The 49,247-nt window shown below is 29.8% G+C and carries 43 protein-coding genes (1 of these 43 only partly in view); 16 read left to right on the top strand and 27 right to left on the bottom strand.

Annotation, left to right across the window (positions count from 1 at the left end):
* Positions 1 to 165: 165 nt before the first annotated feature.
* The 12 genes from HMPREF0202_RS13750 to HMPREF0202_RS13695 form a co-directional block, all read right to left on the bottom strand.
* A complete protein-coding gene (locus HMPREF0202_RS13750; RefSeq protein ID WP_023051331.1) occupies positions 166 to 1,245 on the bottom strand; it encodes a mannose-1-phosphate guanylyltransferase in 1,080 nt (359 codons plus the stop codon).
* A 62-nt stretch (positions 1,246 to 1,307) separates the two neighbouring features.
* Positions 1,308 to 2,348: a glycosyltransferase family 4 protein gene (locus HMPREF0202_RS13745; protein WP_023051330.1), complete on the bottom strand. Its 1,041-nt coding sequence runs from the start codon at positions 2,346 to 2,348 to the stop codon at positions 1,308 to 1,310.
* Positions 2,345 to 3,142: a glycosyltransferase family 2 protein gene (locus HMPREF0202_RS13740; RefSeq protein ID WP_023051329.1), complete on the bottom strand. Its 798-nt coding sequence runs from the start codon at positions 3,140 to 3,142 to the stop codon at positions 2,345 to 2,347. The genes HMPREF0202_RS13745 and HMPREF0202_RS13740 overlap by 4 nt, the downstream gene beginning before the upstream one ends.
* Positions 3,143 to 4,393, bottom strand: a complete 1,251-nt coding sequence (locus tag HMPREF0202_RS13735; RefSeq protein ID WP_023051328.1) for a sugar transferase — start codon at positions 4,391 to 4,393, stop codon at positions 3,143 to 3,145.
* A 14-nt stretch (positions 4,394 to 4,407) separates the two neighbouring features.
* Positions 4,408 to 5,484: an ABC transporter permease gene (locus HMPREF0202_RS13730; protein ID WP_023051327.1), complete on the bottom strand. Its 1,077-nt coding sequence runs from the start codon at positions 5,482 to 5,484 to the stop codon at positions 4,408 to 4,410.
* Positions 5,484 to 6,806, bottom strand: coding sequence for an efflux RND transporter periplasmic adaptor subunit (locus tag HMPREF0202_RS13725; protein ID WP_023051326.1), 1,323 nt, complete (start codon positions 6,804 to 6,806; stop codon positions 5,484 to 5,486). The genes HMPREF0202_RS13730 and HMPREF0202_RS13725 overlap by 1 nt, the downstream gene beginning before the upstream one ends.
* A 9-nt stretch (positions 6,807 to 6,815) precedes the next feature.
* Positions 6,816 to 8,054, bottom strand: coding sequence for a TolC family protein (locus tag HMPREF0202_RS13720; protein WP_023051325.1), 1,239 nt, complete (start codon positions 8,052 to 8,054; stop codon positions 6,816 to 6,818).
* Positions 7,969 to 8,655 carry a CpsB/CapC family capsule biosynthesis tyrosine phosphatase gene (locus tag HMPREF0202_RS13715; protein ID WP_023051324.1) on the bottom strand — a complete coding sequence of 229 codons (687 nt, stop codon included), beginning with the start codon at positions 8,653 to 8,655 and terminating at the stop codon, positions 7,969 to 7,971. Before HMPREF0202_RS13715 ends, HMPREF0202_RS13720 begins: the two co-directional genes overlap by 86 nt.
* Positions 8,649 to 9,476: a CpsD/CapB family tyrosine-protein kinase gene (locus HMPREF0202_RS13710; protein ID WP_051364181.1), complete on the bottom strand. Its 828-nt coding sequence runs from the start codon at positions 9,474 to 9,476 to the stop codon at positions 8,649 to 8,651. The genes HMPREF0202_RS13715 and HMPREF0202_RS13710 overlap by 7 nt, the downstream gene beginning before the upstream one ends.
* The gene (locus HMPREF0202_RS13705) at positions 9,463 to 10,209 is read right to left on the bottom strand and encodes a YveK family protein (RefSeq protein WP_040407628.1); all 747 of its coding nucleotides are present in this window, start codon (positions 10,207 to 10,209) and stop codon (positions 9,463 to 9,465) included. The genes HMPREF0202_RS13710 and HMPREF0202_RS13705 overlap by 14 nt, the downstream gene beginning before the upstream one ends.
* A 224-nt stretch (positions 10,210 to 10,433) precedes the next feature.
* Complete coding sequence (locus HMPREF0202_RS13700; protein ID WP_023051321.1) at positions 10,434 to 10,766, bottom strand: hypothetical protein; 333 nt, start codon at positions 10,764 to 10,766, stop codon at positions 10,434 to 10,436.
* 14 nt (positions 10,767 to 10,780) lie between these two features.
* The gene (locus HMPREF0202_RS13695; protein WP_023051320.1) at positions 10,781 to 11,602 is read right to left on the bottom strand and encodes a hypothetical protein; all 822 of its coding nucleotides are present in this window, start codon (positions 11,600 to 11,602) and stop codon (positions 10,781 to 10,783) included.
* A gap of 190 nt (positions 11,603 to 11,792) precedes the next feature.
* Here HMPREF0202_RS13695 and HMPREF0202_RS13690 point away from each other — a divergent pair, with 190 nt between their 5' ends.
* Both HMPREF0202_RS13690 and HMPREF0202_RS13685 read left to right on the top strand, forming a co-directional pair.
* Positions 11,793 to 12,848 (top strand): HTH domain-containing protein, encoded by a 1,056-nt coding sequence (locus HMPREF0202_RS13690; RefSeq protein ID WP_040407626.1) that lies wholly within the window; start codon positions 11,793 to 11,795, stop codon positions 12,846 to 12,848.
* A gap of 92 nt (positions 12,849 to 12,940) precedes the next feature.
* Positions 12,941 to 13,198 (top strand): hypothetical protein, encoded by a 258-nt coding sequence (locus HMPREF0202_RS13685; protein WP_023051318.1) that lies wholly within the window; start codon positions 12,941 to 12,943, stop codon positions 13,196 to 13,198.
* On the opposite strand, the gene HMPREF0202_RS13680 is transcribed toward HMPREF0202_RS13685, so the two are convergent.
* From HMPREF0202_RS13680 to malX, 4 genes are read right to left on the bottom strand one after another with little or no spacing between them, the layout of a single operon-like run.
* Positions 13,195 to 14,361, bottom strand: a complete 1,167-nt coding sequence (locus HMPREF0202_RS13680) for a M14 family zinc carboxypeptidase (RefSeq protein WP_023051317.1) — start codon at positions 14,359 to 14,361, stop codon at positions 13,195 to 13,197. The two genes, HMPREF0202_RS13685 and HMPREF0202_RS13680, sit on opposite strands and share 4 nt — an antisense overlap.
* Before the next feature lie 10 nt (positions 14,362 to 14,371).
* Positions 14,372 to 15,628: a helix-turn-helix domain-containing protein gene (locus HMPREF0202_RS13675; RefSeq protein ID WP_023051316.1), complete on the bottom strand. Its 1,257-nt coding sequence runs from the start codon at positions 15,626 to 15,628 to the stop codon at positions 14,372 to 14,374.
* Between the two features lie 27 nt (positions 15,629 to 15,655).
* Entirely contained in the window at positions 15,656 to 16,810 is a 1,155-nt protein-coding gene (locus tag HMPREF0202_RS13670) for a MalY/PatB family protein (protein WP_023051315.1), read from the bottom strand.
* Positions 16,811 to 16,865: 55 nt separating this feature from the next.
* On the bottom strand, positions 16,866 to 18,404 hold the full coding sequence (gene malX, locus HMPREF0202_RS13665) for a maltose/glucose-specific PTS transporter subunit IIBC (protein WP_023051314.1): 1,539 nt from the start codon (positions 18,402 to 18,404) through the stop codon (positions 16,866 to 16,868).
* A gap of 231 nt (positions 18,405 to 18,635) precedes the next feature.
* Between malX and HMPREF0202_RS13660 the strand changes: the two genes are divergently transcribed.
* The 7 genes from HMPREF0202_RS13660 to HMPREF0202_RS13630 all read left to right on the top strand — a co-directional run bounded on the left by HMPREF0202_RS13660 (position 18,636) and on the right by HMPREF0202_RS13630 (position 25,608).
* Positions 18,636 to 20,066 (top strand): amino acid permease, encoded by a 1,431-nt coding sequence (locus tag HMPREF0202_RS13660; RefSeq protein ID WP_023051313.1) that lies wholly within the window; start codon positions 18,636 to 18,638, stop codon positions 20,064 to 20,066.
* Between the two features lie 159 nt (positions 20,067 to 20,225).
* Complete coding sequence (locus HMPREF0202_RS13655) at positions 20,226 to 21,500, top strand: histidine-type phosphatase (protein WP_051364180.1); 1,275 nt, start codon at positions 20,226 to 20,228, stop codon at positions 21,498 to 21,500.
* Positions 21,501 to 21,519: 19 nt separating this feature from the next.
* The gene (locus tag HMPREF0202_RS13650) at positions 21,520 to 22,440 is read left to right on the top strand and encodes a PhnD/SsuA/transferrin family substrate-binding protein (RefSeq protein ID WP_040407623.1); all 921 of its coding nucleotides are present in this window, start codon (positions 21,520 to 21,522) and stop codon (positions 22,438 to 22,440) included.
* A 15-nt stretch (positions 22,441 to 22,455) separates the two neighbouring features.
* Complete coding sequence (phnC, locus tag HMPREF0202_RS13645; protein WP_023051310.1) at positions 22,456 to 23,205, top strand: phosphonate ABC transporter ATP-binding protein; 750 nt, start codon at positions 22,456 to 22,458, stop codon at positions 23,203 to 23,205.
* Positions 23,180 to 23,956, top strand: coding sequence for a phosphonate ABC transporter, permease protein PhnE (gene phnE, locus HMPREF0202_RS13640; RefSeq protein ID WP_023051309.1), 777 nt, complete (start codon positions 23,180 to 23,182; stop codon positions 23,954 to 23,956). The genes phnC and phnE (HMPREF0202_RS13640) overlap by 26 nt, the downstream gene beginning before the upstream one ends.
* On the top strand, positions 23,957 to 24,760 hold the full coding sequence (phnE, locus tag HMPREF0202_RS13635; RefSeq protein ID WP_023051308.1) for a phosphonate ABC transporter, permease protein PhnE: 804 nt from the start codon (positions 23,957 to 23,959) through the stop codon (positions 24,758 to 24,760).
* Between the two features lie 2 nt (positions 24,761 to 24,762).
* A complete protein-coding gene (locus HMPREF0202_RS13630) occupies positions 24,763 to 25,608 on the top strand; it encodes an MBL fold metallo-hydrolase (RefSeq protein WP_023051307.1) in 846 nt (281 codons plus the stop codon).
* Between the two features lie 38 nt (positions 25,609 to 25,646).
* Here the strand turns inward: HMPREF0202_RS13630 and HMPREF0202_RS13625 are convergent, their stop codons facing one another.
* Positions 25,647 to 26,165, bottom strand: a complete 519-nt coding sequence (locus tag HMPREF0202_RS13625) for an NlpC/P60 family protein (RefSeq protein ID WP_023051306.1) — start codon at positions 26,163 to 26,165, stop codon at positions 25,647 to 25,649.
* Positions 26,166 to 26,310: 145 nt separating this feature from the next.
* On the opposite strand from HMPREF0202_RS13625, the gene HMPREF0202_RS13620 reads away from it, so the two are divergent.
* A complete protein-coding gene (locus HMPREF0202_RS13620; RefSeq protein ID WP_023051305.1) occupies positions 26,311 to 27,660 on the top strand; it encodes an MATE family efflux transporter in 1,350 nt (449 codons plus the stop codon).
* 126 nt (positions 27,661 to 27,786) lie between these two features.
* Positions 27,787 to 30,393 carry an autotransporter outer membrane beta-barrel domain-containing protein gene (locus tag HMPREF0202_RS13615; protein WP_023051304.1) on the top strand — a complete coding sequence of 869 codons (2,607 nt, stop codon included), beginning with the start codon at positions 27,787 to 27,789 and terminating at the stop codon, positions 30,391 to 30,393.
* A 37-nt stretch (positions 30,394 to 30,430) separates the two neighbouring features.
* Here HMPREF0202_RS13615 and HMPREF0202_RS13610 read toward each other — a convergent pair whose 3' ends face one another.
* Entirely contained in the window at positions 30,431 to 31,744 is a 1,314-nt protein-coding gene (locus HMPREF0202_RS13610; protein WP_023051303.1) for a sodium-dependent transporter, read from the bottom strand.
* 355 nt (positions 31,745 to 32,099) lie between these two features.
* Here HMPREF0202_RS13610 and HMPREF0202_RS13605 point away from each other — a divergent pair, with 355 nt between their 5' ends.
* Together HMPREF0202_RS13605 and HMPREF0202_RS13600 are read left to right on the top strand one after the other, a co-directional pair.
* The gene (locus HMPREF0202_RS13605; RefSeq protein ID WP_023051302.1) at positions 32,100 to 33,011 is read left to right on the top strand and encodes a GTP pyrophosphokinase; all 912 of its coding nucleotides are present in this window, start codon (positions 32,100 to 32,102) and stop codon (positions 33,009 to 33,011) included.
* Positions 33,012 to 33,084: 73 nt separating this feature from the next.
* A complete protein-coding gene (locus tag HMPREF0202_RS13600; protein ID WP_023051301.1) occupies positions 33,085 to 34,530 on the top strand; it encodes a hypothetical protein in 1,446 nt (481 codons plus the stop codon).
* 46 nt (positions 34,531 to 34,576) lie between these two features.
* Here the strand turns inward: HMPREF0202_RS13600 and ppnP are convergent, their stop codons facing one another.
* The 5 genes from ppnP to HMPREF0202_RS13575 are packed head-to-tail and all read right to left on the bottom strand — an operon-like array spanning position 34,577 to position 40,222.
* Positions 34,577 to 34,885 (bottom strand): pyrimidine/purine nucleoside phosphorylase, encoded by a 309-nt coding sequence (ppnP, locus tag HMPREF0202_RS13595; RefSeq protein ID WP_023051300.1) that lies wholly within the window; start codon positions 34,883 to 34,885, stop codon positions 34,577 to 34,579.
* A gap of 12 nt (positions 34,886 to 34,897) precedes the next feature.
* Complete coding sequence (gene proC / locus HMPREF0202_RS13590; RefSeq protein ID WP_023051299.1) at positions 34,898 to 35,692, bottom strand: pyrroline-5-carboxylate reductase; 795 nt, start codon at positions 35,690 to 35,692, stop codon at positions 34,898 to 34,900.
* A gap of 17 nt (positions 35,693 to 35,709) precedes the next feature.
* Positions 35,710 to 38,085, bottom strand: a complete 2,376-nt coding sequence (gene hypD / locus HMPREF0202_RS13585; protein ID WP_023051298.1) for a trans-4-hydroxy-L-proline dehydratase — start codon at positions 38,083 to 38,085, stop codon at positions 35,710 to 35,712.
* A 5-nt stretch (positions 38,086 to 38,090) separates the two neighbouring features.
* Positions 38,091 to 39,002: a trans-4-hydroxy-L-proline dehydratase activase gene (locus tag HMPREF0202_RS13580; RefSeq protein WP_023051297.1), complete on the bottom strand. Its 912-nt coding sequence runs from the start codon at positions 39,000 to 39,002 to the stop codon at positions 38,091 to 38,093.
* A 14-nt stretch (positions 39,003 to 39,016) separates the two neighbouring features.
* Positions 39,017 to 40,222 (bottom strand): CD0519/CD1768 family membrane protein, encoded by a 1,206-nt coding sequence (locus HMPREF0202_RS13575; protein WP_023051296.1) that lies wholly within the window; start codon positions 40,220 to 40,222, stop codon positions 39,017 to 39,019.
* A 274-nt stretch (positions 40,223 to 40,496) separates the two neighbouring features.
* Here HMPREF0202_RS13575 and HMPREF0202_RS13570 point away from each other — a divergent pair, with 274 nt between their 5' ends.
* Positions 40,497 to 41,078 carry a helix-turn-helix domain-containing protein gene (locus HMPREF0202_RS13570; RefSeq protein WP_023051295.1) on the top strand — a complete coding sequence of 194 codons (582 nt, stop codon included), beginning with the start codon at positions 40,497 to 40,499 and terminating at the stop codon, positions 41,076 to 41,078.
* Between the two features lie 30 nt (positions 41,079 to 41,108).
* On the opposite strand, the gene HMPREF0202_RS13565 is transcribed toward HMPREF0202_RS13570, so the two are convergent.
* Positions 41,109 to 41,342: a hypothetical protein gene (locus tag HMPREF0202_RS13565; RefSeq protein ID WP_023051294.1), complete on the bottom strand. Its 234-nt coding sequence runs from the start codon at positions 41,340 to 41,342 to the stop codon at positions 41,109 to 41,111.
* Between the two features lie 138 nt (positions 41,343 to 41,480).
* On the opposite strand from HMPREF0202_RS13565, the gene HMPREF0202_RS13560 reads away from it, so the two are divergent.
* Positions 41,481 to 42,242, top strand: coding sequence for a hypothetical protein (locus HMPREF0202_RS13560; RefSeq protein ID WP_023051293.1), 762 nt, complete (start codon positions 41,481 to 41,483; stop codon positions 42,240 to 42,242).
* A 59-nt stretch (positions 42,243 to 42,301) separates the two neighbouring features.
* Here HMPREF0202_RS13560 and melB read toward each other — a convergent pair whose 3' ends face one another.
* From melB to HMPREF0202_RS13545, 3 genes are read right to left on the bottom strand one after another with little or no spacing between them, the layout of a single operon-like run.
* The gene (melB, locus tag HMPREF0202_RS13555; protein WP_023051292.1) at positions 42,302 to 43,657 is read right to left on the bottom strand and encodes a melibiose:sodium transporter MelB; all 1,356 of its coding nucleotides are present in this window, start codon (positions 43,655 to 43,657) and stop codon (positions 42,302 to 42,304) included.
* Positions 43,658 to 43,677: 20 nt separating this feature from the next.
* A complete protein-coding gene (locus HMPREF0202_RS13550; RefSeq protein ID WP_023051291.1) occupies positions 43,678 to 45,873 on the bottom strand; it encodes an alpha-galactosidase in 2,196 nt (731 codons plus the stop codon).
* Between the two features lie 12 nt (positions 45,874 to 45,885).
* Positions 45,886 to 46,911, bottom strand: coding sequence for a LacI family DNA-binding transcriptional regulator (locus HMPREF0202_RS13545; protein ID WP_023051290.1), 1,026 nt, complete (start codon positions 46,909 to 46,911; stop codon positions 45,886 to 45,888).
* A 222-nt stretch (positions 46,912 to 47,133) separates the two neighbouring features.
* Between HMPREF0202_RS13545 and mprF the strand changes: the two genes are divergently transcribed.
* Positions 47,134 to 49,247, top strand: the 5' portion of a protein-coding gene (gene mprF / locus HMPREF0202_RS13540) for a bifunctional lysylphosphatidylglycerol flippase/synthetase MprF (RefSeq protein ID WP_023051289.1). 433 nt of this gene lie beyond the right edge of the window; only the first 2,114 of its 2,547 coding nucleotides appear in the window; its start codon is at positions 47,134 to 47,136; its stop codon lies beyond the right edge, outside the window.

Raw genomic sequence — 49,247 nt, 5'->3', positions numbered from 1 at the left:
AATTTAATTTTAATTCAAAAAATTTTTTTTCTAAAATATACCAAGTAATAAAGATAATCATTGTTAATTCTTCTAACTTTACAGGAAGATTTGTATAATAGCACATGTATATTAAAATATATGGAAAATATCTATTAATCATATTTGTTATCATATTTTATCCTTTTAATAATTTTTAGTTATTTTCTTAATATCTTGAACTCTTGATTTATTTGCTATTAAGATATTATTACCATTTTTTACAACTACCAAATTTTTTACTCCTAAAAGTGATACAATAATATCCTCGCCTATAACTATATTATCTGATGAATCAAGCTCTTTTACATCACAGTATCTAACAATGTTCCCTGCTTCATTTTTATCAAAAACCTCTTCTAATGAACTAAATGAACCTATATCATTCCATTCAATATCTACTGGTATAACTCTTATATTTTTAGAATACTCCATCACACCAAAATCTATTGATATCTTTTCAAACTTTTCAAAATCATTTCTCACTAAATTTGTAAGTTCTAATCCAGTTTTATTTTGTAAAAGTTTTCCTTTTATATCGTTAAATACCTCTGTATGCTCCTCCATTAAAACATCAAAATTTTTAAATATAGTTTCTGTTGTAAAGATAAATATCCCTGAGTTCCACAGATATTTTCCAGAAGCTATATAATTTTCTGCTGTTTCTAAATTTGGTTTTTCACGAAATCTTTTAACTTTATAAATTTCATTTAATTTTATTTTTTCATCTGTTTTTACCTCTATATACCCATACCCTGTTTCTGGTTTATTTGATTTTACTCCTAATGTCACAATCACCCCATTTTTTGAAGCTTCCTCTGCTGCTAACTTAATAATATCTCTAAATTCTTTCTCCTTCTTTATTAAATGATCTGAGGCTAAAACTACAACTTTTATTTTTTCTTTTTCTTTTAATATATCTTTAAACCTATTTTGAATAATTAGAGTTGAATACCCTATAGCAGCAGCTGTATCTTTAAATGCTGGTTCTATTATTATATTTTCTTTTGGTATATCTTTTAGTTCTTTTTTTATTAAATCAGCTTGTAATTCATTTGTAGCAATAAATATATTTTCTTTAGAAATTATCGGTAATATTCTATCAACAGTCTCTCTTATCATTGTTTTATCCGAAAATATATTTAAAAGTTGCTTAGGCTTCTCTGGAGTAGATAGTGGCCAAAATCTTTCCCCACTTCCTCCAGCCATTATTATTGCTGTCAACATATTTTTCTCCTTATATATATAATTTTTATAAAATTAAAACTTTACTTATATTTCAAATCATTTTATTTTTTATTATAAAATTTTACAAATAACTCTTTGTGAGTTAATATCTCTATATTTCTCCAACTATATTTTTTTAGCTCTTCTAATTGATTTTTTTTATTAAAATTTATTTTATCTGTATTTTCTAAAAGATATTTGAGTTCATCTCCACTATATGGATTAAACTTTTTTACTAGTTTTTCTGAAAATTCTTTTAAAGATCCACCTGTTGAACAATAAACTTTGCTTCCTTTTTCTATAGCTTCCAACACTGGCAATCCAAATCCCTCATATAAAGATGGAAAAATAAAAGCTTCACAATTTTTATATAACCAACTTAATTCTTGATCAGAAACAAAACCTAAACTTTTTATTCTAGAGTCATTAATTCGTAAATTATTATTATTACCTACTAAAACTAATTTATATTCTGTATTAGAAATTAAAAATGTATCTGCTAAAAATTTTAAATTTTTATTAGGTCTTGAATTTCCAACATATAAAAAAAACTTTAAACTTTTCAAACTTTCAATTTCTTTATCTTTCACAGATACAATATTTATTCCTTCTGGGATAACTATAGAATCATGTTCATATATTTTTTTCACATCTTCTTCAGTTGTTTTAGAAACCGATATGACTATATCTGAGTTTTTTAAAGACTTTTTTACAATAACATCATAATATTTAATACCCAAAAAGTTTATAAGTTTATTCTTTGAAAAAAATTCTGGAACTAATTTATACATTAAATCGTGAATCGTTGTTACATATTTTTTTTTTTCATCTTTAAAAAAACTATTACTATAGTATAAACTATGGTATACTTCAGCATCTATTCTTTCTAAAAATTTATGAAACTTAAAAAAATCAATTATATTAAAAGGTTTGAGTTCTGTCTTTATATATTCAAAAGGTTTTTCTTTTAAATCTTCATTTATAATAACTTCTATATTTTCATAACCATAATAATTTTGATAAATTTTTACTAATTCTCTCGAATATCTTGAAATTCCAGTTGGTTTATCTGATATTAATCTTCCATCTAATAATATTTTCACGATATTGCACTCCTTTTTCTATCAAATAACCAGCCCCATTTATTAAAATATTTTATTGCTGCTTTTAAATGAATTTTAGCCATTTTTCTATTTTTAAAAGACTCTTTTGCATGAGCATGAATAATCTCTACGTTAGGATAAAAAATTGTTTTATACTTTTCATGTATTCTTCTACTTAAATCAAAATCTTCCATATACATAAAATATCTTTCATCAAATAAACCCACCTTTTCAAATACTCTTGTTCTTATAAACATAAAGCATCCAGATAAAATCGGAACATTCATTATCTGATTATATTCTGTTTCTCTCATTTCATATTTTAAATTATTTTTCTCTATAATCGATTTAATTGGACAAAACTTTCTTAAAAAAAGATCTTTTGGACTGGGAATTCTTTTACATAAATATTGAATTTCACCATTGGGGTACCTTACCATAGGCATTATATTTCCAGTATTTTCATTTTTCTCCATATAAGAAAATAACTCTTCCAAAACTCCTCTTTTAAAATAGATATCTGGATTTAATATTAAGTGATAGTTCGATTTTTCTATCACTTTTTTTATTATTTGATTATGTCCCCAACCATATCCACCATTCTTATTATTAAAAATATAATTTACTCTTTCATCATCAAATTTTTTTATAAATTCTTTTAAATCATCAGTTGGTGAATTATCTGATATGTATAATTGAACATTTAAATCAGTATTTAAAAAACTCTCTATTGCTTTTTGTAGTTCATCTAATTTAGTGTTATAAGTTACTATACTACAAGTAATTTGATACATTTATATCCCCTTTCCAAATAATACTACCTTAACTGTTTTAAATAGTATCATTATATCTAATATAAAGTTTTGATGTTTTATATAATAAATATCATATTCTAACTTTTTTTTAGCATCCTCTAAACTAGCTCCATATGGATACATAACTTGGGCCCAACCTGTTAGTCCTGGTTTTACTGCATATCGTACCTTGTACATATTTATCTTTTTCTCGTAATCTCTTCCTAGTTCATTCCACTCTGGTCTTGGTCCCACAAAACTCATATCACCTTTTAATACATTAAATATCTGTGGCAACTCATCTAGTCTTGTTTTACGAATAAACTTTCCTACTGAGGTAATTCTATTATCCTTTTCACTGGCATATTTAGAGTGTTCGTTAGGATCATGTATTCTCATAGATCTGAATTTCACTATTTCAAACTCTTTTCCACCACTTCCAATACGCTTTTGCTTAAAAAATGCTGGATTGTTTAAAAAGTTTTTAGGATTATCTAGTTTTACAAGAAAATATGTAAATACCATAAATGGAGCTCCTACCAAAACTATTACGATTGACATGGCAATATCCAAAAATCTCTTTATTCTTTGCTCCACTCCCGAACTTAAAACTTCAAAACCTTTAGCTTTTATAACCCAATCTTTAGATAAACTATCTACATCTATTTTTCCTTCAACCTCTTGTAAAAAAGCCATAGAATCTTTTACTTTTACTCCTGACATCTTTAAATCAAAAATCTCATTTACAACCTGACTTGTCACCTCTATTGGATATATAACTTCACTTGGATTTATATCTTTAATCTTACTAATTTCATTTAAACTTACACAGCCTTCAAAGCAAAGTTTTTCATTTTTTTCAATTATAGATTCTAACTCTTCCTCTACTTTATCTGTAAGTAAAACAACTCTCTCAGTTGTACTAAACATTGAGTTATATACATATTTTGCAATATTTTGCATCAATGTATAAATTCCCCATCCAAATACTAATTTTGGATTTTGATAATAAACTGCCAAAATATAGAAAACAAATCCATTTATAACTCCAGATATTATAAATTCCCTATATCTATACTTTTTATTAAATGAAAAAGTATCAAATATATAATAGGAAAAAATCATAATCGGAAACAACGAATAAAATATTAGCGCTCTATCCAACTTAAAATTTTCTCTAATTATTTCAAATAGTAAGAATAGTAATATAGTATAAATTACTCTTCCTTTATTATTCTGACTATGTTTCATAGTCAATCCCTCCCTTAAATTTTCAGTGCCTCTACTATCTCTAGTTCTCCTGCTCTTTTAGCTGGAAAAACTCCAAATATTAGACCAACACCCATAGTAAGAACTAACGCTCCTACCAATTTTATAAAGTTAAAATATGGTGGTATTTTTAGTAAATTTCCAGCTAGGTAAGACACCGCCACTCCAAGGATTACTCCTATAACAGCTCCTAAAGTTATCACCACTGCTGCTTCTATTAAAAATATTTCCATTAAACTACCTTTATCCATCCCCATTGCTCTAAGTATCCCTATATATGATGTTCTCTCTCTTACTGCAGCAGCTATCAGATTTAAAATCCCAGCTCCACCAACAATTAAAGAAATAAAAGAGAGGATAAATAAACTTTTCCCTACAAAGCTTTTTATCCTCTCCACTTTTTTATAGACTGCTGGCGTTTCTAAAACACGCACCTGGTTGTAACTAAACCGAGACCTATTAAGCTCTCTTAGTACAACTGGTATATATTCCTCCCCGTCTTCATCTTGTGGAAAGGAGACTACTAAGCTATTGTAGCTCATCCTTCCAAAGATTCTTTCAAAAGTTTCGTCACTAACTATGACTCTATCGCCCATTTTCATAGTTTCAAATGGACTCTCCTCTTGATACAAATCCCTAATTGTAAATTTCCTTTTTCCTAACTCAGTTTCTAGCGCAATCTCTGCCCCCGCTTCTGCCTCTAAAAACTGTTGTTTATCTAAAACTACCTCATTTTCTTTAAGATTTGGTAATCCCATTGCACTTAAAGCTTTTTTACTATAACCTCTATAAAGTGTGTTCCCTATAAGTTTTCTCTTTTCAGGGAGAACTGCATACTCTACAAAAGGCATTTTTTCCATCAGCTCTAAATCTTTACTACTTAGTGATCCACCACCTACAAGAATTCTATTCCCTCCTATGGCAGATAGATCTTTATCTATAATATTTTTTGCTCCATCTCCTAGTGATAGAGTCATAACTAGAGACATTGCTCCAACTATAACTGCCATCAAAGGAAACGCTGCTCTTTCTAGATTTCCCTTTAAAAACCTAAATGCCATCCAAAACTTCATTAGATCACAGCCTTTACTCTTTCACCGTTACTAACTTTAAATGGATTTATCACAACCTCTGTTCCCAGTGGTAAGTTAAGCACTTCATAATCTGTAGAAGTTTTTGCTCCAATTTTTACCTCAGTTTTACGAACTCTTCCCTCATCCACTATGTAAACATAACTACGATCTCCCTCTTCTATTACAGAAAAAGATGATACAGTTGCTACACTACGACTACTTTCACTACTTATCTCAACATCAGTTATAAATCCAGGTTTCAAATCATTTGCTCCAGTGACTTTAACTTCAACCTCTATAACTTTATCATTTTTTCCACCTAAAACACTTTCACGAGCTACACTAGAAACTCTAGATACAACCCCTTCGTAGCATAAATCTCCACCAGATGATGAACTTCTCACTAGAGCTTTTTGGTTTTGTTTTACACTACTTGCTCCATACATTGGAACTTCAACTTTTACTATACTCTCACCCTTTGGTGAAATAGCTAAAAGTCTTTGTCCACTTAGCATATTGCTTCCCTCCGTTACATCTATTGCTGTAATAACTCCAGCTACTGGTGCTTCTAGAGGTTTTTTCAGTTGTTCAGCACGACGAACTAAAATCTCATTCATCAGTTGCAGTTTTTCTAAACTTGATTTTAACTTTGCTTCTTCAATTGCTAACTCTCTTGTTAAACTTTCAAAACTCACAGCTGACAGTTCAAACTTTTGTCTATTTAATTCTAAACTAGTTTTCAGATCCTCTAGTTCAACTATTTTTTTCTCAGCTTCATTTATAGCTTTATTCGCTTCTGTACTTGAAACTCCATCAGCAGCTAATAGTTTTTTATAAGCTTCAGCTTTCTCTTTTAAAGTTCTCGTCTCTGCTGTTAATACTGGAAGCCTTCTTTCATCTCCTCTTATCTTCTCCTCTAAGTTTCTCATCTCAAGTTTTCTGTTATCTAACTCTAACTTTAGCGATCCGCCATCAAGGTCAGCTATTCGAAGTTTTATATCTTTTATATCTAACTCATTTATTCTTAGCTCTTTATCATTTTCAATAACACTTTTAGAACTAAAAGTTAACAACTTATCTCCTGGTTCAACCTCTTGTCCCACTCTTGCCATTATAGATTCAACTAATACTGGAGCTTCTACATATACTGGTATAACCTCACCAGGTGCAACCATTCCTGCATAAAGTATTGAACTAGATAGATTTCCCATCTCAATTTTAGAGATTTTTACATCTTTTCCAGTTACCTTATCAACTAGAAGATATCCTCCAAGAGCTAGTACTGCTATTACAGCACCAATCATTATTCTATTTTTTTTCATATTTTACCCCTACTTATATAGATTCTCATACTCGATTACAGCTAAAACCAGTGATCTTTGAAGTTTATAAAAATCCTCCTCAGCTGTTCTCAGTTGATTTACTGAGTTTAAGTAGTCAAAAGTTGTAACTAACTCATTATCATATCTTAAGTTATCAATTTTCAAGTTTTCTCTCAGTAGTTCCACTCTTTTCTTTTGAGCTTCACTTTGTCCTGTAAGAGACTCTATCTCTCCAAGTTTATTTCTCATATCTAACTCTATCCCTTGGATATTATTGTCATATTTTATCTTAGCTTGATCCAATCTATACTCGCTTTGATCTACTGAATCTAAAGTTGCTCCCCAAGCAAAAGTATATCTAATTCCAATTTCAACTCTTCCCTCATTTACTGTTTCATACTTATTTGTATCTAAATTTTCCTCTTTAAACCTATGAGAGGGCTTAACATATAATATTGGATAAAGATCAGCTTTTGCAATTTTCAGATCATACTCAGCTAAATCAACCATTAAACTCTGTGTTTTACCTAAAGTTGTATTTCTTGGATCTTCAACTTTTTTTATTGTTCCCAATGATTTTAGATAATCCATTGCATTAAACTCATCTAATGTTATCTGTTTATCTAAATCATATCCAAGTAGTTGCATCAACGTTTCTTTAGAAGCTCTTTCTTTTTGAATATTTTCAAAGTTTATTGCTCTATTGTTTTCAATATCTGCTTCAACTTTTAAAACTTCAGATTTAGGAATCATCTTATTCTCTTTATATAATCCATCAAGTCTATTACGCTGTTTTTGTAGTGCTAATATTGTAAACTCTGTTATCTCACGCTGTTTTTTATAATTTAAAGCGGCAAAATATAAATTTACTCCAGCTTCCTGCCAAGAATATACAGCTAAATTTTGCTCTGCTTTAGATAGCTCCAATTCACTCTTAGATCTTTTATAAGTATTCATCATCTTTCCACCTTGAAAAAGTGGTATTGTAGCTTCTATTTTTTCAAATCCAAATCCTTCATTTTTAGCTGTTTCCCAGTCATTTTCGCTCTCTATAGTTACTGGGGGTAAAATAAGATTTCTAAACGCTTTCTTTTTCCCCTTCTCTTTTATCTTCACATCTAACTCTTTAACTCTAACCTCAGGGTTATCACTTTCAACTCTTTTAAGAATTGCTTCTAATCCAAGCCCCTGGGCATAAGCCCCTAAAGAAAGAATTAAAAACCCTGCTAATAGGTTGCTTTTTCTCATTCCCCTTATCCTCCTTTTGAATTTCCCTATAACTTCGCTTCTCTATTCCATGAGCATCGCTACCTAAAAAATCAATATATCTCTCTTTTTGTAACCTAACTATATGTTTAGGTTTTTCTCCCCCTATATTGCTCTGAAGTTTAGCTCCAAGTTTTTTTAGTCTCATAAGGTCACTTCCCCTAAAGTTACTATACCTTTCCACATGAGCTAAAATCGGTACAAATCCTGCTTTTAAAACTTTTTTTATTAAGTTTTCACCTGTTGGCACCGATGTTAAAGGTGAAAACTCTACCAGAAGAACATTTTCCCACAATACGTTAAATTTTTTCTCTTTTAAAACTGCATCTATATTTTCATCTAAGTAAACTTCATTCCCTTTATGAAGTTTTACTCCAAGTCCTAACTCTTCACATTTTGCTTTTAAAATCTCATAATTTTTATCATAATTTTTATTACAAAATCTTCCCTTGTTATAGTGAGCTGTGAGATAAAATTCATTAAATCCAATTTTTTTAGCATCCCTAATCATCTCAATAGATTCTTCTAATGTTTTTGCTCCATCATCAACTCCAAACAACAAGTGAGTATGGATATCTACCATCTTTTCCCCTTTTGGTCCCCACTTAGCTGTCTCTTATAGTCTCTTTTTAGTTTTTCAATAAATCCTTTAAATCCTTTTTGAGGTTTGTATGCTCTAGCGAGAGCCTCTCCCTCTTCTGTATAATAATCCTTATAGTATGAATAGTTGTTGTTATAGTACCCATAGTTTCCATATGACAATCCATTTTTATCAACTTTATTTACCACAAATCCATATATATTTGCTTTAGCATTATTTAACATAGTTTTTCCAAACTCTAACTCACGCTTAGCAACTTGATCATAAGCTACAACATATACAACTCCGTCACAATGTTTTGAAAGTATTGCTGCATCACTTGCAATAATAAGTGGCGGTGTATCAAGTACTACTGTATTGTACTCACCTTTTAAATCTTTTAACAAAGCTTTCATTTTATCCCCTAAAAAAAGTTCTGTTACATTGTGAGCTACGTTTCTAGTAGGTAGTATGTCTAAATTTTTTTCAACATCTTTTAAAATTACATTTTCTACTTCACACTCTCCAGCTAATACTGACTCTAGCCCCTTATCAAAGGAAACTCCAAAACTCTCATGAGCTCTAGGTCTTCTAATATCACAATCCACCAATAAAACTTTTTTACCAGTTATAGCTATACTCATTGCATAGTTAGAAGCTATTGTACTCTTTCCCTCTTTAGGTGCAGTACTTGTAACTAAAACTGTTCTTGCTACCTCTTTTTCATTTAAAAAGTGTAAATTTGTTCTAATAACTCTAAGTGCTTCATTCATCTCATGATTATTAGCATCTTTAAAAAATATCTGTCTTTTACTTCTGTCCATCATTTCCTCCATTTACTAGAGAAAGATTAAAATCTGGAACCATTCCTAGCATACTTGTTCCTAAAATTTTCTCTATATCTTTTGGTTTACGCAGTTTACAGAAGAAAAACTCAACTATAAATGCTGTCATACATCCCATCATAATTGAAAGTACAAATGATATGGCAACTATTAGTGCACGTTTTTTAGGCAATGCTTCTCTTGGAACCTCTGCTGGCTCAACAACTTTTATATTTTGAAAGTTCATAACCTCACGAACTTTTAACATAAACTCATTTCCAATCTCATTTACTACAGCTGCAGCAAGTCCTGGATCTGAATTTTTATATGTCAGTTGAAGCAGCTCTGTGTCTTCTACAGGAGCAATTGTTACACTATTTTGTAAACCTTTTAATGTTGTATCTAAATCGTATTTTTTAATAACATTTTTTAAAATTATATTGCTTTTTGCAATCTCTGCATAAGTTGTAGCTAACTTTTGATTTACTGATAGCTCTCCACCATCTAGTGAACTTGCACTAAAATTTCTTCCACTTGATACCATCATTGTCATCTCAGCTTTATATACAGTTGGTCTAGTAGCAGCAAAGAAAATTCCAAGTCCAAATATAGGTAGTGCTATTAGTGTTATTAACTTCCATCTTCTAAGAAGTGTAAAAACAAGATCCATCAGATCTAATTCCTCTTCATCCTCATAAAAATCCTCTTCGTAAAAATCCTCTTTTTTTCTCATTCTTCTCCCCATACTTAATAAATTTACTATAATTAAGCTATCATGCTTTTTATCTAAAATACTTTATTTTGCATGTATTTTGTATTTTTAATACATGATTCTTTAATTTTTGAACATAAACTTTCATAAAAAAAAGCTGTTTCTCTGAACAGCTTTTCACTTTAATTATTAATAATTATTTATGTGTTGCTTTCAGTGTTACTTAATTTTCTATTGCTATTTTATTATTTATAAGTGTATGGCGTATTTTGAGAACTTGTTAAAGTTACTGATCCTACGTGAGCGGCTGTGTGCGCAATTGCTGCTGTTCCAGCTGAAGAGCTCACTCCTCCACCTCCACTTTCTCCTCCACTTACTATTGAAGAATCTCCCATTCCAAAAGCTGCTAGAAAAGAATCTCCTTTTGATAGCGTTACTCCTGCTGGAGCCTCTGTTGAACTTGCTGCTGTACTCTCTGCTACTGCACCTTCATCTTCAGATGTAGTCTCTTCATCTACTGCATATGTTAACGATGTTGTCATCATTAATATTCCTAAAATTAATAATAATTTTTTCATTTTAACCTCCCTAATTAAAATACATAAGCTGCTGCAATTGATCCAATAGCTGCTACTTTATCATTTGGTCCCTGCTCAGTTAAGTTTGTTGCTCCTAAACTAAGTGAGATTGGATAATCAGGAAATGGTACCACTCCTATTCCAGCTGTTAAAATATTACTTGTATAATCTACAATCACACTTAATTGTGGAATTAAGTAAAATGCAACTGCTCCAAATCCATCTATTTTATCTTTTCTATCATTTTCTCTGTTTATATCTGCATATGAGTTATTTCCAAATCCAACAGTAATAGCTGTAGGAATTAAATCATGTCCCCATAACTTTGTTGCAGCTAAGTAGAAACTTGGGTCTTGATTATCTCCATCTAACTTACTTGCATGCCATAAATCAAGTCCTGTCATACCAGCTGATAATCCAATTCCTGATTTTTTAAAATGATGTCCTACATTTAAGTTTAAGTTTCCTCTATTAAAAGATCCACCATCTCTTGGGTCAACACTTCCTATTCCCAATGAAACAGATCCTCCAATTTTCTCAGCATCTCCAAATCCCATTCCAAAAGCTAGTGCTCCATCAGTATCACTACTATCTCTTCTTCCAGAAAGTCCTGCAAAAGCTACTCCATATGATGAAACAAGTCCTGAAGGTGCTCCTAAAGAAAATCCTGGCAACGTTGCCATCTCATGAAAATTATCTGCTAAATATAGTAGAGGCTTATCTGTAGCCTTCTCTTTTTTTGCAAAAACCGCTGTTGTTTCCGCAGTTAATGATGATAATTCATTAGCAAAAAGTGCTGAACTTAATAGCATTGATCCTAGTAAAACTTTTTTCATCATATCCCTCCCATTTCTTCACAAAAAGTGAAAACTTTTATATTTAAATGTAGTATACTTTATGTATTACATTTTTTTCTACTTGAAATTTTTTTATTTTTTTATAACTTTTTTTCAAAAGCGTTTGACTTCTGAACTTTTTCACTTTATAATAAACTTGAAATTCATTTTCAAAGAGGGGGAAAAAATTGTGGCAATTACAATTTGTTCAAAACATTTAAGAGTTTTAAGTCTCTTAAGTTTCACAGAGGGAAACAACTTAGATTTCTTAGAGGATTTTTTAGATCTTTCAAAAGCTAATTTAAATGTATATCTTAAAGATCTTTATAACTCTATTCCAAATTGCAATAAAACAAATAAGATTGATTTAATGATAAAAGAGATCTTAAAATTTGATGATCTTTTTTCTACACTAAAACAACAACAGGTCATTTCAAAACCTGAAAGGGTGTTTTTTTTAACTTTAAAACTTCTTATAAAAGGGTGTCTTAATTTGGAAACACTTTCTAAAAAACTAGATGTTTCTAGACGTACTGTAAATGGAGATTTAACTGATATCAAAAAGGATTTAGAAAGCTTTCAATTAATTATTGAAAGTCACACTGGTAAAGGTGTATTTTTAACAGGGGATAATATCAATAGAAAAAGAGCACTTTCATGTTATCTGTATAAATATCTAGTTGAAGAGCGATATCTTCCTCATATTTTTACAGATTACTTTTACTCTTTATTTCACAACAGTGAAATTGACATTTTTTTATGCAATGATATTGAAAAATTTTTAACACTTTCTAATATGGATAACTTTTTCTGCAACCGTGAATTGCTTAAAGCTTTTTACATAAGTTTTAAATATTTAGATGACTTAGGAAATAACTATGACAACACTTTAGAGCATGTTTTAAAAGACCGTTCTGTTTTCAAATTTTATTTTTCTAAATTTTTTTCAGAGCATGATTTAAACTCATTTTATGATATTCTACACTCTTCACTTTTTAAAGATATTGATTTTAATGAGATTCCATATTTTTTAAATATTTTAAAAATCTGTACTGGTAATTTTCCAGAAGAAACTATATATTTTAAAGATCATCTTGTCTCTTGGAATGCAGCTAGTAAGACAGTCTTAAATAGAGTCTTAACATCTAAAGAGGAAAACGCCTTAAAAAATATAATTCTTAGAGTTGGATTTTCTAGTAAACAAAAACACTATATTCCTGTTCAAGAGTTTCTTTTTTTAATCTAAATATAGAAAAGGAAGTTATTGATAAGTGTATTGCACTTTTTAAGGAGTTAAAAAAATACTACTGGAACTTATCTTTTAATGATATCATCTCTATGTTTTTTATATTAAACTGTATAAAAGATGATAAAAAAGAGGTTATAGTTGTTTATAAAAATGTTCCAAGATATATTGTTGAAAATCTCAAGGACAAACTAGAGCACAAATACAATATTTATATAAAAGATTTTGTTAGTGTTCCTATTTTTGAAAACTATAAAAAAAATAACTCTGTAAAAACTGTAGGGGTTTTCACAGAGCTAGATATTAATTGTAATGATCTAGAAGTTATTAACTTAGATCTTAATTTTTAATTTTTCTGTTTTACTAAGATAGCAGGAGTATTTTCTAATGCTCCTGTTTCTATATTTATTAGTGGAAATTGAATTGATGAGTCCACTAACTCTAATTTTTTATTACTATTTGTTATAAGGTTTCTTTCAGATGCTACTAAATTTTTTACTTCATCAGATTTAAAGTACACTCTTTCTAAAAGAAGTTGAACTGCTGCCAGTCCAGTATTTAATCTTCTTTCAACATTTTCAAAACCTATTCCTCTTCCTCTAAGTTCCATTAAAAATGATAAACTTCCTCTAAGTCCATAGGCATTTCTAGCTAATGCACAATCTGAAGTCGCTCTATAAAGAGTTAAAGGTTGACCATTTTTTGGTTTTATAAAAGGGTTATAATAGTAATCTATTGGATATCCACTTTTCCCCATCTCATCCTTTAATAAAATTATAAGATGTCGTGAATAATCATTTAAATTCTTTGGATAGTTTGGATTTGTTGGACTCAATGTCAGCATATCATAATATGGTAGTGCTCCTCCACTAATTATATCTGAATATGAATCTTTATCTGCTATATATTCATGTAGATCCACAAAAACCTCTGGATTAAATAGATCATACATATTACTTACTGATGTTGCTTCTATTGTATAGAAATTCTGATGATCATCATTTATATCAATATTTTTTCTTGCAACTCTTGTAAATTTTGCTGCTCCATCTGGGTTTATTCTTGGCATAATAACTATATTTACTCTATCAAGAAGATAGTTCATTCCACCTTGAGCTATTCTTTTAATAGTTCCCATTAAAACATCACAACCCATAGGTTCATCTCCATGTTGCTGTGCTATTAACATAACTGTTGGTTTCCCATTAGATGTATTTTTAAATGTTAGCTCTTTTCCCTTTGAGAATACAAAAACTGGTAAGTAGTTGTTATCTTTAGTTGGTCCTAAAAGATTTACCACTGTACTACTATTTTTTGTATGAATAGCACCTAAATAGTCAAGCATCTCCCTTTGAGTTGTAAAAGTACTTCGACCTGGAGCTATTGAAGGTGTCGATACAACTAAAGGTGTCGATGGAAAAAACTTTTTTACTGTAGCTGGTTCTTTATAATCAATTCCTGGAAAAGCAAAGAGGTAGTTTACTATTACAAAAAAATAGATTAATATTTTCATGATACCCCCATTAAAAGTCTTTTTTTATAACATTACCATAAACTTCTAATAGTTCCTTTATTAATTTTTCACTATTTACTACTTCACTATTCCTATTTACAATCTCTAATAGTGTTTTTAAACTTATCACTCTATTCTTCTCGTTTTCCATATATGTTCTAATCTCTTTAGCTATATGAAAAATCTCATTTTCAGTTAGTTTTTCAGGAAGATATTTTTCATCTTTAGAGTAGCTTTCAACTAAACTAAAAAACTCATCTCTCTCTCCAAACTCTTTTATACTAAAGTTGTTTCTTAATCTATATATAGCTGGGATTAAATAACCTAAAAGTTTTGAATGTAGCTCTTTATAATCCAGTGAATCACTAAAAGTTTTTTCCAGTAGCGTCGTCAATCCAAGCAGATATTTTTCAACACTCTCTTTTAACTCCTCTATATTTTCAGTCACTCCACCACTAATAAAATACTCTGTTATATGAACTAACTCATAACTCAGATCTGTATCTAAATATTTTCCTAAACTATCTTTTGCAATTTCATAGTGAGAGGTATTAACTAAAAACTCATAATTAGCTTTTCTATTTATAATATGTCCCTCTTTTACTCTTTCTAAAGAAACATATAGAAATATCTTCATAAGTTTTACAAAGTCCTCTTTAAACTCCACTGAAAATTTTCGTCCAATATCTAGAATAACTATTTCTAACTCTTTTAACATCTCATCATCTATATTTTGAAAAATATAGTTTAAATCTAAAGGGGTTATCTCTAAATTACAATACTCTAAATACTTTAAAGCTTTTAAGTGTCTTAGCTTTTTCTCATTTCCAACAATGGAAAATCTATTTTTTTCAGATTCTAACTTTAAACTATATCTTTTCAAATTTTCATTTAAAAACTCTATATCTTTTTTCAGAGTAGCCCTTGTTATCTCTAACTTTTCCTCTATAAAACTTAGTCTCACATCTTTTACAAAAAGAAAGGTCATAAGTATAAACTCTGCCCTTTCCTCCTGCTCTAATGTATAGTAACTTTTATAAACCTCTTTATAAAATCTATCTAACTCACTCTCACTCAAATGAATTAGCAATTTTTTTCTATCTTTTTCTATCCATTTATCCAATATTTTTTTTAGATAAAAATTTAGATTATCAATTATATATCTTAGATTTCTCTCACTTGTTTCCATTTGAAAAAGAATCTCATCCACTGTTTTTCCAGCATTTACTAGCTTTAAAACTTCTAACTCTTTTCTTTTTAAACTCATATCATCACCTAAGATATTATAACTTTCTTATCTCACTTTTTCAATAGCTCTTTTAATACCTTCAACTGCTATTTTTACTTTTGAAAGTGGACACCCCACATTTAAACGGATTCTATCTTTATCACCATAAGCCTCTCCAGACATAATAGCCACTTTTCCATCCTCAATAAGTGATTTTTTAAATCTATCCATATCTATATTACAATCTTTTAGATCTATCCACATAAGATATGTTCCCTCAGGTATTAAAGCTCTAACTCCGTGAAATCCATTTAACTCTTTCTCTACATATTCACAGTTTTTAGTTAGATAACTATTTAACTCATCCACCCAGTATCCACAACTATTATATGCAACCATTGTTGATAACACTCCAAAAATTGTTGGAGATGATAGTGAGTCTACCTCCTTTAAGTGAGTTACAAACTTTTCTCTAATATCATCTTGAGGTATTATTGCATATGAACCTCCAAAAGCTGGTGTATTAAAAGTTTTTGATGCTGAACTTACAATTAAACATCTTTTCGTATCTATTTTTAATACTGGAGTTACCTCTCTTCTAGCTATATCCATATGAATATCATCTGAAATTAGAATAACATCATACTTTTCACACAAATATATAAGTTCCTTTAACTCCTCATATTTCCAAACCTTTCCAACTGGATTTTCAGGATTACAAAGTAAAAATGCCTTAACTCCACTTTTAAATCCCTCTTCTATTATAGAAAAATCTGTATGAAACTCTCCACTCTCATCCTCTTTTAAAGTTACCTCAAAAAGGTTATAAGGTTTTAAGATTTTTGTAAATCCATCATATCTTGGAGTGTGAGTCATCACTTTTCCATCTTTTCCAACTAACTCCTCTAATAGGGTAGAGATACTATAGATTACATTTGGTGAATACACAACCCAATCACTATTTATATCTGTAGAGTATCTTGTTTTATACCAATTTTTTATAGCACTTTTATAATCTTCATGATTCCAACGAGAGTATCCAAAAATTCCATGAGCTGTTCTTTCTACTATTGCATCTAAAATCTCTTGAGGACATTTGAAATCTGTATCAGAGATAGAAAACGGAGTCAAATCCTTTGTTCCAGGTCCAAATCTATCCTCTATATAATCCCACTGAGTACAGTAAGTTCCTTTTCTATTTATAATTTCATCAAAATTCATACATCCTCCTAAAATCTTCTAAATAAAAGGGGGGATTGTTTCCCCCCGAATTTTATTACATTAACTTTTGTAACTGTTTCTTTAATACTTGAACTTTTGGTCCAATTATAACTTGTACATTTGTATCATTTAGTTTTACTACGTTTACTGCACCTGCTGCTTTAACAGCTTCTACATCTATCTTATTTGCATCTTTAACTACAAGTCTAAGTCTTGTTATACAGTTATCTAAACTTACAATGTTCTCTTTTCCACCTAAAGCTTCTAACATAACTTTAGCTGTATATCCAGCAATATCTCCACTATCAACAGCTTCTTTTGCTTGAGCTGAGTTATCTCTTCCTGGAGTTGGGATATCATATTTTACAATATACCATTTAAATACGAAGTAGTAAATTAGGAACCATACAATTCCAACTGGAATTACGTAGAACCATTTTGTCCAGAATCCTTGGAACACTCCAAATACTAGGAAGTCAATTATGTTTCCATCAGTGTTTCCAATAACTACTTTTAAAAGTCCCATTACCATAAATCCAAGTCCAGTCATAATTGCGTGGAACACATAAAGAACTGGTGCTATAAATAGGAATATAAATTCGATTGGTTCAGTTATTCCACCAACTGCTGATGCTACAACTGCTGATATCAAAAGTCCTTTGATCTTTTTTCTATTCTCTAAGTATGCTGATTTATATATTGCTAAAGCTGCTCCTGCAAGTCCAAACATAAATGTTGGCATCTTACCTTGAGATAAGAACTTTGTTGCTTCTGGAGATACAAACTCTGCTCCCTGTGCAAACTGATTATAAAATATATTTAATGCTCCGTGAATTGTTTCTCCAGCTGCAGTTACATAAGTTCCTCCAGCTTCAGTGAATCTTATTGTTGCAACTAAGATATGGTGAAGTCCAAATGGAAGAAGTAATCTCTCTCCAGCTCCAAATAGGAATGGTCCAAATGGTCCAGCTCCATGAATCGCTGCTCCAACTTTATTTATTCCAGCTGCAAAGAAAGGCCATACCATTGGTACTGCAAGTCCTACTACTGACATTATTAAAACTGTTGCAATAGCTACAAATCTTGTTCCTCCAAAGAATGAAAAAGCATCTGGTAACTCAACGTTTTGGAACTTCTCGTGGATAAAGAAAACTATAACTCCACAGATTAATGCTCCTAATGCTCCTGTATCGATACTTTGAATTCCCATTACCATCTTTGTATCTACAACTTTTAAAAGTCCTGTTTCATTTAAGTAAAAGTTTGTTCCAAGTTGCATTGCAATATAACCCATAAGTCCTGCAAAAGCTGCAATCTCTTTATTCTCTCTAGCCATTCCCAGTGGAATTGCTACAGCAAACATAAGTGGTAAAAATGAAAAGGCAACTAAACTTATCTTTATCATAAAGTTAAATATACCTTGTAAGAAACTATTTCCTAAAAACGGAAACATCTCTATTGTTGTTCCACCTGTAAAGGCAGCACCTATTCCAAGTAAAATTCCCATTGCTGCTAGTAAAGCTACTGGCAACATAAATGTTTTTCCTAAGCTCTGGAAAAACTCCCATGCACTTATTCTATTTTTGGTAGTCATTTGACACACTCCCCTTAAAACTTTTTTTATATCACAAATTGTACATATAAAAACACTTTTGTTCAATTCATAATCTTTTTCATATTTTTTTGAAAGAAATTAATAGTTTTGATTTTGAAAATTACTTTTCATTATACTATATTAGAAAAAAATATTTGATTTATTGTATAATTCAATGTACAATTGTACATATTAAAGTGAAATATTTAACAAAAAAGGAGTACTAGATTTATGGAATCAAAAAAATTAAACTGGCGTATGCTAGCCATGATGGGATTCACAATTGTTTGGGGATTTGGTAACGTTGTTAATAACTACGCAAACCAAGGTTTAACAGTTGTAGTTTCTTGGGTATTAATTCTTTCTCTTTACTTTTTACCATATGCACTTATGGTTGGAGAGATGGGATCTGTCTTTGATCACAAAGCTGGAGGAGTTTCAAGTTGGGTTGGTTCAACTTACGGACCTATGATAGCGTATCTTGCTGGTTGGACATATTGGGTTGTTCACATCCCTTATTTAGCACAAAAACCTCAAAGTGCATTAGTTGCTTTAAGTTGGGTTTTCTTCCAAAATGGAGATATGATAAAAACTTTTAATCCTTTAGTTTTACAGAGTATCGTTTTAGGAATCTTCCTACTTTTCCTTTGGTTATCATCTAAAGGTATGAACTCTTTAAAAAGAATAGGAGCTCTTGCTGGAACATCTATGTTCTTCATGGGTATTTTATATATTTTACTAACAGTTGCTGCACCATCTCTTATGAGTATCAATCCTGCTACAACTGATTGGTCACTATCGACATTTATGCCTAAGTTTGACTTTACATACTTTACTACTATATCTATGTTAGTATTTGCTGTTGGTGGATGCGAGAAAATCTCTCCATACGTTAAAGACGTTGAAAATCCTCACACAAACTTCCCTAAAGGGATGTTAGCACTTGCTGCTATGGTTGGTATGTCAGCTCTACTTGGTTCATTTGCAATGGGAATCATGTTTAATAGTGGAAATATTCCTGCTGACTTAAAAATGAATGGTCAATACTACGCATTTAAACTTTTAGGTGAATACTACGGTGTTGGAAACGCACTTATGGTTTTATATGCTGTAGCTAATACTCTATCTCAAATATCAGCACTTATGTTCTCTATTGATGCTCCACTTAAAATATTAATTGGAGAAGGAGATAAGAACTTTATACCAGCTGCATTTACAAAATGTAATGAAAATGGAGCACCTATTAATGGATATAAATTAACTGCTGTACTTGTTGGAATCCTAATTATAATTCCAGCACTTGGTATTGGAGATATGAATAACCTTTATAACTGGCTTCTTGATTTAAACTCAATTGTTATGCCACTTAGATACTTATGGGTATTCTTAGCATACATTGGACTTAGAGGATTAATTAAGAACAAAGCTTTAAGTGATAGTTCAGGATTTAAGTTTGTTAAAAATGATAAGATTGCAACAGCTATTGGAATCTGGTGTTTTGCCTTTACAGCATTTGCATGTTTAATGGGTATCTTCCCTAAAAACATTGAAACATTTAGTTCTGAGTGGTTCTTCCAAATTACTCTTAACATTTTAACACCAATTGTTCTAGTTGGACTTGGACTTATCTTCCCTAAGATAGCTAGAAAAACAAATAAATAGATTTAACATAGAAAACACAGAGGTTTTATAAAAACCTTTGTGTTTTTTTATTTTTCTGTATATAAAATAACATTTCTTTTACTTTATTTTAATTTTTGTTTAACACAACTAGTTTATAATGAGTCTGATAAATATTTTTCACAGGGAGGATTTTTTAAAGTGAATACCATTAAATTTTTAGCAATTTTTACAACTTTAAGTGCTTCAATTTTTTCAGCAGATTTTAACTACTTAGGTACTAAACAACCATACAGTGTTAAAGAGATTTCTACTGCTCCTACACCTAATGGGTATAAACCATTCTTTGTAAATCATTTAGGAAGACATGGTTCTAGACATCTATCTTCACCTAAGTATGATGTATCTTTATACGAGTTATTATCTATTGCAGAAAAAGAAAACGCTATTACTCCTGAGGGATTAAAGTTAAAAAACTCTATAGCACAACTTATGGAGATTGAAAAAGGAAACTATGGTCTTTTAACTGAGGTTGGTGTTAAAGAGCAAAAAGAGATTGCTAAAAGATTCTATGAGAACAATAAAGAGATTTTTGGAAAAGATATTATAGCTTCATCAACTTATGTTGAAAGAGCTCAGCAGAGTAGAGATGCTTTTTTAGAAGAACTTGGACAGTACACTCCAAATATAAACTTTAAAGTTTCAACAAACAATAAAAAAGATATACTTTTAAGATTCTTTGATCTCTCTCCAGAGTATGAGGAGTTTTCTGAAAATGGTTCTTGGAAAAAAGAGTTAAATACATACTCTAAAAGTAAAAACTTTAACAACGAAGTTTTAAATCAGCTTTTTTCTAAAGATTTTGTTAAAAAATTAGAAAGTGGTGAGTTTAAACTAAAAGATAGTAAGGGCAAAGTTGTTTTAAAAAATCCAACTGATGCTGTTAGGAATCTTTATGATCTATATATTATCCAAGCTAATATTGGAAAAAACTTAGGCTTTGGAGAGTTTTTTAGTGAAGAACAGTTAAAGTGGTACGAAGAGGTTGATAATCTAAGTGATTTCTATGAAAAAGGTCCTGGGAAAAATGGAGAGGATATTGCTACAAATATCGCTTTACCTCTTTTAGAGAATTTTATAGTTACAAGTGATGAAGCTATAAAAAATCAAAACATCTCAGCTAACCTAAGATTTGCCCATGCTGAAACTACTATTCCATTTATAACTTTACTAGATATCAATGGCTACTCAGCAAAAGAGGATAATATGGAAAAAGTTTATGAGAGATGGTTAGGAAGAGATATATCTGGTATGTCTACAAATATTCAATGGATATTCTATAAAAATGATAAAAATGATGTTTTAGTTAAAATTTTACACAATGAAAAGGATGCTGAGCTACCAATAGCAACTACTATGAAACCATATTATAAATGGGATGATGTTAAGAACTTCTACACTAATAAATTAAAATAAAATTTGGGAGGGTATAGATTTGAAAACTTTAAATAGATTGTTTACACTGGGGTTACTTGGTACTGGACTTTTTTTAACAGGGTGTGGAAAAGAGGAGGTAAAAGAGAAAAAACTTGTTATCGCCTTTGGAATTGATGAGGATTTAGAGTCTAAAGTTGTAGCTAAAGATAAATTTTTAAAAGATCTTGAAAATGCCGTTGGGATGAAAGTTGAATGGTTCGAACCATCATCTGATATGGCTTTAACTGAATCTTTAAAAGCTAAAAAAAATAGAACTGATGTAGCTTATACAGGAGCTATGCCATATTTTATGGCTGCTACTAAATCTCAAATTGAACCTTTAGTTTCTTTTGCTAAAGATGGAAAATTAGAAAATTGGGGAAAGTTTTCATATTTTTTAACTAGACCAGATACAAATATAAATGAGTTCAGTGAAAAAGATTTGATAAATCCAAAGAGTCCCTACACTTTTGCTTATACAAAACAATCTTCAGGCTCTACATATTTGTGGCCTGTAAATGATCTTATTACAAGTGGAATAATTAAAGATTCTAATGACTTTACTATTAAGTTTAAACCTTACGAAACTGGTTCTACAACAAATACTGTTAGAGCTCTTTTAGATAAAGATGCAGATATTGGAGTTATCTCATCTAACTCATATGTAAAAAATAGAAAGTTTTTTACAGAGGACAACCACAAAATTATATACAAAAGCTCAGTTATTCCAGATAATCTTTGGTTAGTACAAGAAAGTATGCCACAAGATTTAAAAGAAAAGCTACAAAACTTTTTCTTAAACTACAATGATAAGTTCTTCATGGAAAATTTTTACGGAAAGAAAAATGGAGAGCAACACATTAAAGTTACAAAAGAAAACTTTAAAATAATTGGACAAGTTATGAAAAATCTTAATTTAACAGAGATAAAAGAGGATTAATTTTAGGGGGTATATATGAATAATATTATAACTATAAAAGATGGAGTTAAAAGCTATAATAATAGCTTTTTAGCTCTTAACAATATAAACTTATCTATAAAAAAAGGGGAGTTTGTAGCTATTATAGGTTCTTCTGGAGCTGGTAAATCTACACTTTTAAGATCTATTAATGCTATGAATCCACTTAGTAGTGGAAGTGTTATCTTTAACGGAGAGGATATTTGTAAAGTTTCTGGTGGAAAACTAAGAAAAGTGAGAAGAGAGATTGGAATGATTTTCCAACATTATAATCTTATTGAAAGGCTATCTGTTGTTCAAAATGTTCTTCATGGAAGACTTGGATATATGTCTGATTTTAAAGGATTCTTTGAACTTTATTCTGAAAATGATAAAACAAAAGCTTTAAATATTCTTAAAAGACTAGGACTTGAAGAACACTGTTATAAAAAAGCTTCTGAACTAAGTGGAGGACAAAAGCAAAGAGTTGGAATCTCTAGAGCTCTTGCACAAAACCCAAAACTAATTTTAGCTGACGAACCAATTGCAAGTTTAGATCCAAAATCTTCTGAAATTGTTATGGAAACATTGAAAAATATCTGTCTTGAAGATAATATAACTTGTATTGTAAATCTTCATCAAGTTGAGTTTGCTAAAAATTATGCCACTAGAATTATTGGAATGAAAAATGGAGTTATAGTATTTGACAATACTCCTGAAAATTTAACAGAGGAGATTATCAATGAAATATACGGTAAAAATGTTTAATAAAAATGATATCTTTACTTTAGGAGTTATCTCTATTATCTATCTTTTTATAGCTTATAGGTTGGATTTTTCTTTTTTATCTTTCTTAGTTGAACTTCCATCTGCAGTTTCATTTATAACTGAGGAGATGCTACCTGTAAATTGGAAAAGTTATAATAACTATATGACACCTCTACTTGATACATTTTGTGTAGCTATAGTTTCATTAATTTTTTCCTCTGCTATCTCATTTTTTCTAGGTTTTCTATGTTCAGAAAAAACTATGCATTTTAAACCAATTAGAAATTTTGTTAAAAGTTTTGCCACAGTTTTAAGAAATATTCCCAATATAATCTGGGCGCTTATGTTTGTTCCCGCTTTTGGTGTTGGTATAACAACTGGGATTATAGCTTTAACTGTTGGGAACATTGGAGATATGACTCGTTTTTATTATGAAACTATAGATGAAGTTGATTTGGAGCTACTAAGTTCTTTAAAAGCTACTGGAATGTCTCATCTTCAAGTTATAAGATTTGGAGCTATTCCTCAAGCTATTCCTGGATTTATCTCTTGGACTATCTACTCTTTAGAAAGTAACATTCGTTCTTCAGCTGTAATAGGCTTAGTTGGTGCTGGAGGAATCGGTATGTATATAAGTAATAACTTAAGTTTAATGAAATACAACACTGCTGCTATGGGGATTCTTTTAATTGTAGTTTGTGCTATTGTAACTGAAATCATCTCTAATATTTTAAGAAAGAGGATTATTTAAATGAAAAAAAACTATTTTGGAAAAATAAAAATAAAAGATCATAAAAATGATAAATTTTTAAATAAAATTATGTTGGGAATCTCAATTTTATTCCTTCTATCTTTTTTTAAGTTAAACTTAGATTTTGGAAGAGTTGCAAGAGGATTAAATAAATTAGGAAATATTCTTTTGGAGTTTGGAAAACCAGATGCCTCTGTTTTTAAGTTTGTTTTAATTGCTGTTTGGGAATCTTTTGAAATAGCTTTTATGGCTACCTTAGTAGGAGTTGTTTTCTCTGTTCCCCTAGCTTTTTTAACAGCTTCTAATACAGCACCTTGGAAACCACTATCTTTAGCTATAAAGTCATATATATCTTTTATTAGAGCAGTACCCTCTTTAATCTGGGCTGTTATATTTGTTTCATCTGTTGGTCTTGGACCTTTTTCAGGAATTCTAGGACTTTCTGTTCATACAGTAGCTTATCTCACTAAGGCTTACTTTCAATCTATTGAGGATTTAGGAGAGGAAAGTATTTTAGCCATTAAAGCTACTGGTGCATCTTGGTTAAATATTATGAAAGCTGCAATACTTCCAAATATAAAAAGAGTTATTACTGGATGGACTGCACTGAGATTTGAATCTAATATGGCACAATCATCTATTATAGGAGTTGTTGGTGCTGGGGGAATAGGTTACATAATCTCAAAATTTATAAAGTCTTATGATTTTAACGCTGCTGGAACTGCTTTAATTGTTTTAATGATTATATCAGTTTCTGTAGAGCGGTTAGGTTCACTACTAAAAACTTATACAGAGAGAGGTTAAAAATGAAAACTATTTTTTTAGGAACAGGGTCTGCAAATGGACTTCCTGATGTATTTTGTTCATGTGAGTATTGTAACTCTTTAAGAGAACTCAAAGGGAAAAATATTCGTAAAAGGTCAACTTTTTTATTGGGGGATAAAATACTATTAGACTTTTCACCTGATATTAGAACTCAGATTTTAGAAAACAGTATAGATTTTAGTAAAATCAAAGGTGTTCTTCTATCTCATACTCACAATGATCATTTGGATATACAAGAGCTTATAAAAATTAAAAATCCTATGAATATATATGTTAATAGTTCATCTGAAATGTGGCTAAAAGAGCAGATTAAAATAGCAATAAAACCTAAGCATCAAAAAAATCTTCAAGAAAAAATAGGTCATCTCAATATAATTCCTATGAGCTACTATACTCCTTTTACTATTGAAGATTTTGAAATTATACCTATTGAAGCTAAACATACAGGTTTAAACAGTGGTGAGCATGGTACAAACTTTATAATAAAACATGAAAATTTTACTAGACTACATGCTTCTGATACTGGTATCTACTCTTTAAAGACATTTGAATTTTTGAAAAACTTTAAATTTGATGATATTGTTATTGAATGTACTTTTTTAGATTTTCAAAAGGATAACTCAGACCATCTTGATATTTTTACACTAAATATGGTTTTGAATAGATTGAAAGATTTTAACTGTATCGATTCTAAAACTCCAATAACTGTTACACACTTTGGTCATGATCCTAAAAAAACTCATGAAGAGATTCAAAAGCTTATGAAATCTTTAGATTTTAATATCTCTGTTGCATATGATGGATTGTGCATTAATAATGCTAATTAAATTAAAAAGCTGAGTTCTAAAATAAACTCAGCTTTTTGCTATATTACTCTTCTTGTTTGCCAGAATCTTTTAGCCCAGTAGCTATCATACTCAGATATTGTAACTCCTGTAGTTCTTCCTGCATGAACAAACTTATTATTTCCTATATATACACCAACGTGTTTTATTCTACTATTCATTTTAAAGAAAATAAGATCTCCTACTTTCCAATTTTCTCTATTTCCAACAACTTGCTCTCCAATTTGAACCTGAGTAAGTGTTGTTCTAGGCAGCTCCACATCAAATTGCTCTTTATACAGATGTTGCATAAGTGCTGAGCAATCAACTCCCTTTTTTGTTGTTCCTCCATAACGATATCTAGTCCCACGCCAACTTGAATAGAAATCAGTTATTTTAGTACTTTTTATATATTCTTTTTTCTGATTTAAAATCTCCTCATCCACTTCAATTTTTTCTACGACCTTTGGTTTAGTAAAACTTAATGCATGAACCTCTGATGTTATAAAACTAAAGGCAAGTATGAAAAAGGTAAACAATTTTATTAATCTTTTCCCCATAATCATCTCCTGTCTTTTTGTATTTGTTATTTTTGTAATTAATATATTATACTCAATTTTTGTCTGTTTTGCAAATTTTTGACTTTTACATAACCTTTATGATAGAATCTAGGAACTTTATATAAGTTAAGGGGAGTGAATTTTTATGATTAAAAGTGCATTTTTAAATCGGTCAAAAGAGATTATAAAATTAGCTATTCCCGCTGTTGGTGAAATGATACTCTATATGTTAATCTGGGTTTTTGACACACTTATGGTTGGAAAGCACGGCGGACAAATCTCTGTTTCTGCTGTTGGTTTTAGTTCTGAAATTATGTATACTTTTATTAATATCTTAATTGCTATGGGATTATCTATATCTATAACATCTATCGTAGCTCGTTGTCTTGGAGCTAGAGAACATAAAAAAGCTGAAGATATGGCTGATTTAGGAGTCAAAATTGGTGGAGTTATTGCTGTTCTTGTCTTTTTAATATTTTTTATTTTTTCAAAAAATATATTAAGTTTAGCAGGAGCTAAAGGGGATGTATTAACTTTAGGTTATAGATATATGAGGATTTGTTCTATTGGACTTTTCTTTAATATGGTTACAAACCTTTTAAATGGTGTTTTCCGTGGATGTAAAAATACTAAAACTCCACTTTATGGAGCTGCTATTTTAAATATTGTGAATCTTTCTCTAGATTATGCACTTATATTTGGAAAATTTGGCTTTCCTGAACTAGGAGTTGAAGGAGCTGCCATTGCTACTACAATTGGAAACGTCTGTGCATTTTTATTTATTTTAAGTCAACTTAAAAAGCTACCATTTAAAATATCTTTAAAAGGTAAAGTTAACTTTAATTACTTAAAAGAACTTGTTGATTTAGCTGTTCCATCTGGACTACAAGAAGGAGCTTTTAGTATTGTAAGACTTTTAAGCGTTATGATGGTTATGAAACTTGGAAGTTTGGCTTTTTCTGCTAATCAAATCTCTGTAACCATTGAAAGTATCTCTTTTATGCCAGGTTGGGGATTTGCTATTTCAGCAGTTTCTTTGGTCGGGCATAGTATAGGAGAAAAAGATTTAAAAGGTGCCAGAGAATATGCTAATACATCCTTACTTCTAGCCTGTATTGTCATGGGATTCTTCTCTTTGGTCTTTCTATTTTTCTCTGAAAACTTAGTAAGATTATTTATAAAAAGTGATGAAGTTGAGGTTATCGCTCTTGGTGCTGCCTGCCTTATGATTGGATCTATTCAACAGATTCCAACAGCTATTGATATGGTTCTTTCAGGTTCCCTTAAAGGAATGGGAGATACTAAAACGCCATTTAGAATAGTTTTATTTTGCAACTGGTGTATAAGATTACCTTTAATGTATTATTTTATCTATCTAAAAAGAATGCCTGTAACATATTTTTGGTGGATTACATCACTTCAGTGGACTGTTGAAGCAGCTATATTTATTAAAATATATCGAAATAAATTTTATAAAAACCCATTAAAGAGTTAGTTATTCTAACTCTTTTTTTATTTTCTTCATAATTTTTTGAACAAAAAGAAGGAATTGAATTATTTTCTATGTATAGTACCTTTTGTTAAATAGTGCACAATATTTTATTCATTAGGAGGAAAAGTTATGAAAAAATTTAATCTCTTACTACTTGCATTAACTTTACAGACATCTAACACCTTTGCCCAAGAGCAGAGTGGCCTCATCTTTTGGTCAGATTATAATTACTTTAAGGACAATACTCGACCTATGAGTCAAATCGATAATTCCTATTTCAAGTTGTCAACTAAAGTTATTACACTTCCCCCTGTTACCCCGCCTAAAATCCCAGTTTTACCCCCAAATCCTAGCTCTCCAAAACATGATAATACCCCAGATATTGATAATCCTACATCTTCTGGTTCTGCTACAGCCTCACCTAAAAATGGATACATCTTCTATAACAAACTCTACTATCCAGGAAAAAATTTATACACAGACAAACTACCTTTAAAAGGAGACCTTACTATTACCACTAACAATGCTGTGGGAATGGGTAGTATTCTTAGTGGCTACACTCTTTATAATAAAAATACTTTAACTGTTAATAATAATCCTGGGAATACAACTACTACAGGAATGCAAGCTTCTGGTGGTGGGACTGTTATAAACGAAGGGAATATCAACATAAATGGACTTTATGGAAATGGAATAAATGTTATAAGTGATGGTTTAGGAATTAATAATGGAAAAATTAATCTTAACTCTTATTATGCTACAGGTCTTGAAGTCTATGGTAAAACAAAAGGAATCAATAACGGAATTATATCTGGAAATGGATATGAGGGTGCTCAAATATTCGGTGAAGGAGAATTTACAAATTCAACCACTGGTATCATAGATATAACTCATGGAAATGTGGGAATTTGTGTAGATGGTAAAGGTCTTGCAATAAACGATGGAGTTATAAAAACTTATAATACTAATTTTGGTATGTTTTCTTCATACGGAACTATAATCAATAATGGAACTATTACCATGAATGATACAGCAAAGAATCCAAATAATGTTGCTTCAAGTGGTATGGGAGTTTCAGAAGGTGGAAAAGCTATAAATAATGGAACTATCAATATAACTGGTAGAAGTTATTCTGGTATGAGTGGAGGAAAGAATACTGTTTTAAAAAATTTCGGTCTTATTAATATTAACCCCCCTGCTCCTAAAGACATATATGTTGACGGTAGTTATGCCTTTCAGCTTTCTCATTCAGCTGTGGGAACAAACGGACCTAGTGGTGTAGTTAATTTAAATAAGAATGGTATTTTATTAAATGGAAAAGGGACTCTTCATAACTGGGGTAAAATTATTAAACCAACTACAAATACTTTACCTCTTATATACGATGGGGGAAATCTTGTAATGGAAAAAGGAGGGTCTATTGTAACTAATACCTCTACTCCTACTATTAAAACTATGTATTTAGGAAAAAGTTATATTGGAAATAATTATAATCTTATTAGTAAGGTTACCTTAAATGACACTCTTACAAAATCTGCTAAAGAGATAAAAAGTAATCTTTATGGATATAAATTAATTCTTCACGGGAATGAAGCTGTTTTTAGTAAACTTAGCTTTTCTCTTCTTACAGATGATCCTTTAGGTAATTATTTACAAGACATCTATTATGATTCTAAAAATACATCTAAAGACAGATTGTTTGATATAATTCTATCTTCTAAAAATGGGAATTCTTTTCAAAATTATTTAAATGAAATTTTTGGTCGAGAATATTTTCCATCTCTTATTTATCAGACAAGAGATGCTATTGAATTTGGAAACAACAATATCTTATCTCACTTAACTGAAACTCCAAAAATTTTATCTAAAGAAAGATATATTTTTGGATACTCTTTTGAAAAAGTTAATAAGAGTGGTTATGACAATATTGCTGGATACAATCAAGAGCTAAATAGTCTTTTCATTGGAAAAAACTACCCTTTACTATCCTCTCTTAGTAGTGGTTGGATTTTCAACTATACTAGATTAAATGATAAATTTAAAGATGACTATGGAAAAAGAGAGGACAATCTATTTCAAGGAACTGGTTACTTAAACTATAATAAAAATAATTTCAATGGACTTGGAGCTTTATTCCTTGGATATTCTAGAGGTGATTTAGATAGAAATATACAATTTGATTACTCTCAATATAATGATACTTTAACATCTATTAAAACTGTGAATTTCAATGAAACTCTAAACTCAAAAATAAAAACTTTCTATGTTGGTGGAATGGGAAAAATCTCAAAACTATTCAATTGGAACTCATTCTATTTAGAACCAATTGGAAAATTTCAATCAATGGGATTATTTCAAAGAGATATTAATGAACACAATGGAACATATAATCTTGAGTTAGATAAATTAAATGGCTTCTTAAATACTTTCTACGTTGGTGGAGAGATGGGAAAAGATTTTGCTGTTAAAAATTATGGAATTAAACTTTCTTTAGTTGGATATCTAAAACAAGATTTAAATGATATTGATAAAAATATGAAATTTAAAGTACAAACTTTGGGAAATGAAACTGGTGCTATTAATATAGACAATAAAAATAGATTTTCTCAAGAAATTGGAATTAATGTTAAAGTTGGGGAACTTCAAACAGGACTTTCTATATATACAAGTTATTTATACGAATTTTCTAAAGATAACTCTTGGAAAATTGGAGCTGGAATAAGTTATATTTTATAAAAAAAATCCCAAGAGAATTCCACTCTTGGGATTTTTTCTATCCTATACCTCCGTATAAAACTCCTAATATAAGAATTATTAATACTCCTGGTACAAATATGTATTTTCCTATTTTTACAATATACTTTCCTACTTTATGTTTTGCTCCTAAGTCAATCTCATACTCTATAGATTTTGAATCTATTCCATAGAAATAGAATCCTAAAATTATAATAGCTCCAAGAGGTATTAAATAGATTGTCATTGTATCTGCAAAAGTTCCAAATAAATTCATATCTAAATCTAAAGGTAATCCTACTAAAAATAAAATTCCACCAACTATCACACTAGCTTTTACTCTAGAGATATTAAACTTCTCCATAGCTGCTTCTACAGGAACCTCTAACTGGTTTATTGCAGAAGAGATAGCTGCAAATATTACGCTTAAAAAGAATATTATTCCTAAAACTCTTCCCCCAGCCATATTGTTAAATACAGATGGTAATGTTATAAACAGTAAACTTGGTCCAGCTCCTGGTCCATAACCAAAAGCAAAAGCTGCTGGTATAATTATAAATCCAGCCATCAGTGCTGCTAAAGTATCTAAAATACATGTTTGAACAACACTTACAGATATATTTACATCTTTATCTAAATAACTACCATAAACTAAAAGTGCTGATCCACTTACTCCCACTGTGAAAAACGCTTGTCCTAAAGCCATAACCCAAGTTATTGGATTTAAAAGTTTATCCCAATCTGGATTTAATAGAAACTTAACTCCTTCCATAGCTCCTGGAAGACTTAAAGATTTTATCATAAGTCCAAAGAATATTATAAACATAAGTGGCATTACAATTTTATTTATCTTTTCAATTCCCTTTATAACTCCAAGTGAAATTACTCCAACACTTAAAACTACAGCTATAAAATGCCAGAATATAGACTCTGTATTTCCAGTAAAACTTCCAAAATATTGCTCATAATTTAAAGTACTCATATCCACCATTAAATATGTCACAAAATATTTTATTATCCATCCAAAAACTATTACATAAAATGTAAATATTCCTGCTACAGAAACTATTGGAACAATAGGTAAAAACTTAGCAAAAGGCACTTTCTTTTTTTCCATAAGTTTTCCAACACCTAAAACTCCCTTTTTCATCATTCTTCCAAATGATATCTCTCCAACTAACCCTATATAAGCAAATAAAGCCATAAATATAAAATATGGTATTAAAAATGCTGCTCCACCATAAGTTCCTAACTTCCAAGAGAAAAGCCAAATATTTCCAAGTCCTATGGCTGCTCCTACACATGATAAAATGAATCCGATTTTGTTACTAAACTTTTCTCTTTTGTCGTTCACGTTACTACACCTCCTAATTTTTATAAAAAAAAATTCCACAGAAATATATCTGTGGAATAAATGTTTTCTCAATTTAATCTATCAGATACAATCTTTTTTAGTTTTTGACCAAGCTAAAATAAGTTTGTATCCTGCATTCTCAGGTTACAAACTAACTATGGCCACCACCAAAATAAAACTGTTTCTGTTAAAGATGTATTAATTTTTAAGATATCTAATTGTTTTTTCATTTAATACACCTCCCTAAGAATAATTATTTTGAGTTATTGTAGCATTATAAAATAAAAAAAACAAGGATTTTTTTATTTTTGTGATATAACTATATGTAGATATTATTTTTTTAAGTGAGGTAACTATGGAAAAAATTAACTGTAATCAATTTCAATTATTAAACTACTACAAAAAAAATAGAGAGCTTTATCGTAAATTGGGAAAAAGATTAGAACGTTTTTTAAAGCAGTCCTTTGAAAAAGAAAAAATTATCTATCATTCAATTACTAGTAGAGCTAAAACTAGAGAAAGTTTTCAAAAAAAAATAGAACGGAAAGGCTATTCATGTGTTGAAGAAGCTACTGATCTATGTGGACTTAGAGTTATTACATTCTTAGAAAGTGAAACTAAAATTGTTGAACATTTTTTAAGACATACATTTATAATCGATGAAAGTAATAGCGTTGATAAAAGTGACACTTTAGGAGAGGATAAAGTAGGATATAAATCTATACATTTAGTTGCAACTCTTCCCAAAAGTCTTTTAGAACTTCCTGAATTTGAAAGATTTGAAGGATTAAAATTTGAAATTCAAGTTAGAACAATACTTCAGCATGCTTGGGCTGAAGTAGAGCATGATAAAAACTATAAATTTAGTGGACAACTTCCAACAGATATAAAAAGAAGATTTAAACTTTTAGCTGGATTTTTAGAGATTGCAGACAGAGAGTTTGAAAGTATTTCAAAAGAGATAACAGAATACGAAAAGAAAGTCGTAAATACTATTGAAGGAAATACTTTACATGAGATTGAGATAAACTCTACGTCTTTAAGAAAATATCTAAATAAAAAATTCAATATTACATTCTCTCAAGGTATTAGTCCAAAAATTATTACTCTTTTACATAGCAATAATATAAATACCTTAGAAGATTTCTCTAAAATAGAGGAACTAGAAATTATGAAAAAATACTTTGGAAATGGTAGTAAAAAATTTCCAGCTCGTTATGATCTAATGATTAAAAATCTTTTAGACTATAAAGAAAAACAATTATAGATTCAAAACAGGAATTGCCTTCTTACTTTTGTATATTTTAGAAATGAAATTTACAAAATAAGGAGGTTTTTTTATGGGCATTTTAAATAATGAAAGCTGTTTGAAAATGAAAGAAAAAGAGTATCATAAAACCATTGAACCATTAAAGTTAAAACTTGCTGAGCTTCAAAGAGTTGGTAAAGAGAAAAAGATTCCTATTTTAATTATTTTCGAAGGTCTTGAAGCTTCAGGAAAAGGGGCTATTATAAATGAAATCCTTGTAACTTTAGATCCTAGAGGATATCGTGTTATTAACCATAATCACCCTTTAGCAGAAAATAACCTTCCTTTAAAACAATATTTAGAGGATATTCCTGGACAAGGAGAGTTTCATATTTTTGATAAATCTTGGTATGACTTAGCTTTTCAAGAGGAAAATGATATTACTAGAAGATGTAAAGAGATAAATAAAATTGAACGTTCTCTTCTTAGAAGTGGAATGTTAATTATTAAATTTTTTATTCATGTTTCTAAAAAAATTCAGAAAAAAAGATATTTTAAAGCTAAAAAAAATCCAGCTAAATCGTGGAAAGTAACTCCATATGCATGGAAACAAAATTTTAACTATAAATCTATTATCGAAAGTTGGGAAGATATTATCGAACGAACTAATAACTATGATTGTGGTTGGAATATTATCTCTTCAAATAGTTTATATGGAGCAAAATCTGAAATTTTTAGAATAATTGTTGAAAAAATAGAAAGTTATTTAAATCAAAAAGAAGTTCGACCTAATGATGTACTACTTCCTTATAAAAAACCATACTCTTTAGATGATGTTGATTTATCTAAAACTATTGATAAAAAAGAATATAAAAAAGAGTTAGTAAAATTACAAAATAAAATTTCAGACCTTCATCACGAACTATATACTAGACGTATTCCTGTTATAATAGCTTATGAAGGTTGGGATGCTGCTGGAAAGGGTGGAAACATTAAAAGAGTTGTTGAAAAGATGGATCCTCGTGGTTATGACGTTATACCAATTGCAGCCCCTAATGATGTTGAAAAGAGTAAACATTATCTTTGGAGATTTTGGAGATCTTTCCCACGATATGGACATGTAGCTATCTTTGATAGAACATGGTATGGTAGAGTTCTTGTGGAAAGAGTTGAAAAATTCGCCACTAAGTACGAGTGGAAAAGAGCTTATCAAGAGATTACAGATATGGAAACTCAGTGGGTAAATAACGGCTCTATTATTATTAAATTTTGGTTACAGATATCTAAAGAGGAACAATTAAAAAGATTTAAAGAAAGAGAAAATACTCCTTCTAAAAAATGGAAAATAACTGAGGAGGACTGGAGAAATCGTGAAAAGTGGAAGGATTATAAAGAAGCTATTGAAGAGATGATTTCTAGAACTTCTACTACCTCTTGTCCTTGGTATATAGTTCCAGCTAATGACAAATATTACGCTAGAATTTTTGTTTTAAAAAAGATTATAAAAGAGATTGAAAAATGTCTATATGGTGTTTAATTTAATAGAAAATCCCCTTCTGGTTATAAACCAAAAGGGGATTTTTTTATTTATATGAGCAACAGTAATCTGCATAGTCATTAACTACAACTTTAAATGATGAATCTCCCTCTACAGAAAAACTTTCACCCTCTTTTATCTTAATAAAACCAGAGTCTTGAGCTCTTTTAATTAGCATCTCTCCTCCAAGAACTTCCATTACTTCTGGAGCTGCTGTTCCAAACTCATACTCACCCTTTTGCATAAATCCCAAAGTTTTTCTACTTCCATCTTCAAATATAATTGTTCTACTATCTACCCTTCCATCAAAATATACATTTGCCTTTTTTATAACCTTTACATTTTTAAACTCCACTTTCTCTCCCCCTTACATTTTTCTAGCTTTAGCCACACAACCTCTAATCGCTTCTATAACACTACTTCTCATTCCTCTTTCTTCTAAAATACTTACAGCTTCTATTGTTGTTCCTCCTGGAGAACAAACCATATCTTTTAAAGCTCCTGGATGCATCCCTGTTTCTAAAACCATCTTAGCACTTCCTAAAACTGCTTGAGCTGCAAACTTATATGCCATATCTCTTGGCATTCCCTCCATTACTGCCCCATCTGCCAAAGCCTCTATAAACATATAAACATATGCTGGCGAACTCCCACTAACACCTACTACAGCATCCATCATATACTCAGCTACAACTTCAGCTTTTCCTATAGAGTTTAAAAGAGTACAAATATACTCTAACTCCTCTTTAGTAACTTTTTTATTTGCACAAACCGCTGTCATTCCCTCACAAACCATAGCTGGAGTATTTGGCATTGTTCTAACAATTTTAATCTCTTTTCCAAAAGTTACCTCTAAATTTTTTAAAGTTTGCCCTGGAGCTATCGTTACTACAGTTGTAGTTGTTTTTACAAATGGTGATATCTCTTTTATCACTTCATTATAAAACTGTGGTTTTACAGCTAAAAATATCACATCACATTTTTCTACAACCTCTTTATTATCCTCAGTTATATTTATTCCATAGTTTGTTTTTACTTTTTCTAAAGTTGGTAAAAACTTATCTGAAGCAAATACATCCTCTTTTTTTACAATCCCTGAAGAGATTATCCCTTTAATTATCGCTCCAGACATATTTCCTGCCCCTATAAATCCTATTCTCACTACATCCTCCTTTTTAACTAATTAAAATTTTGCTCTGTTCTATCTATTATCTCATCTTGTAAAGCCTTACTTAGATTTCTAAAGTGATCACTATATCCAGCAACTCTTACTATTAAATCCTTATATTCATCTGGATTTTGCTGAGCCTTTAAAAGTGTCTCTTTATCTATTACATTAAATTGTATATGATGTCCATCCATATTGAAATATGTTTTTACAACATCTGCCATATGATTTAATCCCTCTTCACCTTTAACTACATTTGGAAGAAACTTTTGATTTAACAGTGTTCCACCAGTTTTTAGATGATCCATTTTTGCTGCTGATTTTAAAACTGCTGTTGGCCCATAGATATCTGCTCCCTTTTCTGGAGATATTCCCTCTGAAACTGGTTTATGAGCTAATCTTCCATTTGCACTTGCCATCATAACTTCACCAAAATATACATGACATGTTGTTGGTAACATATTTATAGCATATCTTCCACCTTTCATGTTAGGTCTATCTGTTACAACTGAGTTATAATATTCAAACACTGATTTCATTATATCATCTGCATAATCATTGTCGTTTCCATATTTTGGAGTTTTATTTTTTACTAAATTTAGTATTCTTGCACTACCTTCAAAGTTACTATCTAAAGCATTCATTAACTCTTGCATCGTAAAGTTCTTTTCATCGTAAACATTATATTTTATAGCTGCTAGAGAATCAGTTATTGTTCCAATTCCTACTCCTTGAACATATGTTGTGTTATAACGAGCTCCTCCAGCATTATAATCTTTTCCTCTAGAGATACAATCATTTGTTATAACTGATAAAAATGGAACTGGCATATATTTAGCATAGATTGTTTCTATTATATTACTTCCCTCTATTTTAATATCCATAAAATACTTTATCTGTTTTTTATAAGCTTCAAATAGTTCTTCATAACTTTTAAAATCCTCTGCATGACCCAATTTCAATCCTAGCTGCTTCTCACTAATTCTATCATAACCATTATTTAAAGTTAACTCTAAAATTTTTGGTAGATTGAAATATCCTGTTAATATATATGCTTCATTTCCAAAAGCTCCAGTTTCTACACATCCACTTGCTCCACCTCTTCTAGCATCAGCTAAAGTTTTCCCAGCATTTAATAACTCTTGAACTATAGCTTCTGTATTGTAAAAAGCTGGTTGTCCCCATCCTTTACGTGATATTGCACAAGCTTCTTTTAAAAATTTAATAGGTGTTTTTCTACTGATTTGAACATTTGAACTTGGTTGTAAAAGTTTCATCTCATCCATGCATTTTAAAATCAAGTAACTTACATCGTTAACTCCATCTTGCCCATCAGGAGTTATTCCCCCTGTATTTATATTGGCAAAATCTGTATATGTACTACTCTCTTTTAAAGTTATTCCAACTTTTGGAGGTGCTGGTTGATTGTTAAACTTAACCCATAAATTCTCTAAAAGTTCTAGTCCTCTCTCCTCATTTAAAACTCCATCTTCACAATCTTTTACATAAAATCCATTTAAATGTTGATCTAATCTTCCTGGACTAAATGCATCCCATGGATTTAACTCTGTAGTTACTCCAATATGAACAAACCAATACATTTGAATAGCTTGCCAATAAGTTTTTGGTTTATGAGCTGGTACAACTTCACAATTTTTTGCAATTTGTAAAAGCTCCTCTTTTCTAACTGGATTCTCTTCAGCTTTTGCTAGCTTATGAGCTAACTCTGCATAACGTTTTCCTAAAGCTATAATTGCATCACAACAGATACTCATTGCATTTAGTTCTTGTTTTTTATCTAAAGCTTCCTTATCATTTAAGAAATCCAATTTTTCAATAGTCTTTTGAATCTTTTTCTTATAATCTAAAAATCCATATTTATATATATTTTCAGAACCTACAGTATGTCCAGGACCTCTTTGCTCCATAAACTCTGTAAAAATTCCACTTTCATAGCACTCTTTCCACTCTTTCCCCATAGAGTTTATAATCTTATTTCTAATAGATCTTTTTTCCCAATATGGAATAATTTCCTCTGCTTGAATTTTCAAATCCTCTTCTGTAACTTTAAAAGATATTAAGTCTCTATCATTCATTACATGCATATCATCTAAAGTATGGCAACAAAGTTCTGGAAAAGTTGGAGCTGCTTGTGGGCCATCACCTTTTTCTCCTACAATCAATTCACCTTCATTTATACAAATAGATTTGTTTTCCATAAAATGTTTAAAAGCAAGAGCTCTTAACTCTGGAATAGAAACCTCACCTTCATATTTTTTATACGCTTCTGTTATCAATTTAGCTCTTTCAATATAAATATGTGCTGGTGTTTCTACACTTTGCTCTCTTAATTTTTGAATTCTTTCATTCATCCCTCTTTTTTTCATTTTATCTACCCTCCTATTTTAACATCTGAAAATCCATTTTTTCTAAAGATATCTAAATACTTTTCTAGCTCTTCCTGTGAAGGTGTAACAAAATCTTCTCCTAAATAACTTAAATCTAATTTTTCATATTTATTTGTTCCTGCTTTATGATAAGGAAGTAAATTTATTTTTTTTACCTGAACATTCTCTTTTAAAAACTTTACAATATCTTTAATACTTTCCTGGCTACTATTCACTCCACCAATTAAAGGTATTCTTATATATATGTTTTTTCCGCACTCACTTAAATATTTTAAATTTGAAAGTATTAACTCATTTCCTTTTCCCATATATTTTTTATGAACCTCATTGTCCATTGTTTTTATATCGTATAAGAATGTATCCACATAATCTATTAAAGCTTCATAATTTTTTTGTGGAGCATAACCACATGTATCAATTGTAATATGATAACCTCTTTTTTTTATCTTTTTTAATAACTCAACTAAATAACCTATATCTTGTGTCATTATCTCTCCACCTGAAAGAGTGACTCCCCCTCCTGATTCCTCATAAAACATTTTATCTTTATCAATCTCTTTTAAAAGCTCCTCTATTGGATATTGTTTTCCCACAATCTCTCTAGCTTCATTAATACAATAATCTAAACATGTTTCACACAATATACAATTTTCTCTTTCTGTTTTAGCTATATTCTCTTCAACTTTTATAACATGCTCTGGACAAATTTTTTCACACTCTTTGCAACCTTTACATCTTTCATAATTAAAAAGTAACTCTGGTGTATATCTTTGACTCTCTGGGTTATGACACCACCAACAGTTTAATAGACACCCTTTAAAAAATATTGTAGTTCTTATTCCATCCCCATCATGAAGAGAGTATTTCTGTATATTTATTACATAGGGTATTGCCATCTTCTTCACTTCCTTTAAAATATTAATAGTAGTTTAAATAGATAGTTTGCTGCAACTCCTGCTATAAGTCCTCCTAAAAGTTGCCATAAAATACATATTTTTATAAAATGATTATGCTTTAATGTATCTAGCATTCCCACATGTGTACTTAAAAATCCACTCCAACAAATTCCCATTCCTGTAAATACTGCAATTGTATTTGCATTAGCTAAACCTTTATCTATAAATCCTTTAGTTAATCCCATAGCACTTCCCACAGCTCCCAATGCTGTAAATGGATAAGCCAATAACTCTGGTTCTCCAAATCCCCATAACATTTTTGCTACAGGTGTAAAGTATGATCCTAATCTTGGTAATAATTGAACTCCCTCATAAGCTGCTCCCACATATGTTCCATTTTCTCCTTGAGGTCCAAATGTTAAAATCATAACAAATGTACAAATTAAAACTGTTCCTGAAGCACATGCAAGTCCTAGCGTCACTCCTGATTTAGCTCCATCCATCATAGATGCTAAAAGTCTCTCAAAAGCACTTCCAGCTCTAATCTTTCTAAGGTCTCCCTCCTCCTTAGTATCTATTTTTTCACTGCTTGATTCATTGTAATATTTTTTAGCATATCTAAGAACCATTCTAACTGAAAATATTCCTCCAATAACAGCTCCTATATTTCCTATTAATACAGCTTTTATATACTCACTTCCTAAACTTAACATATAAGCCGTTACAATAAGTCCCATTCCAAAAGTTGTTCCTAAGTTTGTATAAGTAACTTTTTCAGCTTTTGTAAAATATTTACTAAATCCTCTATCTTCTGCAAGTCCTAAAATAGCTGGATTGTCTGATATATATGTTGTTACAGCTCCTAAAGCTGCTGCTCCTGGTAATCCAAAAAGTGGCCTCATAAGTGGTGATATTATTTTATTAATTAAAGCGACAATTCCAAACTCTGACATTATTGAAGCTACTGCTCCTGCTAAAATAGCTACAGCCATAATATAAAATGATGTATTCATCAAAACATCATGCCCTGTTTTCATCATAACACTGAAAACCTTATCAATTCCCATAACACTGCCTAGATAAATAAAAAGAGTTACAAATACTGTTAAAACTACAAAAGTTTCTTTTGAAACTGAGGCGACTTCTCTTTCAACGCTCTCTTTTTCAGGTACTTCCTTCAATACATTTTCATCTGTTAACTTTTGTTCTGTCATTTCCATTTTAATACCTCCCTTTTATTTTTTGAACGTATTATTCATATTGTGCCTATTATAATCCTTAATTTTATTTTTTTCAACTAATTTTTTCATTTTTATGAATTTTTATATACTTCTAAAAATTAAAAACCTGTTTTGAACACAAATTCAAGGCTTATAAAGCCTTTCATGTTCATATATATGAAATTTCATATTCTGTTTAAAAAAAATTCTAGAATTTTATCGGTTTTTATGATAATTTAAACTATATGATATTTTATAATAAAAGGGGGTTTTAATGAGTAAGTATTCTACTAACATTGGTTCTTTAATAAAAGAACTTCGTAAAAAAAAAGAGATGACTTTAAAAGATTTGAGTAGTGCCAGTAATCTATCTGTTGGATTTTTATCACAATTAGAAAGAGGAATGACTAGTATTGCTATTGATTCTTTAGAGATTATTGCTCACTCTTTAGACGTTGAATTAGAATTTTTCTTTGACTTTAATAAAAAGAGAGTAGAAGGCAATCAAATAGTAAGAAGTTATAATAGAGATGCTATAGCTATTACTGATAAAATTATTCAACATAATTTAAGTTCAGACACAAAATCTTATAATCTATATCCTAGATTAATTGATATTATGCCATTTACAGATAATGGTTCATATAATTTACAACTATATTCACATGAAGGTGAAGAGTTCATCTTTGTTTTAGAGGGGGTTTTAACTTTAAATATTGAAGATGAAGAGTTTACACTTTATCCTGGAGATAGTACTACATTTAACTCTACTAAACCACATAACTGGAAAAATGAAACAAACTGCATAACTAAAATTATATGCGTACATAACCCAAATCCATTTAAAGAGATTTAAAAAATACTACTAAATTAAAAAGAGAGAGGATTATTTCATAACCCTCTCTCTAGCTTTTATAAATTTTTTATTACAATATAAACATCTACTACTTAATTCACCTTCATCTTCAAACTGCTCTGAAAAATCACTATTTGGAACTCGCTTTCCACATATTTTACAAAACTCATTGCGTCCCTCTCTCTGTTCAAAAATCAACTCTATATTTCTAGCTATATTTTTAAAAATCTCTTGAATCCTTTTAAAACTAAAGAAATTTAACATTTTTATCACCTCATAATTATTATAATCATTTTACAAAAAATAAACAACATTCCTTTTATTTTATTAAAGTTTTAAAGGATTTTCATTTTTTTTCAGAACATACAGATGTAAATATCTTTATCGGGAGGATTTTCAATTATGAAAAAAGTTGTTATTCTATTAAAAAATGGCAATGACCTAGATCTTATTTTTAAAAGCTATCTTCATTTAAAAACTCATTTTGGTTTTGACATTGTTCCAATGTATATTCGAGACATTGCCTACAAAATTCCAATTAGTGAAACTGTTTTAAACTCAGGTGGTGCTGCTGAAATTTTAAACGAAATGGAAGATGATTTTGTTGCTCAAGTAAACACAGCCTTAAAAAAATACAAAATTGAAACTGAGCTTATAGTTCAATCTGAAGTTGGAGTAGATGAAGTTAAAACTCTTCTAAAAACTGCTGACTTACTTATGCTAGAGCAAAGTGTATACTTAAACGATCTATTTTTAGAGTTATTAAAAATTGCTTACAGACCTATTATTATTTTAAGAAATAAGCCATTAACTTTTGAAAACATCTCAATTGTTTCCAATGATGGAGTTAAAATTAATAAAAGTGTTTATAATTTTTTAACTCTTTTCCCTAACCTTGACACAGATAGTATTCCAATACTTACATGGAATTGTAATTATGAAAAACACTATCTAGTTGATCTTCTAAAAAATAAAGGTCTCTCTGCAGATGTTATAAACTTTAACTCTAAAGATGATACATTAAAGGATTTTTATTTTGCTTTAGGGAAGTCTAATTTAGTTATTATGGGAAATCTAAGTCGTTCTTTTTTCTTTGAAAAAATAACTAATAGAACTGGACTAAACCTTTTAGAAAATCTAAACACATCTATCTTTATAGGATAGATTATTAAAATAGTCCAATAAAAAAATGGTGTAACTATTTTAGCTACACCATTTTTTATTTATGCTTCCACTTCTCTTTTAACCTTTATAGCTTCAACTATTTCATCATAATATTCACCATTTAATCTATAATATTTTTTATAGATTACATACCCAAATATTGAAAGTAAAATTGGGAAGACTATCATTAAATATTTTATTCCCATTATAGCTGATCCACTTTGAGCTACATTTGGAACATATCCAACTAGTGATAATCCCATTCCAATTAACCATCCACTTACAGCTGATGCAGATTTTACAAGTAGTGTTTGAACTGAGAAAATTACACTTTCATTTCTACTTCCAAATTTAAACTCACCATAATCAACAACATCTGCCAACATAACTGTTGAAATTCCTAAAGTTAATCCCCCACCTAACTTTGCTACTATTCCAGCTAAAGCTATTAAAGTTCCATTTGTTGGTGCTATGTTTCCAAAAAGGAATAGCATTAAAAATCCAACTACAGGAAGTGCACACGCTAAGAAAAACACCTTTTTTCTTCCTAACTTTCTTGATAAGATTGGAAACATCATTAAAGATCCTATCTCAGCTAATCCAGAAAATCCAGTGAATACTGAAAATAGTGTCTCTACACCAATTACATATTTGAAATAATATATTGCTACCCCACCTGAAATTTGAGCCATTAAGTTATACATTAAAACTGTTCCTATTAATGCTACTAGTTGATCATTTTTCAAAATTAATCTAAAAGCTTCTTTTAAATTTATCTTTTCACTATTTTTCTTAGTTTTTATTTGCTCTTTTACATTTGTTACCATTAGTAAAGTTGTTAAAATAAATACTCCTGCAATTCCAAGTGATAGTAATGAGAATCCCCTTCCCTCATTTCCTTTTCCTAAAAATGCTATTAGTGGTAAACCTAAACTTCCAAGTGATAACCAAGCTAAACTTGCAAATATTCTAGGTACTACTGCTATCTCCTCTCTTTCTTTTTTATCATCAGAAAGAGCTGGTATCATAGACCAAAATGGTATATCCATAACTGTATAAGTCATCCCCCACAAAATATACATAATAGATATATAAATATATAAACTTTTTCCACTAAATGCCTCTGGTTTAGTAAACATTCCAACTACTGTAATAGCATTTAAAAGAGTTCCAATTAAAATCCAAGGTCTAAATTTCCCCCACTTACTTCTAGTATTATCTACAATCATCCCCATAGCTGGGTCATTTATTGCATCCCACATTCTAGCTACTAAAAATAGTGTTCCTACAAATGCCGGCGCTAAACCTAAAACATCTGTAAAGTAATACATTAAAAATATATAAACTATTGCACAAGCATAATCTTTTCCTAAAGCACCTAAACCGTATGATAATTTTGTTTTTAAACTAACCATTATACTCCTCCCGTGAGTTTTTATTTAATCTCTTTTAATTTAAAAATTTTGCTTTTAAAATCTTGAGTTTCTGAATCTTTTGAAAAATATCTCTCTGGTTGTGGAAATACAATTCCAACACTCATAAGTTCATCTCCATAAGCTTCAAATGCATCATTTACTAAATATTTTTTCTCAGAATCTAAACCTTTTAGTATCACTTTTTTATTATATCCTGGATTTGGTTCAGCTAAAATTGTAAAATGTCCAACTAAAACCTCATCTTTTTCTTTATTTACAACCATCCAAGCTGCTGTATTTCCTTCAAAAGGACTTTCTAATCTATAAAAATCTCCAAATTGTATAAGTTTTCTATTACTTTTATAAAAATTCAAATACTGCTTTACCTCTTCCCCCATTTTAGTATCAAAGTCTAAAAGATTCAATTCATATCCAAAGTTTCCAAAAGTCGCTACATCATTTCTTGTTTTTAAACTAGTCTTTCTCGCTGTTTGATGATTTGGTATATCTGATACATGAGCTCCCATTGATATTAAAGGATAAGCTAACGATGTTCCATGTTGAATATTAAGTCTTACTATTGCATCTGTATCATCACTAGTCCAAACTTGTGGCATATAGTGTAACATTCCTGCATCAAATCTTCCCCCTCCTGATGCACATGATTCAAATAGTATATGTGGAAACTTAGTTGTTAATGTCTCTAAGATTTCATATAATCCAAGTATGTACTTATGCGGTAAATCTTGATATGTTATCTCTGTCATATTTCTATTCATATCCCATTTTACATAACTTATTGGTGCTTCTGAAAATCTTTCAGATAAAATATTTACTATATAATCTCTAACCTCCTCTTTTGAAAGGTCTAATATATATTGATTTCTTCCCATTGATAATCTTCTATTTTTAACTCCTAAAATCCAATCTGGATGCTCCTCATATAACCTACTATTTTTACTAATCATCTCTGGCTCAAACCAAAGTCCAAATTTAATCCCCTCTTTTACTACTTTTTCTCCTAATCCTTTTACTCCATTTGGCAGTTTTTCTAAATTTGGAAACCAATCTCCTAAAGATGTTTTATCATCATTTCTTTTTCCAAACCAACCGTCATCTAAAACAAAAAGTTCAAATCCTAACTCTTTTGCTTTTCCTGCCATAGCTACAATTTTTTCCTCATTAAAGTCAAAATATGTCGCTTCCCAGTTATTAACTAAAATTGGTCTTTCTTTATCTCTCCACTCCCCTCTTGCAACTCTCTCACGGAAAAGTTTATGGAAAGTTTGGCTTAAATCATTCATACCTTTATCACTATAAACAATTATTGCTTCTGGAGTTTGAAAGCTATCTCCTCCATTCAATTCCCATTTAAAATCAAATGGATTAATCCCCATTGTAACTCTTGTTGCATCAAAATGGTCAACTTCTACATGTGCTAAGAAGTTTCCTGAATAAACTAAAGCAAATCCTATACTTTCCCCCATATTTTCAGTTGTTTCAGGTCTTTTTAAAATTATAAATGGATTTTGGTGAGCGCTGCTCGCTCCTCTTGTACTGTCAATATACTGACATCCAACTTCAAGCTTTCTATTTTTTATAAATCTTTCTCTTGCCCAAGCTCCTGAAAGATGTATCATCTCGTAATTATAATCTGGAAGATCTAGTGCAAAACTCATGGCCCTATGGATATTTACACTCTCTTTTCCACAATTTTCAAATCTTGCATTTCTAGTTATCACATCTCTATTTTTATAAATCGTATATGTTAAAAATAGTTTACAATTTAAAATAGCATCTACTAACTCTATCTCTAAAGTTTCTCCCTCCTCCTCACTTTCCATATAAGTTGAGGGTAATCCTTTTAATTTTTCTTTTCCTTTATATATTCTATAAGCTTTATATACAAACTCCGTTACTCTACTACCATCATTGCTCTCTATTTGAAAAGCTGGTTTTCTAAAATCTGTCGTTCCATATGATGGATACTCTTGTTTATAATACTCTAGTGAAAATCCAGGATCCTCTTCATGATGAGCTATTATTCCTATACCTACTTCTGGTTGATTGAAAAAATGAGAAAAACTTTCTCTATGTTTTATTTTTTTACCAAAGTATAAATTACCTAACTGTCCATTTTTCATGACATTAAATATATAACTCATATTTAAACTTTGTAAATGAAACTCCTTTTTCTCCTCGTTTATATATATCATCTTTCCTCCTAGTTAGTCTAAATAGCTCTCTTTTATATACTCTTTTAGTCCTTTTATCAAAGTTGTTTTTATAAAAGTAACTTTTTGTTTTTCTCCTTTATCATTTTGAAATAGTTCCACTGCTGTTTTAGCTAAATTATTTATATCTGGAGCTACTGACATAAGTCCTAAAGGAATTGTATTTCTTAAATTATCAAACCCTATAATTGGAATATTCTCTTTTCCATTTTCTTTTAAAACATTATTTACACAGTAACTCATATTATCATTGGCACAAAATACTCCATCAAACTCTATATTTTTTTCCAATAGATTCATAATTATCTCTGTAGCTTTTTCATCAGAATAGTTACCGTTATAAATCATTGGAGTCATTCCAAATTTTTTCATAGCTTCTATGTAGCCTTTTTCTCTTTCTTTTCCAGAAAGTTTACATCTATCTCCTGAAATGTGAATCACTCTTTTTTTACCTAAATTTATAAGATGTTCAGTAGCTTCTTTAGCTCCATTAAAATCTTCTGTATTTATATAATAAACTTCCTTATTTTCACAATTTGGATTTGAAAGATAATCAACTAATACTATTGGTGAGTGTTGTTTTATTATCTTTTGAATATTTTCATCCCCCTCTTTAAATCCTATAAATATTCCTCCAATAATATCTCTATTTACATATAAAGACTCCACTTTAGAAAAGTTATTATCATTTATTACATCAACTAGTAATTGATAATCCAATTTTAATGCCTCTTTTAAAACTCTATTTATAAAATCTAAGTAATAACCAAAAGATAATCCATTATCTAATATTTTACTTTTATCATTATTATCACCATAAATAAAAAGTCCAATTGTTCTGCTCTTTTTTCCAGCTAAAACCTGAGCACTTGTATTTGGAATATATCCCAACTCATCTATAATCTTTAAAATTTTTTCTCTTGTTTCTGAAGGAACATTTGAGTAGTTATTTATAACTCTTGAAACTGTGCTTCTTGAAACTCCAGCTATTTGGGCTACCTTCGTGCTATTTATCTTCACATTTTTTCTCCTTCTTGTTTTATGAACGCGTGTTTATTATATTTATAAAACGATTATATTGTATTTAGAACATTTTTACAAGATTTTTTATTTATATATTATCTCACTTATTTAACTTAGGTAAATTAAGTATTCTTTTTTTTATTTTTATTTAATAGAGGATTCTGTAGTTTTTTTTGTAAATCTATTATAGTTATATTTAATTAATGAGGTGGGGTTACTATGGAAAATGTTTCAAAATTTAATAGGAAAAAAATTATTGAATATTTTAAAATTGCAGCTGAATTAACCATTTTTTTAGTTGCTATATTTTTTATACACAAGGAGCTAAAAAAATATAATCTTCATGATTTAAAATCTTCAATTGAAGCTATACCATTTTGGGCAATAACTTTAATTATTTTTTTTGTTTGTTTAGATTATCTTATTCTAACTTGTTTTGATGTCTTAGCATTTAAAAATGAAAACTACAGTCTTCCTAGAAAAAATATAAGTTTTGTTTCTTTTATTAGTTTTGCTTTTGCTAACTCTATTGGTCTTTCTGGTCTAACTGCATCTGGACTTAGATTAAACCTGTACTCCCTTCTAGGAGTTCCATATAAAACAATTATGAATGTAGTTATCTTTTGCTATACAACCTTCTGGCTGGGTTTACTTTGGATTGGTGGTGTTTTTTTAACACTTCTTCCTATATCTTTAGTGCAAATAAAGTTACCTATAAAACTACCTATAGATACAACAGTTCCCATTGGAGTAATACTTTTAATTGGAGCTACTGTTTTTACAGGAGTAATTATAAAAAAGCACAAAAATACCAATACAATTTTAATAAATAGAATTTTAATAGCTCTTGCTGATTGGGTTTCTTTAAGTTTTGTATTGTATTTTGCACTACCTCCACATAATAGAATTGATTTCTTTCATTTTTTAGCTATTTTTATCATTGCACAAATCTTAGGTTTTTTAAGCAATGTCCCTGGAGGAATTGGAGTTTTCGATCTGATTTTCCTAACGTTATTAGGAGGAGCTTACTCATCAGACAAAATCATTGGAGCTCTTTTAGTATATAGAATAGCTTATTTTTTTATACCGCTACTTGTAGCTTTTACTATTTTCACAATTTATCATCTTTTTATTAGAAAAGATAATACTAAAATTACAGAGATGGAAAAAATTATTTTTTCACAATTTCCTAATTTTTTAAGTATAATCATAACTTTATCTGGAATTATACTTATTTTTTCTGGATTTTTTCCGTTCCCCTCTAGCTTAATAACAAAAATTGAAGTTGTATTTCCATTTTTAAATTTAGAAACTTCTCATTTTATTGGAGCAGCTATAGGAACTACTCTGTTATTTTTAGCTTACTATATTGAAAAACGATTTGAACTTGCTTATTTTGTATCTCTATTTTTTTTAGGATGTTCTATTGTTCTATCTATTGTAAAAGAGTTTCATCTATTTTTTACAATTTTTTTAACTTTAAGTTTCATAGGAACAATTCCTACTAAAGATTATTTTTATAGAAAAAATACTTTTTTCTCTGAAAAACCATCTTTTAAAAAACTTTCTACTATAATACTAGTTATTTTAATTGGAGTGTACCTTGGAATTTTTTCATATAAAGAAACTGAATTTTTTTCAAAAATATCTTGGAGTTTCTCAAATACACTTTTAGGAATTTTCTTTGCATTTGCTATATTAATCATCTTAAATGTTATTAGTGAAAAGAGAAAATCTTCTGTTGAAGAAAAAAATACTGAAACTCTCCCAGAAGAAAACTCTCCAACAGATAAAGATTTAAGAAATTGTATCAGTCTTTCTAGTACAACTGATGCATATCTATCTCTTTTAGGTGATAAAGAGATAATCTTTGATGATAGTAAAAACTCTTTTATTATGTTTGGAAAAAGTGGTCACTCATTTGTGGCTATGGGAGATCCCGTTGGAGATGAAAAAACTTTTGGAAGCTGTATTTGGAAATTTTATAATCACTGTAAAGCTAATAAAAAAGAGACTGTTTTCTATGAAATCAATAAAAATTATCTAAATTATTACTTAGATGTTGGACTTAGTTTTTTAAAAATTGGTGAGTTTGCTCAAGTTCATTTAGAAAATTTTACTCTCGATGGAAGTGATGCTAAACCTCTTAGACATGCTTTTAATAGAGTTGAAAAAGAGGGATATACTTTTGAAGTTATTCCAGTTGAAAAAGTTCCTGAAATTTTAGATGATTTAGAGAGCATCTCTAATGAATGGTTACAAGATAAAAATGCAAAAGAAAAAGGGTTTTCTCTTGGAAAATTTACAAAAGAATATCTTTTAAATTTTCCTGT

It is taken from the genome of Cetobacterium somerae ATCC BAA-474, from assembly GCF_000479045.1.
Taxonomy (GTDB): Bacteria; Fusobacteriota; Fusobacteriia; order Fusobacteriales; family Fusobacteriaceae; genus Cetobacterium_A; species Cetobacterium_A somerae.
The sequence above is the reverse complement of the archived record's forward strand: the minus strand, read 5'-3'. Positions and strand labels throughout refer to the sequence as shown.

Excerpts from the sequence above, each read along its gene's own strand:
- HMPREF0202_RS13750 (WP_023051331.1), bottom strand. The coding sequence starts at position 1,245 with ATGTTGACAGCAATAATAATGGCTGGAGGAAGTGGGGAAAGATTTTGG.
- HMPREF0202_RS13740 (WP_023051329.1), bottom strand. The coding sequence starts at position 3,142 with ATGTATCAAATTACTTGTAGTATAGTAACTTATAACACTAAATTAGAT.
- HMPREF0202_RS13735 (WP_023051328.1), bottom strand. The coding sequence starts at position 4,393 with ATGAAACATAGTCAGAATAATAAAGGAAGAGTAATTTATACTATATTA.
- HMPREF0202_RS13730 (WP_023051327.1), bottom strand. The coding sequence starts at position 5,484 with ATGAAGTTTTGGATGGCATTTAGGTTTTTAAAGGGAAATCTAGAAAGA.
- HMPREF0202_RS13725 (WP_023051326.1), bottom strand. The coding sequence starts at position 6,806 with ATGAAAAAAAATAGAATAATGATTGGTGCTGTAATAGCAGTACTAGCT.
- HMPREF0202_RS13720 (WP_023051325.1), bottom strand. The coding sequence starts at position 8,054 with ATGAGAAAAAGCAACCTATTAGCAGGGTTTTTAATTCTTTCTTTAGGG.
- HMPREF0202_RS13715 (WP_023051324.1), bottom strand. The coding sequence starts at position 8,655 with ATGGTAGATATCCATACTCACTTGTTGTTTGGAGTTGATGATGGAGCA.
- HMPREF0202_RS13710 (WP_051364181.1), bottom strand. The coding sequence starts at position 9,476 with ATGGACAGAAGTAAAAGACAGATATTTTTTAAAGATGCTAATAATCAT.
- HMPREF0202_RS13705 (WP_040407628.1), bottom strand. The coding sequence starts at position 10,209 with ATGAGAAAAAAAGAGGATTTTTACGAAGAGGATTTTTATGAGGATGAA.
- HMPREF0202_RS13700 (WP_023051321.1), bottom strand. The coding sequence starts at position 10,766 with ATGAAAAAATTATTATTAATTTTAGGAATATTAATGATGACAACATCG.
- HMPREF0202_RS13695 (WP_023051320.1), bottom strand. The coding sequence starts at position 11,602 with ATGAAAAAAGTTTTACTAGGATCAATGCTATTAAGTTCAGCACTTTTT.
- HMPREF0202_RS13685 (WP_023051318.1), top strand. The coding sequence starts at position 12,941 with ATGTTTTTTATATTAAACTGTATAAAAGATGATAAAAAAGAGGTTATA.
- HMPREF0202_RS13680 (WP_023051317.1), bottom strand. The coding sequence starts at position 14,361 with ATGAAAATATTAATCTATTTTTTTGTAATAGTAAACTACCTCTTTGCT.
- HMPREF0202_RS13675 (WP_023051316.1), bottom strand. The coding sequence starts at position 15,628 with ATGAGTTTAAAAAGAAAAGAGTTAGAAGTTTTAAAGCTAGTAAATGCT.
- HMPREF0202_RS13670 (WP_023051315.1), bottom strand. The coding sequence starts at position 16,810 with ATGAATTTTGATGAAATTATAAATAGAAAAGGAACTTACTGTACTCAG.
- malX (WP_023051314.1), bottom strand. The coding sequence starts at position 18,404 with ATGACTACCAAAAATAGAATAAGTGCATGGGAGTTTTTCCAGAGCTTA.
- HMPREF0202_RS13660 (WP_023051313.1), top strand. The coding sequence starts at position 18,636 with ATGGAATCAAAAAAATTAAACTGGCGTATGCTAGCCATGATGGGATTC.
- phnC (WP_023051310.1), top strand. The coding sequence starts at position 22,456 with ATGAATAATATTATAACTATAAAAGATGGAGTTAAAAGCTATAATAAT.
- phnE (WP_023051309.1), top strand. The coding sequence starts at position 23,180 with ATGAAATATACGGTAAAAATGTTTAATAAAAATGATATCTTTACTTTA.
- phnE (WP_023051308.1), top strand. The coding sequence starts at position 23,957 with ATGAAAAAAAACTATTTTGGAAAAATAAAAATAAAAGATCATAAAAAT.
- HMPREF0202_RS13630 (WP_023051307.1), top strand. The coding sequence starts at position 24,763 with ATGAAAACTATTTTTTTAGGAACAGGGTCTGCAAATGGACTTCCTGAT.
- HMPREF0202_RS13625 (WP_023051306.1), bottom strand. The coding sequence starts at position 26,165 with ATGGGGAAAAGATTAATAAAATTGTTTACCTTTTTCATACTTGCCTTT.
- HMPREF0202_RS13620 (WP_023051305.1), top strand. The coding sequence starts at position 26,311 with ATGATTAAAAGTGCATTTTTAAATCGGTCAAAAGAGATTATAAAATTA.
- HMPREF0202_RS13615 (WP_023051304.1), top strand. The coding sequence starts at position 27,787 with ATGAAAAAATTTAATCTCTTACTACTTGCATTAACTTTACAGACATCT.
- HMPREF0202_RS13605 (WP_023051302.1), top strand. The coding sequence starts at position 32,100 with ATGGAAAAAATTAACTGTAATCAATTTCAATTATTAAACTACTACAAA.
- HMPREF0202_RS13600 (WP_023051301.1), top strand. The coding sequence starts at position 33,085 with ATGGGCATTTTAAATAATGAAAGCTGTTTGAAAATGAAAGAAAAAGAG.
- hypD (WP_023051298.1), bottom strand. The coding sequence starts at position 38,085 with ATGAAAAAAAGAGGGATGAATGAAAGAATTCAAAAATTAAGAGAGCAA.
- HMPREF0202_RS13580 (WP_023051297.1), bottom strand. The coding sequence starts at position 39,002 with ATGGCAATACCCTATGTAATAAATATACAGAAATACTCTCTTCATGAT.
- HMPREF0202_RS13575 (WP_023051296.1), bottom strand. The coding sequence starts at position 40,222 with ATGGAAATGACAGAACAAAAGTTAACAGATGAAAATGTATTGAAGGAA.
- HMPREF0202_RS13570 (WP_023051295.1), top strand. The coding sequence starts at position 40,497 with ATGAGTAAGTATTCTACTAACATTGGTTCTTTAATAAAAGAACTTCGT.
- HMPREF0202_RS13565 (WP_023051294.1), bottom strand. The coding sequence starts at position 41,342 with ATGTTAAATTTCTTTAGTTTTAAAAGGATTCAAGAGATTTTTAAAAAT.
- HMPREF0202_RS13560 (WP_023051293.1), top strand. The coding sequence starts at position 41,481 with ATGAAAAAAGTTGTTATTCTATTAAAAAATGGCAATGACCTAGATCTT.
- melB (WP_023051292.1), bottom strand. The coding sequence starts at position 43,657 with ATGGTTAGTTTAAAAACAAAATTATCATACGGTTTAGGTGCTTTAGGA.
- HMPREF0202_RS13550 (WP_023051291.1), bottom strand. The coding sequence starts at position 45,873 with ATGATATATATAAACGAGGAGAAAAAGGAGTTTCATTTACAAAGTTTA.